Annotated in this window: 48 protein-coding genes (2 of these 48 cut by a window edge); 30 read left to right on the top strand and 18 right to left on the bottom strand. The window is 66.7% G+C overall.

Annotated elements, in window-relative coordinates:
- The 3 genes from P73_RS20970 to P73_RS20960 all read left to right on the top strand — a co-directional run.
- Positions 1-1,764: the 3' portion of a catalase gene (locus P73_RS20970; protein WP_043871068.1), read on the top strand. Its footprint begins 315 nt before the window's first position; the window shows 1,764 of its 2,079 coding nt (coding positions 316-2,079); its start codon lies beyond the left edge, outside the window; its stop codon occupies positions 1,762-1,764.
- Positions 1,765-1,829: 65 nt separating this feature from the next.
- A complete protein-coding gene (locus tag P73_RS20965; RefSeq protein WP_043871067.1) occupies positions 1,830-2,012 on the top strand; it encodes a hypothetical protein in 183 nt (60 codons plus the stop codon).
- Between the two features lie 31 nt (positions 2,013-2,043).
- Positions 2,044-2,991: an SDR family oxidoreductase gene (locus P73_RS20960; RefSeq protein WP_043871066.1), complete on the top strand. Its 948-nt coding sequence runs from the start codon at positions 2,044-2,046 to the stop codon at positions 2,989-2,991.
- 51 nt (positions 2,992-3,042) lie between these two features.
- Here P73_RS20960 and P73_RS20955 read toward each other — a convergent pair whose 3' ends face one another.
- The 3 genes from P73_RS20955 to P73_RS20945 are packed head-to-tail and all read right to left on the bottom strand — an operon-like array spanning position 3,043 to position 6,761.
- Entirely contained in the window at positions 3,043-5,238 is a 2,196-nt protein-coding gene (locus P73_RS20955; RefSeq protein ID WP_043871065.1) for a xanthine dehydrogenase family protein molybdopterin-binding subunit, read from the bottom strand.
- Between the two features lie 3 nt (positions 5,239-5,241).
- A complete protein-coding gene (locus P73_RS20950; RefSeq protein WP_043871064.1) occupies positions 5,242-6,258 on the bottom strand; it encodes an FAD binding domain-containing protein in 1,017 nt (338 codons plus the stop codon).
- The gene (locus P73_RS20945) at positions 6,255-6,761 is read right to left on the bottom strand and encodes a 2Fe-2S iron-sulfur cluster-binding protein (RefSeq protein WP_052453492.1); all 507 of its coding nucleotides are present in this window, start codon (positions 6,759-6,761) and stop codon (positions 6,255-6,257) included. The genes P73_RS20950 and P73_RS20945 overlap by 4 nt, the downstream gene beginning before the upstream one ends.
- 577 nt (positions 6,762-7,338) lie before the next feature.
- On the opposite strand from P73_RS20945, the gene P73_RS20940 reads away from it, so the two are divergent.
- From P73_RS20940 to P73_RS26570, 6 genes are all read left to right on the top strand, one after another.
- Positions 7,339-8,079, top strand: coding sequence for a Crp/Fnr family transcriptional regulator (locus P73_RS20940; RefSeq protein ID WP_043871063.1), 741 nt, complete (start codon positions 7,339-7,341; stop codon positions 8,077-8,079).
- A gap of 145 nt (positions 8,080-8,224) precedes the next feature.
- Positions 8,225-11,563 carry a CheR family methyltransferase gene (locus tag P73_RS20935; RefSeq protein WP_202966929.1) on the top strand — a complete coding sequence of 1,113 codons (3,339 nt, stop codon included), beginning with the start codon at positions 8,225-8,227 and terminating at the stop codon, positions 11,561-11,563.
- 70 nt (positions 11,564-11,633) lie between these two features.
- Positions 11,634-12,647, top strand: coding sequence for a ligase-associated DNA damage response exonuclease (locus tag P73_RS20930; protein WP_043871061.1), 1,014 nt, complete (start codon positions 11,634-11,636; stop codon positions 12,645-12,647).
- Positions 12,644-14,203 carry a cisplatin damage response ATP-dependent DNA ligase gene (locus P73_RS20925; RefSeq protein ID WP_043871060.1) on the top strand — a complete coding sequence of 520 codons (1,560 nt, stop codon included), beginning with the start codon at positions 12,644-12,646 and terminating at the stop codon, positions 14,201-14,203. The genes P73_RS20930 and P73_RS20925 overlap by 4 nt, the downstream gene beginning before the upstream one ends.
- A gap of 149 nt (positions 14,204-14,352) precedes the next feature.
- Positions 14,353-14,628, top strand: coding sequence for a hypothetical protein (locus P73_RS26575; RefSeq protein ID WP_245629207.1), 276 nt, complete (start codon positions 14,353-14,355; stop codon positions 14,626-14,628).
- Positions 14,629-14,751: 123 nt separating this feature from the next.
- Positions 14,752-15,258 (top strand): helix-turn-helix domain-containing protein, encoded by a 507-nt coding sequence (locus P73_RS26570; protein WP_245629206.1) that lies wholly within the window; start codon positions 14,752-14,754, stop codon positions 15,256-15,258.
- Between the two features lie 44 nt (positions 15,259-15,302).
- On the opposite strand, the gene P73_RS20915 is transcribed toward P73_RS26570, so the two are convergent.
- Positions 15,303-17,465: a TonB-dependent siderophore receptor gene (locus P73_RS20915; RefSeq protein ID WP_043871059.1), complete on the bottom strand. Its 2,163-nt coding sequence runs from the start codon at positions 17,463-17,465 to the stop codon at positions 15,303-15,305.
- A gap of 345 nt (positions 17,466-17,810) precedes the next feature.
- On the opposite strand from P73_RS20915, the gene P73_RS20910 reads away from it, so the two are divergent.
- Genes P73_RS20910 through P73_RS20885 form a run of 6 tightly spaced genes read left to right on the top strand, consistent with a single transcriptional unit; the run spans position 17,811 to position 24,453 of the window.
- On the top strand, positions 17,811-18,806 hold the full coding sequence (locus tag P73_RS20910) for an iron-siderophore ABC transporter substrate-binding protein (protein WP_052453491.1): 996 nt from the start codon (positions 17,811-17,813) through the stop codon (positions 18,804-18,806).
- Positions 18,803-19,840, top strand: a complete 1,038-nt coding sequence (locus P73_RS20905) for a FecCD family ABC transporter permease (RefSeq protein ID WP_043871058.1) — start codon at positions 18,803-18,805, stop codon at positions 19,838-19,840. The genes P73_RS20910 and P73_RS20905 overlap by 4 nt, the downstream gene beginning before the upstream one ends.
- Before the next feature lie 5 nt (positions 19,841-19,845).
- Positions 19,846-20,892, top strand: coding sequence for a FecCD family ABC transporter permease (locus tag P73_RS20900; protein WP_139267091.1), 1,047 nt, complete (start codon positions 19,846-19,848; stop codon positions 20,890-20,892).
- Positions 20,889-21,713 carry an ABC transporter ATP-binding protein gene (locus P73_RS20895; protein ID WP_043871057.1) on the top strand — a complete coding sequence of 275 codons (825 nt, stop codon included), beginning with the start codon at positions 20,889-20,891 and terminating at the stop codon, positions 21,711-21,713. Before P73_RS20900 ends, P73_RS20895 begins: the two co-directional genes overlap by 4 nt.
- A complete protein-coding gene (locus P73_RS20890; protein ID WP_245629205.1) occupies positions 21,710-22,750 on the top strand; it encodes a siderophore-interacting protein in 1,041 nt (346 codons plus the stop codon). Before P73_RS20895 ends, P73_RS20890 begins: the two co-directional genes overlap by 4 nt.
- A 2-nt stretch (positions 22,751-22,752) precedes the next feature.
- Complete coding sequence (locus P73_RS20885) at positions 22,753-24,453, top strand: ABC transporter ATP-binding protein (RefSeq protein WP_043871056.1); 1,701 nt, start codon at positions 22,753-22,755, stop codon at positions 24,451-24,453.
- 40 nt (positions 24,454-24,493) lie between these two features.
- On the opposite strand, the gene P73_RS20880 is transcribed toward P73_RS20885, so the two are convergent.
- On the bottom strand, positions 24,494-26,122 hold the full coding sequence (locus P73_RS20880; protein WP_043871055.1) for a hypothetical protein: 1,629 nt from the start codon (positions 26,120-26,122) through the stop codon (positions 24,494-24,496).
- A 114-nt stretch (positions 26,123-26,236) separates the two neighbouring features.
- On the opposite strand from P73_RS20880, the gene P73_RS20875 reads away from it, so the two are divergent.
- The 9 genes from P73_RS20875 to P73_RS20835 all read left to right on the top strand — a co-directional run bounded on the left by P73_RS20875 (position 26,237) and on the right by P73_RS20835 (position 37,205).
- Positions 26,237-27,748 (top strand): Mur ligase family protein, encoded by a 1,512-nt coding sequence (locus P73_RS20875; protein ID WP_043871054.1) that lies wholly within the window; start codon positions 26,237-26,239, stop codon positions 27,746-27,748.
- Between the two features lie 352 nt (positions 27,749-28,100).
- Positions 28,101-29,738 carry a hypothetical protein gene (locus P73_RS20870; RefSeq protein WP_043871053.1) on the top strand — a complete coding sequence of 546 codons (1,638 nt, stop codon included), beginning with the start codon at positions 28,101-28,103 and terminating at the stop codon, positions 29,736-29,738.
- A 290-nt stretch (positions 29,739-30,028) separates the two neighbouring features.
- Positions 30,029-31,321 (top strand): TolC family protein, encoded by a 1,293-nt coding sequence (locus P73_RS20865; protein WP_082033325.1) that lies wholly within the window; start codon positions 30,029-30,031, stop codon positions 31,319-31,321.
- Positions 31,322-31,354: 33 nt separating this feature from the next.
- Positions 31,355-33,490 (top strand): type I secretion system permease/ATPase, encoded by a 2,136-nt coding sequence (locus P73_RS20860; RefSeq protein ID WP_043871052.1) that lies wholly within the window; start codon positions 31,355-31,357, stop codon positions 33,488-33,490.
- Positions 33,487-34,662, top strand: coding sequence for an HlyD family type I secretion periplasmic adaptor subunit (locus P73_RS20855; RefSeq protein WP_052453490.1), 1,176 nt, complete (start codon positions 33,487-33,489; stop codon positions 34,660-34,662). The genes P73_RS20860 and P73_RS20855 overlap by 4 nt, the downstream gene beginning before the upstream one ends.
- A gap of 47 nt (positions 34,663-34,709) precedes the next feature.
- Positions 34,710-36,050 (top strand): BamA/TamA family outer membrane protein, encoded by a 1,341-nt coding sequence (locus P73_RS20850; RefSeq protein ID WP_052453489.1) that lies wholly within the window; start codon positions 34,710-34,712, stop codon positions 36,048-36,050.
- 191 nt (positions 36,051-36,241) lie between these two features.
- On the top strand, positions 36,242-36,460 hold the full coding sequence (locus P73_RS20845) for a hypothetical protein (protein WP_043871051.1): 219 nt from the start codon (positions 36,242-36,244) through the stop codon (positions 36,458-36,460).
- A complete protein-coding gene (locus P73_RS20840) occupies positions 36,441-36,725 on the top strand; it encodes a hypothetical protein (protein WP_043871050.1) in 285 nt (94 codons plus the stop codon). The genes P73_RS20845 and P73_RS20840 overlap by 20 nt, the downstream gene beginning before the upstream one ends.
- Positions 36,726-36,758: 33 nt before the next feature.
- A complete protein-coding gene (locus tag P73_RS20835) occupies positions 36,759-37,205 on the top strand; it encodes a hypothetical protein (protein ID WP_139267080.1) in 447 nt (148 codons plus the stop codon).
- Here the strand turns inward: P73_RS20835 and P73_RS20830 are convergent, their stop codons facing one another.
- Together P73_RS20830 and P73_RS20825 are read right to left on the bottom strand one after the other, a co-directional pair.
- Positions 37,206-37,814 carry a response regulator transcription factor gene (locus P73_RS20830; RefSeq protein ID WP_338032862.1) on the bottom strand — a complete coding sequence of 203 codons (609 nt, stop codon included), beginning with the start codon at positions 37,812-37,814 and terminating at the stop codon, positions 37,206-37,208. It lies immediately after the preceding gene.
- Positions 37,815-38,008: 194 nt separating this feature from the next.
- Positions 38,009-39,970, bottom strand: a complete 1,962-nt coding sequence (locus P73_RS20825) for a hybrid sensor histidine kinase/response regulator (protein WP_158401966.1) — start codon at positions 39,968-39,970, stop codon at positions 38,009-38,011.
- Between the two features lie 314 nt (positions 39,971-40,284).
- On the opposite strand from P73_RS20825, the gene P73_RS26290 reads away from it, so the two are divergent.
- The 3 genes from P73_RS26290 to P73_RS20810 all read left to right on the top strand — a co-directional run bounded on the left by P73_RS26290 (position 40,285) and on the right by P73_RS20810 (position 44,339).
- A complete protein-coding gene (locus P73_RS26290; RefSeq protein ID WP_158401965.1) occupies positions 40,285-42,105 on the top strand; it encodes a BapA prefix-like domain-containing protein in 1,821 nt (606 codons plus the stop codon).
- Positions 42,106-42,393: 288 nt separating this feature from the next.
- The gene (locus tag P73_RS26815; protein WP_052453486.1) at positions 42,394-43,875 is read left to right on the top strand and encodes a BapA/Bap/LapF family prefix-like domain-containing protein; all 1,482 of its coding nucleotides are present in this window, start codon (positions 42,394-42,396) and stop codon (positions 43,873-43,875) included.
- Positions 43,876-44,138: 263 nt separating this feature from the next.
- Entirely contained in the window at positions 44,139-44,339 is a 201-nt protein-coding gene (locus P73_RS20810) for a hypothetical protein (RefSeq protein WP_043871047.1), read from the top strand.
- A 48-nt stretch (positions 44,340-44,387) separates the two neighbouring features.
- Here P73_RS20810 and P73_RS20805 read toward each other — a convergent pair whose 3' ends face one another.
- Genes P73_RS20805 through P73_RS20755 form a run of 11 tightly spaced genes read right to left on the bottom strand, consistent with a single transcriptional unit; the run spans position 44,388 to position 55,158 of the window.
- Positions 44,388-45,191, bottom strand: coding sequence for a tetratricopeptide repeat protein (locus tag P73_RS20805; RefSeq protein ID WP_043871046.1), 804 nt, complete (start codon positions 45,189-45,191; stop codon positions 44,388-44,390).
- 55 nt (positions 45,192-45,246) lie between these two features.
- Positions 45,247-46,971 carry a pilus assembly protein TadG-related protein gene (locus P73_RS20800; protein WP_043871045.1) on the bottom strand — a complete coding sequence of 575 codons (1,725 nt, stop codon included), beginning with the start codon at positions 46,969-46,971 and terminating at the stop codon, positions 45,247-45,249.
- Entirely contained in the window at positions 46,961-47,377 is a 417-nt protein-coding gene (locus P73_RS20795) for a TadE/TadG family type IV pilus assembly protein (RefSeq protein WP_043871044.1), read from the bottom strand. The genes P73_RS20800 and P73_RS20795 overlap by 11 nt, the downstream gene beginning before the upstream one ends.
- A 2-nt stretch (positions 47,378-47,379) precedes the next feature.
- Positions 47,380-48,330 carry a type II secretion system F family protein gene (locus tag P73_RS20790; RefSeq protein WP_043871043.1) on the bottom strand — a complete coding sequence of 317 codons (951 nt, stop codon included), beginning with the start codon at positions 48,328-48,330 and terminating at the stop codon, positions 47,380-47,382.
- Positions 48,323-49,294 carry a type II secretion system F family protein gene (locus tag P73_RS20785; RefSeq protein ID WP_043871042.1) on the bottom strand — a complete coding sequence of 324 codons (972 nt, stop codon included), beginning with the start codon at positions 49,292-49,294 and terminating at the stop codon, positions 48,323-48,325. The genes P73_RS20790 and P73_RS20785 overlap by 8 nt, the downstream gene beginning before the upstream one ends.
- Positions 49,291-50,853 carry a TadA family conjugal transfer-associated ATPase gene (locus P73_RS20780; protein ID WP_043871041.1) on the bottom strand — a complete coding sequence of 521 codons (1,563 nt, stop codon included), beginning with the start codon at positions 50,851-50,853 and terminating at the stop codon, positions 49,291-49,293. Before P73_RS20780 ends, P73_RS20785 begins: the two co-directional genes overlap by 4 nt.
- Entirely contained in the window at positions 50,850-52,082 is a 1,233-nt protein-coding gene (locus tag P73_RS20775) for a CpaE/TadZ family protein (protein WP_139267078.1), read from the bottom strand. The genes P73_RS20780 and P73_RS20775 overlap by 4 nt, the downstream gene beginning before the upstream one ends.
- Before the next feature lie 25 nt (positions 52,083-52,107).
- Positions 52,108-52,650 carry a hypothetical protein gene (locus P73_RS20770; protein WP_043871039.1) on the bottom strand — a complete coding sequence of 181 codons (543 nt, stop codon included), beginning with the start codon at positions 52,648-52,650 and terminating at the stop codon, positions 52,108-52,110.
- Positions 52,647-53,981 carry a type II and III secretion system protein family protein gene (locus tag P73_RS20765; RefSeq protein WP_052453485.1) on the bottom strand — a complete coding sequence of 445 codons (1,335 nt, stop codon included), beginning with the start codon at positions 53,979-53,981 and terminating at the stop codon, positions 52,647-52,649. The genes P73_RS20770 and P73_RS20765 overlap by 4 nt, the downstream gene beginning before the upstream one ends.
- Positions 53,982-53,986: 5 nt before the next feature.
- Entirely contained in the window at positions 53,987-54,940 is a 954-nt protein-coding gene (gene cpaB, locus P73_RS24625; protein ID WP_052453484.1) for a Flp pilus assembly protein CpaB, read from the bottom strand.
- Positions 54,940-55,158 carry a Flp family type IVb pilin gene (locus tag P73_RS20755; RefSeq protein ID WP_043871037.1) on the bottom strand — a complete coding sequence of 73 codons (219 nt, stop codon included), beginning with the start codon at positions 55,156-55,158 and terminating at the stop codon, positions 54,940-54,942. Before P73_RS20755 ends, cpaB begins: the two co-directional genes overlap by 1 nt.
- A gap of 688 nt (positions 55,159-55,846) precedes the next feature.
- Here P73_RS20755 and P73_RS20750 point away from each other — a divergent pair.
- The 3 genes in view from P73_RS20750 to P73_RS20740 are tightly spaced (at most 17 nt apart) and all read left to right on the top strand, a layout consistent with a single transcriptional unit that may run on beyond the window.
- A complete protein-coding gene (locus P73_RS20750; protein ID WP_245629204.1) occupies positions 55,847-56,806 on the top strand; it encodes an ABC transporter substrate-binding protein in 960 nt (319 codons plus the stop codon).
- A 17-nt stretch (positions 56,807-56,823) separates the two neighbouring features.
- Positions 56,824-57,666 (top strand): ABC transporter permease, encoded by an 843-nt coding sequence (locus tag P73_RS20745; protein ID WP_043871035.1) that lies wholly within the window; start codon positions 56,824-56,826, stop codon positions 57,664-57,666.
- Positions 57,663-57,671, top strand: partial view of an ABC transporter ATP-binding protein gene (locus P73_RS20740; protein WP_043871034.1) — the start only. Its footprint extends 720 nt past the window's final position; 9 of the gene's 729 nt are visible here — the first part of the coding sequence; its start codon is at positions 57,663-57,665; its stop codon lies beyond the right edge, outside the window. The genes P73_RS20745 and P73_RS20740 overlap by 4 nt, the downstream gene beginning before the upstream one ends.

Genomic DNA, 57,671 nt, shown 5'->3' with positions numbered 1-57,671 from the left:
ATGAAAGTGCCGGTCTTCGTCCGCTTCTCGACCGTCGCGGGCTCGAAAGGGTCGAAGGACACGCCCCGCGACGTGCGGGGCTTTGCGGTGAAATTCTATACGGAGGATGGCAACTGGGATCTCGTCGGCAACAACATTCCCGTGTTCTTCATCCAGGATGCGATGAAGTTCCCCGATCTCATCCATTCGGTGAAACCCGAATCCGATCGCGGTTTTCCGCAGGCCGCCTCGGCGCATGACACGTTCTGGGATTTCATCTCGCTCAGCCCGGAATCGATGCATATGATGATGTGGCTCATGTCGGACCGCGCCATCCCGCGCAGCTTCCGCATGATGGACGGATTCGGCGTTCACACCTTCCGCTTCGTCAACGCCTCGGGCGAGGCGACATTCGTCAAGTTCCACTGGCGGGCAAAGCTCCGCGCTCAATCGGTGCTCTGGGATGAGGCGGTGAAGATCTCCGGCGCGGATCCCGACTACAACCGCCGTGATCTCTTCGAGGCGATCACCATGGGGGACTGTCCGGAATGGGAGCTCGGCGTCCAGGTTTTCGACGAGGACTGGGCGGCGGAGCAGCCCTATGACGTGCTCGACGCGACAAAGCTCGTCCCCGAGGAGGACATCCCCCTGCGCATCGTCGGGCGCATGGTGCTCGACCGCTATCCCGACAACTTCTTCGCGGAGACGGAGCAGGTCGCCTTCCTGCCCTCGAATGTCATTCCCGGCATCGACTTTACCGAGGACCCGCTCCTGCAAGGGCGGCTGTTCTCCTATCTCGACACGCAGAAATCCCGGCTCGGCACGACCAATTTCCACCAGATCCCGGTCAACGCGCCGAAATGCCCGATGCACAATTTCCAGCGCGACGGGATGATGCAGACATATGTCCACACCGGCCGGGCAAATTACGAGCCGAACAGCCTCTACAAGGCAGGCGAGGAGACCGGCCCACGGCCGGCGGACCATCATTTCGCGACCTATCCCGATGCGGAGGATCACGGCCCGAAACGCCGCCTGCGTGCGGAGACCTTCGCCGATCACTACAGCCAGGCGCGGCAATTCTACCGCAGCCAGACGCCGCCCGAACAGGATCACATCGTGGCCGCGATCACTTTCGAACTGTCGAAGGTCGATCTCGATCATGTGCGGGTGCAGGCGCTGTCGCATCTGCGCAACGTCGACGAGGACATGGCCGCGCGCATCGCAAAGGGGATCGGGATCGACCTGCCCGACGCGGCGACACCCGCCAAGGCGCCGTTCGACGCGCAGATTTCCGATGCCCTGTCGATCCACAAGACCGCGACGGACGAGCCGATGGGGCGGATGGTCGGTGTGCTCGTGACCGACGGCACGGAGGATGCGCAGGTGGAGGCGATTCGCTCCGCCGCCGAGGCGGCGGGTGTGCGGGTCCAGATCGTCGCGGAGAAACGCGGTGGCGTGACGCTTGAATCGGGCACGCATCTGATGGCCGATGGACAGCTTGCCGGGACACCCTCCGTGATGTTCGACGCGGTCGCGATCCTACCCTCGGAGGAGGGGGCGAAGGATCTCGCCAAGCTCGCCCCGGCAAAGGATTTCGCCGCCGATGCCTTCGCGCATCTGAAGGCGATCGTCGTCTCCGCCCCCGCGAAGGCTCTTCTCGAGGCGGTGGATGCGGAGCCGGATGATTTCGTCTTCATGGCGGAGGACGATCCGGCCGCCTGTGTCGAACATGCCCATGAACGGCTGTGGTCGCGCGAGGCGATGGTCAACCCCGCGCCGTGACGGCGCATTCCCTGCCGGGCGCCGCGGCGGCGCCCGGATCACCGCAGGCAGAAAGGAGACACAGGATGACCGAAGACAGCAAGACCGGCGTCGAGGAGGCCGCCGATCGGCGCAACGCCCAATCGGAGGCCCACGGGACCCGCCACGATGCGCGCGAGTTCGTGTCGGATCCGTCCCGCAAGCGCCCGGCGGGCGGGGCCGGGCCCGCTGACGAGCCTCCTGCCGACAGGAACAGGAAAGGCGCCTGAGCGCGGCCGCAACCGAGGAAAGGGCTGTCCGATGAACACCGCCATCGTCGTAGGAGGCACGGCCGGCGCCGGCCGGGCGATCGTCGAGAAGCTCCTGACCTACGGCTATCGCGTCGGTGTCATCGCGCGCGGAGAGGACCGGCTGGACGCGCTGTCGGAAAAGGCCCTCGGTCTCGAGGTTGCCCAGGCGGACGTGGCGTCCATGGAGGCGCTGCGGAAGGCGACCGACGATCTCGTTGCGAGGATCGGCGTGCCCGATGTCTGGATCAACGTGGCCATGGCGACCATGTTCGCGCGGTTCGAGGAGATGTCGGCCGCAGAATTCGAGCGAGTTATGGACGTCACCTTCCTCGGTCAGGTGAACGCCACGCGCGAGGCGCTGCGGCACATGCAGAGCGGCAAGATCATCTTCCTCGGCTCGAGCCTCGCCTATCGGCCCGTGCCGCTGCAATCGGCGTGTTCCGGCGCGAAACATGCGCTCAACGGGTTCGTCGGCAGCCTGCGGTCGGAGCTGATGCGCGAGGGAAGCGATGTGACGCTGCATCTCGTGCAGCTTCCGGCGATCAACACGCCCCAGTTCGACTGGGCGCGCAGCCGGTTGCGGCGAAAGCCCCGGCCCGCCGCCCCGGTCTTCAGTCCCGACGTTCCGGCGGAAGCGGTGATGAAGATCATCCGCACCGGCGCGCGGGAGTTGTTCGTCGGCCGCTCCGTCCTGCGGCTCGTCTTCGGGACGCTGGTCCTGCCCGCCTATCTCGACCGGCGCATGGCCGACGAGGGTCTCGAGGCGCAGAAATCCGACATCCAGGCCAGCCCGCAGGAGGGCAATCTCTTCGATCCTGTCGCCTATCCGCCGGCGGCCGACGGCTCCTATGGCGACGAGGCGGAGGACCACACCGTCATGGTTGACGCCGATCTCGCGCGCAAGCTGATGTTCTTCGGGTTGCCGGCACTGGCCTTTCTCCTCGGGCTGCTCTTCTGACGCGAAGACGCCGCCCCGTCAGGGGCGACGCCGTTCAGCCGATCAGGGCGCTCACGTCCTGTCCGCCCTTTCCAGTTCCGCGATCACCTTGTCGGGGGTGGCCGGCAGGTGCAGCACCCGCGCGCCGCAGGCATTGTGGATCGCGTTGAGAACCGCCGCCCCCGCGCCCGAGATGCCAAGCTCGCCGATGCCCTTCGATTGCATCGGATTGGCGTGGTCGTCGCGTTCCTCGAGGAATTTCACGTCGATCTCCCGCGGCACGTCGGCATGGGCGGCGACATGGTAGTTGGCGAGATCGCGGGTCACGAGATGACCGGTGCGCGGATCGTGCTCGAGCGCTTCGTGAAGCGCCGTGCCGATGCCCCAGACGATGCCGCCGATGGCCTGGGATCGTGCCGTCTTCTCATTGAGCACGCGGCCGATGCCGAGCGAGGTCACGAAGCGGCGGACACGCACCTCGCCGCTCCAGCGATGCACCGCCACTTCGCAGAAATGCGCGCCGTAGCCGGAGGAGAAATGCGTCTCGTCCGTGTCGCCGGACGAAATATGTGCGGTCTCGTCGAGTTCTCCCTCGATGAGATCCGCCAGCGGTGCCTCCCGGTTGTCGCCGCGGGCGATGCCATCCTGCAACGACAGTTCCTCCGGGGTGCAGCCGAGCTTTGCCGCGATCTTTTCCCGGATCCGGCGACTGGCGAGGAAAACCGCGGAGCCGGTCGAACTCGCACCGAAGGACCCGCCGGAGCCGGAGGCGGGCGGAAAGCGGGTGTCGCCCAGCCGCACCTCGACCCGCTCGGTCGGCATGCCCAGCATCTCGCCCGCGATCTGGGCGAAGATCGTGTAACTGCCGGTGCCGATATCGGTCATATCGGTCTCGACCACGGCCCCAGAAGGGCTGAGCCGGACGCGGGCGGACGCGTCGATCAGCATGTTGGGGCGGACCGCGGAGGCCATGCCGACACCGATCAGCCAGTCGCCTTCGCGCGTTGTGCCGACGGCCTTCCGCTCAGACCAGCCGAACCTGCGGGCGCCGTCCTCGAGCGCCGCCTCGAGGGCGCGGGCCCCGAAGGATTTTCCGCTGATCGGATGTTTCTGCGGCATATTGCGCAACCTCAGCTCGACAGGGTCCACTCCGAGCTTCTCCGCGAGCATGTCCATCGCCACTTCGAGCCCGATCATGCCGACTGCCTCTCCCGGTGCGCGGACCGAACCCGACGGGGTGCGGTGGATCCTTGCGACCTCCTGCTGAAAGCGCATCGCTTCCGCCTCGTAGACATATTGCGACTGGCGCGTGGTGGGCTCCGCGAAGGATTCCTCGGGCAGGTTCGACACCCGGTCGTCATGGCCGAGCGCCAGAAGCCGGCCGTCCCCGTCGGCGGCGAGGCGCAGGTGCTGGATTGTCTCCGAACGCCGGAGCACCGCGTCGAACACCGTCTGGCGCGCCATCACCACCCGCACCGGACGGCCGAGCTCCCGCGCGGCGACGGCGGCGGCGACGGCATCCGGTCCGATACCCAGTTTCGAGCCGAACGCCCCGCCGATGAAAGGCGCAAGCACGCGCACCTTTTCCGGGTCGATGCCGAGGCTGTCCGCAATCTCCGCGCGGTTGTATGCGAGCATCTGGAGCGACCCGCGCAGCGTCAGTTCGTCCCCCTCCCAGCTCGCCAGCGCGCCGTGCGGTTCCATCGCGGCGGCGGCATGGCCGGGGGTGGTCAGCACCGCATCGACGGTCACATCGGCCTTGTCCCAGCAAAGCTGGAAGTTGCCCCGCCGCACCGGCTCGTCGACATCGACGGCGGAGGCGGCCTCCGGATCGACCTCCGCCTCTTCCGCCTCATAGGAGATGTGAAGGCGAAAGGCGGCATCGCGCGCCGTCTCCAGGCTTTCGGCGACGACCAGCGCGATCGGCTGGCCGTGGTAGTCGACGCGCATGTCGGTCTGGACGGGGGCCTTTCCCGCCATACCCTGCGCCGGATTGCGGATGAACTTCGGCCCGTGGAAGACGCCGAGAACCCCCTCGAGCCCGGAGAGCGGCGCCTCGTCGATGCCGGTGATGCGGCCTCGGGAAATGGTGGCGCGCACGAGCACGCCATGGGCGGTGCGCGCGGGCAGCACATCCGCGACATAGGTGGCGCGGCCCGTCACCTTCGCCGGGCCGTCGACGCGGTCGATCGGCTTGCCGATCGCGCCCTGCCGGGTCTCGTCGAGCAGGCGGGGCTGCGGATCGTCCATCTTGAAGTCATAGCTCATCGCTCAGCCTTTCGTCTCGTCAATGCTGCTTTCGGTGCCCGAAAGCCCGGTCACGTCGGCCAGGACACTCCGGAGGGTCCGGCGCAGGAGCGGCAGCTTGAACGCAGTGTCGGGATGCGGGGCTGTCACATCGGTGAAGCGTGTGGCGACCTCGCGAAACAGCTCTTCGTCCGGGGTCTCGCCCGTCAGCGACGCCTCGAGATCCGGGTCGCGCCAGGGCTGCGATGCGATGCCGCCGAAGGCCAGCGAGATCTCCGCGATCCGTCCGGCTTCGATGCGGGCGCTCGCGGCGACGGAGACGAGCGCGAAGGCGTAGGAGGCACGATCCCGCACTTTCCGATAGACCTGCCGGTGGCCCGCCCCTTGCCGGGGCAATGTCACGGCCGTGATCAATTCGCCGTCTCCGAGCGTCGTCTCCGCATCCGGGCGATCGCCCGGCAGACGGTAGAGGTCGCCGAGGCCAACGCAGCGGGAGGCGCCATCGGGGCCTTCGATCTCGACGGTGGCATCGAGTGCCCGGAGCGCGACCGCCATGTCGGAAGGATGTGCGGCGAGGCAGCTGTCGGAGATGCCGAAGACGGCAAGCATGCGACCGATGCCGCCCTGCGCGGCACAGCCCGTGCCCGGCGCGCGTTTGTTGCAGGCCGTCGCGACGTCGTAGAAATAGGGGCAGCGCGTGCGCTGGAGCAGGTTGCCTCCCGTCGTCGCTTTGTTGCGGATCTGTTGCGAGGCCCCGGCGAGAATGGCCCGGCTGAGCAGCGGATGCCGCGCCCGGACCTGTGCGTTGGCGGCACAGTCGGCATTGGTGACGAGGGCGCCGATCCTCAGCTCCTCCTCGTTCTGGGTGATTTCGTCGAGCCCCTCGAGACGGGTGATGTCCACGAGCCGCTCCGGCGTCATGACCTGGATCTTCATGAGATCGAGAATATTCGTGCCCCCGGCGATGAAGGTTCCGCCCCTGCGCGCGGCCTGGCCGGCATCGCCTGCGGTACTCGCGCGGTGATAGTCGAACGGTCTCATCGGCCCTGCTCCCCGACGCGCGCGATCGCGTCGCGAATGTTGGAATAGGCGGAGCAGCGGCAGAGGTTTCCGCTCATGCGCTCCGCGATCTCGCTGTCGTTCAGCGGCGCCCTCGCGCTCAGGTCGGCGCTGACATAGGACGGCTCGCCGCGGCGGATCTCGTCATACATGGCGAGTGCTGACACGATCTGGCCGGGGGTGCAGAAGCCGCATTGATAGCCGTCGCAGGCAAGAAACGCCTCCTGGAGCGGGGACAGTGCCTCTGCGGGCGCGACATCCTCGATGGTGCGGATCTCGTCGCCGTCGTGCATCGCAGTCAGGCAGAGGCAGGAATTCACCCGTCGCCCGTTGAGCATCACCGTGCAGGCACCGCACTGGCCGTGGTCGCAGCCCTTCTTGGTTCCGGTGAGACCGAGCTGGTCGCGTAACGTGTCGAGGAGGGTGGCGCGCGGGTCGTGGTCGACCTCTTCGGCGCGGCCATTGACGGTAAATGTCGTCTGCATGAGGCCTCCGGGAATGAGGTGAGGATGATCGGGGCACGACTGCCCGACGCCGGACCACGAGCCCCCTGTGGTGGAGATCAACTGGGCCGGCTCGCAAAAGTTCCGAGATCCGTCTTCGCCCCGGTCCGTGCGCTCCGGGCTCCCTGAGACGCGCGCGAGACTGATTTTTTGCCGGAAACCGGCGGAACCGTGCGCTTCGGGGACCGGTTGACCTGCCGTGACCCTTTAAAATTCGCCGCAGAAAGGGCAGAAATAAACAAATGTTAATGTCGTAGGGAGGTCCTGTGTCGTCACAGTCTCAAAACGCCGGTATCGCCGAATGTCTTGCGGTGGTCTCCGTTCGAGGGGGTGGCGCGCCGGTGCTCTCGCGGATCGATCCTGAGGCCCCTCGCTCCGCCGATGCCCGCTGCGCCCTTCCCGAGCCGAAGGGCGCGAGCGCGAGATCCGGGACGCGTCCCGGTCCGACAGGGATCGGCCGGGCCTTCCGGGACGCCGGGCTGCCCTTGCCCCACACCTGCAACGACGACGCGCCGGACGACAGCGCCGGCACTTTCGCGCGCACCCGTGGAGATTCCGAATGACCCAGGATCGCTATCCCCTGACCCACAAGTTCCTGATGGGGCGTGCCCGCCATCATCTCGACGACCGCGAAAAAGGGCTTCTGGAGGAGAGCATCGTCGAGGTGCAGCGCTGCCCCAGCGCCCATGTCGTCCTCGAACGCGGCGACGTGATCGAACGGAGCACGCTGCTGATCGACGGCTTCATCGGCCGGGTGATCTTCGAGAACGGACAACGCCATATCGTCGCCTTGCATGTGCCCGGCGATTTCGTCGACCTGCACGCCTATGCGCTCAAGCGGCTCGATCACAACGTGGTCGCGATCGGCCCGGTGCGGGTCGGCTACATCCCCCATACCCGAATCGACGAACTCATGAACACCGAGCCGCACCTGTCGCGGATGCTGTGGTTCTCGACCCTGCTCGACGCCTCGATCCACCGGCAATGGATCCTGAAGCTCGAACAGCTCAGCGCCGACGGCCGTCTCGCCCACATCCTCGCGGAAATGTGGACCCGTCTCGATTTCGTGGGGCTTGCCGAAACCGGGGGCTTCGCACTGCCGCTGACGCAGGCGGAGTTGGCCGATGCCTGTGGCGCCACCTCGATCCACATGAACCGGGTGATCCGCAAGCTGCGCGAGGCCGAGCTGGCCGACGTATCGCGCGGGCGAGTCACCTTCCTGAACCGCGAATCCCTGATGAACCTCGCGGGTTTCGAAAGCTCCTATCTCTACGGGGAGGGGACTCTCAAATACCTCTGATCTCCTGCTGCGGTATTGACATGAGGTCATGAAAGTTGATCTTGTGTTAGTGACAGGATGCAGGGATTGGAAAGTGCACGGGTATTCGCCGGAAAACTCTGTCCCGATCATTGGGGTGGGTGCGTCTGCCGGAGGGCTGGAGGCATTGCGCGACCTGCTGTCCGGTGAGGACGACCTTTCCGATGTCGCGATCGTCGTCGTGCAGCATCTCGATCCGACCCGCGAGTCGATGATGGCACAGCTCCTCGAACGCCATACGACCATGGCGGTGCGCCGGATAACGGGTGGCGAACGGGTGGCGGCAGGGACGGTCTACGTGATCCCGCCGGGCCGCGGTCTCGAGATCGAGGACGGGGTGCTCCGTCTCCTGCGGTTCGATGCGCCGCGCGGGCTGCGCCGGCCGATCGACGATTTCTTCGAAAGCCTCGCAAGGGACCGGGGGCCGCGCACCGCCGGCGTCGTGCTCTCGGGCACGGGGGCGGACGGCAGCCGCGGTCTGCGCGCGATCAAGGAATGCGGCGGTATCGCGATCGCGCAGGCGCCCGAGGATGCGCGCCACGATGGAATGCCTCGCGCCGCCGTGGGCACTGGCCTCGTGGATTTCGTGGAACCGGCGCAGATGATCCTGCCGAAGCTCGTGGACTATTTCCGCCGCGAACCCGGCGCGGCCCTGCCGAGCGTGGAAACCGAGACGGTCGCCGCACAGGTGAGCGCGCTCTGCGATGTCCTGGCGCAGGCCACGGGGCACGATTTCTCCGGCTACAAGAGGTCGACCCTGACCCGCCGGATCGAACGGCGCATGCAGGTGCTCGGGCTCGCGGATGCCGCCGATTATCTCGCCGTCCTCCGTCGCGAGGAGCGGGAGCGTCAGGCGCTGTTCCGCGATCTTCTCATCAACGTGACCCGGTTCTTCCGCGACGCGGAGGTGTTCGAGGCGCTGCGGGAGCGGTCGGTCTTCCCGATGATCCGCGACGCGCGGGAGGACGAGGAAATCCGGGTCTGGGTGCCGGGGTGTTCGAGCGGCGAGGAGGCCTATTCCATCGCGATGCTGTTCCGCGAGGCGATGGAGCATTACGGGCGCTATCCGCTCGTCAACATCTTTGCGAGCGACATCGACGAGCGCATGCTGGAAACGGCGCGGGAGGGAACCTATCCCACCGCCGCCCTCGCGGATATTCCCGAAGGGCTGCGCGGCCGGTTCACGCAGGCGGGCGGCGATCACCGGTTCCGCATCTCCCCGGAGGTGCGCGACATGGTCCGTTTCAGCCTGCACAGCGTGATCAAGGATCCTCCCTTCTCGCGGGTCGACCTGATCTCCTGCCGCAACCTGCTCATCTATTTCGACGAGCCGCTTCAGCGTGCCGTCCTGCCGCTCTTCCATTACGCGCTGCGTCCGGAGGGGCATCTCCTCCTGGGCCTTTCGGAGACGGTGGGACGGTTCGACGACTTGTTCGAGGATCTCGATCCGCGCGGTCGGCTGTTCCGGCGCCGGGCGGTGCGGCCGAGCTACCCGCTGGACCTGCCGTTCAGCACGCGGGAGCGCGTGCCGTCCTCTCCCGCGACGACGCCCGGCGGGGAGGAGGCGGACCGGCTGGAGAGGCGGGCGGCCGATCAGCTCGCGCGCCGCCACGCGCCCCCCTCGCTGCTGGTGGACGAGACCGGCGGCATTCTGGCGAGTTGGGGCAGGATCGGAGCCTATTTCGACTTTCCGCATGACACCACCACCCGTCCTCGCAACGCCGCGACGCTCGCGAAGGGCGGGCTGCGCGACGTGCTGGGCCCGCTGATCCGGCAGACCGCCGAGGACAGGCGCCCCCATGTGGTGCGCGGGGTCGAGGTGCAGGGGGATTTCGGCATCCAGGAAGTGCGGGTGAGCTGCGAACCCGTGCGCGACGGCGCGATGCTTGTCGTGCTGCGGGACACGGCGGCGTTCCGCCCGCTCGGGGAAGACGAGGAGGGGATGATCGAGCTCGCGTCCGGGACCGACCAGATGCAGGTGCTCGAAAACGAGCTTCACGCCACGCGCCACCGGCTGCGCGCCGCCGTCGAAGATCTCGAGGCGGCGAACGAGGAGCTGAAGAGCTCGAACGAGGAAATGATGTCGATGAACGAGGAGCTCCAGTCGACGAACGAGGAGCTGACCGCGGTCAACGACGAGCTGAAGACGAAGGTCGATCAGCTCACCGTCGCCAATGCCGATCTGAAGAACTTCTTCGCCTCGACCGAGCTTGCGGTGGTCGTCGTCGATGCCGCCCTGTGCATCCGCAGCTTTACCGAGGCCACCGCGAACCTGTTCGCCTTCACCCCCTCCGACCACGGCCGGCCGCTGGCCGAGGTGGACTCCCCCCTGCGCGCCCCCGCCTATCTGGAGGCCGCGCGGCAGGTGATCGAGACCGGAGAGACCGTGGAGGACCGGTTGCACGACGCGGCGCAGGGGCGCGATTTCGTCCTGCGCGTCATTCCCTACAGCCGGCTCGACGGCGTACTGGACGGGGCGATCTTCGTGCTGACGGAGGTGACGGACGTGCTGGCGCTCGAACGCGATCTCGTCGCGGAGCGCGCCCGGCTGGAGCTGGCGGTCGAGGTCGCGGAGATCGGGGTCTGGGAATACAACCTCCGCACCGGGGACATGCAGTTCAACGATGCGGCGCAGCATTTCTTCGGCCTGCGGGACGGCGCGGGCGGCGACCGGCTGATGGCGTCGATCCACGGGGAGGACCGGCGCCGCGTCTGGCGGGCGCTCCGCCAGGTCTCGCGCGGACGGGCGCTCTACAACGAAACCTTTCGCGTCACCCTGTCGGACGGTTCCCTGCGATGGGTGCGCGGGCTCGGGCGGTTCATCGAGCGCGACGGGCTGCGCACCGTCGTCGGCGTAAGCTACGATGTGACGTCGGAATACCGGCTGATCGAGGAACGCGAGCTGCATCTGCGGGAGATGAACCACCGGATCAAGAACCTGTTCGCGGTGGTCAGCGCGATGATCTCCACGTCGGAGCGCGAGGCGAGCACGATGAAGGCATTTTCCGAGAACCTGCGCGGCCGTGTCGCCGCGCTCGACCGGGCGCATGCGCTGATGCTGCATGGCGATGTCCGTTCCCCGATCGCGCTGGGGGAGATCCTGACGAGCCTGCTCCAGCCCGCCCGAGGCCGGCAGGAGGTGCGGCTCGAGGGGCCGGAGATCCTGATCCCGGTCGCACAGCTGACCTCGCTGGTGCTCATCCTCCACGAATGGGTGACGAATGCCGCGAAATACGGCGCGCTGTCCTGGGAGGGGGGAAAGCTCGACGTCGTCTGGCGTTGCGCGGGGGAAACCCTCCGCCTCGACTGGACGGAACTGACGCCGCGCGAGGTGGGCTTCGAGACCAGGGGCTTCGGCTCGCGGCTCATCCAGGCCTCCGCGATGCAGCTCGGCGCCGACCTCGACCGCAGGGCGGAGGGACGGACGATGCGGCTTTCCCTCACCATGCCGGCCTTCGAGGATTGAGAACGGCGGCGAAGCTGCGGGAACGGCCGGCGGGACGGGGGCGTTGGGATGCACACCTGACGGATCCGACATGACCGACCCGAGTTTCGAAGACCTCCTGATCCCCCGGCCCGAAGGGCTCTATTGCCCGCCGGGCGATTTCTTCGTCGATCCGATGCGGCCCGTGCCGCGCGCACTCGTGACCCATGGCCATGCCGATCATGCGCGGGCCGGGCACGGGGCGGTGATGGCATCGCGCCAGACGCTCGACATCATGGCGATCCGCTACGGCGAGGATTTCGCGCAACGCACGCAGATTGCGGAAGGGGTGCAGGAGGTGAACGGCGTGCGCGTCTCCTTCCATCCGGCGGGGCATGTGCTCGGGTCCTGCCAGATCGCGGTCGAGCACGGTGGGAGGCGGGCGGTCGTCTCCGGCGATTATTCGCGGGTGGCGAACCCGGCCTGTGCGCCGTTCGAGCCGGTGTCCTGCGATCTCTTCGTGACCGAGGCGACCTTTGCGCTCCCGGTCTTCCGCCATCCGCCGCCCGAGGCGGAGATCGCCCGGCTCCTCGCGTCGCTCGATGCCTTTCCCGAGCGCCCGCATCTCGTCGGGGCCTATGCCCTGGGCAAGGCGCAGCGGGTGATCATGCTGTTGCGCGCCGCCGGATATGATGCGCCGATCTACATCCACGGCGCGCTTCAGCGGCTGTGCGACTATCATCTGGCAGAGGGTGTCCCGCTGGGCGAGCTGCGCTCCGCCACGCTCGGGAAATCCGAGGCGCGGGCCCTGTCGCGCGCCGTCGTGATCGCGCCGCCCTCCGCCTTCGCCTCGCCCTGGGTGCAGCGTTTCGTGGATCCGGTGATCGCTTTCGCCTCCGGCTGGATGCAGATCCGGGCACGGGCGCGGCAGCGAGGCGTGGAATTGCCGCTCGTCATCTCAGACCATGTCGACTGGCCCGATCTTACCCGCACCATCGAGGAAATCGACCCGGCCGAAGTCTGGATCACCCACGGGCGGGAGGATGCGCTGATGCGCTGGGCCGAACTCATGCAGCGCCGCGCCCGCCCGCTGCATCTTGTTGGGTACGAGGAGGAGGCGGAATGAGGGCTTTCACCGACCTGCTCGAACGGCTCGCCTTCTCGCCGGGGCGCAACGCGAAGCTCGCCCATCTCGCGCGCTATTTCGGGACCGCGCCCGACCCCGACCGCGGCTATGCACTGGCGAGCCTCACGGGGGAGCTCGATGTCGGCCGGGCGAAACCCGCGCTCTTGCGCGGGATGGCGGCGGAGCGCGTCGACGCGGAGCTCTTCGCCATGTCCTACGATTACGTGGGCGACCTGGCGGAGACGATCGCGCTGATCTGGCCCACGACCGCCACGCCCCGCGAGGTGCGGCTGGGGGAGGTGGTCACCTCCCTTTCGGATGCGTCGAGGACCGAGATCCCCGGCCTGATCGCCGGCTGGCTCGACGCGATGCCGCCCTCGGAACGGCTCGCGCTTCTGAAGCTCGTCACCGGCGGGCTGCGTGTCGGCGTCTCCACACGGATGGCCCTGACCGCGCTGGCGCAGACGGGCACGGTCCCGCGCGAGGAGATCGAGGAGCTCTGGGCCGGCTTCCGCCCACCCTACCAGCCGCTTTTCGACTGGCTCGCGGGCGGGCCGCGCCCCGAGTCCATGCTGCGCGCGCCGTTCCGCCCGGTGATGCTCTCGACCCCGACCGACGAAAGCGCGCTCGCCGCGCTCGCTCCGCAGGATTTCGTGGCCGAGTGGAAATGGGACGGCATCCGCATTCAGGCGGTAGCGGAGGGCGGTACGGCACGGCTCTACACGCGGACGGGGGAGGATATTTCCGGCAGCTTTCCCGATATCGTGGAGCGCATGGATTTCGAGGGCGCGCTCGATGGCGAGCTTCTGGTGCGGCGCGGTCGCGACGTCGCGCCCTTCGGCGATTTGCAAAGGCGACTGGGGCGCAAGGCGCCGGGCAAGGCGCTGTTGCGGAGCCATCCGGCGGCGCTGCGGCTCTATGACATTCTCGTCTGGGAGGACGAGGACCTGCGCACCCTCGGGTTCGAAACCCGTCGCGCACGGCTCGAGAAGGCGATCGCGGCCCTCCGCGAGCCGCGCTTCGACCTGTCGGAAACGCTGGACTTCCCCGACTGGGACGCGCTCGCGGATCTGCGCGCCGCACCGCCCGATCCGGTGATCGAGGGCATCATGCTCAAGCGCCGCGACAGCGCCTATGTCGCCGGCCGCCCGCGCGGCCCGTGGTTCAAGTGGAAACGCGATCCGATGGTCGTCGACGCGGTGCTGCTCTATGCCCAGCGCGGCCATGGCAAACGCTCGGGCTTTTATTCCGATTTCACCTTTGGCGTCTGGGACGGCGATCTGCTCGTCCCGGTGGGCAAGGCCTATTCCGGCTTCACCGACGAGGAACTGCGCCGCCTCGACCGTTTCGTGCGCACCCATACGACGGAGCGGTTCGGCCCCGTGCGCGCGCTCGCACCGCGCCTCGTCGTCGAAGTGGCTTTCGAGGGGCTGAACCGCTCGACCCGGCACAAGTCCGGTCTCGCGATGCGCTTCCCCCGGATCGCCCGCATCCGCTGGGACAAGCCCGCGGACGAGGCCGATCACATCGAGGCGCTGCGCGGGCTGCTGCGCTGAGCGCGCGCGCCGCCCCGGCTTGATCGTTCGCCGGATTTCGCATAATCATGGACTCGAAGCGCCACCAAACCGGGCTGCGGCCCCTCCGTCCGCATTCCGACCGGCAGGCACGCGCATTCCCTTTCCTCTCGCATCCGGAACAGACCGCCATGGGTTTCCTGCATTCCATGACCTGCCACACGGAAGGCATCGAGAGCACCGCGCCGGTGCGCTGGCGGTCCTTCGACGGCATGTGTGGCGTCTATTGGGAGGCGCGCGGAGAGATCGGCGCGCGGGGATATTACACCTCTCCCGATCCGCGGATCATGCTGTTCTTCAACGATGTCTCCGGCCATATCAGGATGTCTGAGCGATCCGGCGGAATGCCGGAAGCGGCCCGTCCGATGCTGCGCGCGCTCTACGTTCCGGCCGGCATGCCGATGTAGACCCGCTTCTTCGCCGGGCACCGCTTCTCCCATCTCGACCTTCATCTCAGGAAGGACTGGCTGCTCGACCGGCTCTCGCCGCGGCTCGGCACCTCCGCGGCGCTGACCGCGCTGGGCACGCCGGTGGCCTTGCAGGAGGTGGAGGCGCTGTCCGCCCTGGGCGAGACGTTCAAGCGCGAGATCGTCGCGCCGAGCAAGCATGCCCTCTTTGCCGAAAGCCTCGCGGTGGGGCTGGCGACGGGCCTGCTCGAACTGCCGGCGCCGGGGGAGGAAGAGGCGGAGGATGCCCGCTCGGGCGGGCTGACGCCGGCCCAGATGCGCCGTCTCCGCACCCTGGTCCAGACCGACAGTTGCGGGCGGCTCACCAATGCCGTTCTGGCAGAGGCGGTCGGGCTGTCGCCGAGCTGGTTCTCGCACGCGTTCAAGAAGACGACGGGCAAGACCCCGCTGCAATGGCAGCAGGAACGCCGGGTCGCGATGGTGAAGGAGGCGCTTCTCGCCGGGGACATCGTCATCGCCGATGTGGCCGCGCGCTTCGGCTTTGCCGACCAGGCGCATCTGACGCGGGTGTTCCGCCGCTACGAGGGCACGACGCCCGCGGCCTGGCTGCGCGAGCAGCGGACGCGGTAGGACGGCCCCACCCGCCGCGATGGCGGCGGATGGGATGCTTCGTCTCACCAGCTCTGGCGCAGGGTCAGGCTGATCTCCCGGCCGGGATTGTAGTAATCCGCGGTGCCGGAGCCGACGACGTGCTGTTCGTCGAACAGGTTGCTCACATGCAGTTCGAGATTGGTGTTGTCGAACAGCTCGTAACCGATCGACCCGTCGAAGATGACCGCATCGGAGCTCTCGCGGGTGTTGGCCGCATCGAACTCGTAGGACCCGATGTAGCGCGCCCCGAGGCCGAAGGTCATGTCGCCGCGTGCCCCGTCGCCCGGCAGGGCATAGGTGGCCCAGAGAGAGGCCATGTGGTTCGGCGCCGTCGTGAACTCCTTGCCTTTGATATTGGTTCCGTCCCGCAGCGGGTCGGCCCGCAGCACCTCGGTGTCGAGATAGGAATAGGTCCCGATGAGGCTCAGCCGGTCGCTCAACTCGGCTTTCGCCTCGAAGTCGAAGCCGCGCGCGCGCGTCTCGCCGATGGTTTCCCGCTCGATCGCGCCGGTATCCTGCACGACGGCGATGGTCACGTCCTTTTTCGTCAGGTCGTAGACGGAGGCGGAGAACAGCGCGTTCATGCCGACGGGCGCGTATTTCACCCCGACTTCCCATTGCTCGCCCCGCTCCGGCTCGACCCCGATGCTCGGCGGTGCGACGGATTCCACGTAGCTCACATAGGTCGAGACCTCGTCGGTGACCTTGTAGGTCAGCGCGCCACGGACCGAGGTTTCGGAGAAATCGTCGGAGTCGTCATAGGGCACCTGCGCGCCGGTACTGGTATCGAGATCCCAGCCGGAACTGTCGATTTCCATCCAGTCGTGCCGGAGGCCGATCGTCGCGATGAATCGGTCGTCGAAGGACAGGTTCTGCTGGAGGAAGGCCGACTGCGTCGTGTAATCGCTCTTCCGGGCCATATAGGGGATCAGCGCAGCGGGCGGACCGCCGTAGACCGGATCGGCGACGTCGATCGGCGAGGTCGCACCCGAATAGGAGATGCTTTCCGTCGAGGCATCGCGGAATTCGATCCCCGCAAGCGTACTGCTGTCGATCCGGCCGAAGCTGCGGTCGTATTGCAGGATCGCGTTGCCGATCAGTTCCTCGGCGCTGCTGTCCGAGCCGAAGTACCAGCGCGGCACGGTTGTTCCGACCCGACCGGCGTTGTCGGAAAGGTAATCGTAACCGAAGTCATCCGTCAGGTCGCTGTAGCGCAGGTTGCCCTGGAAGCTCAGCCCGTTGCCGAAGTCATGCGACAGGAGCGCCGTGATGCTCTTGCGCTCCACGTCGTGATAGTTGAAATCCGGCTCGCCGAAGAATTCGTCGCGATCGTATTCGCGGTCCAGCGGATAGCCGCCGCTGTTGGGGGTGCCGTCGCGGTCGAGGTAATCCACGATCACGCTGAGCGAGGTGTAATCCGTCGGCTCCCATGTCAGCCCGCCCATCAGGAAGGTTTCGTCATTCCGGGAATGATCATATTCGAGTTCGCTGTCCTGGACCTTCCCGGTCAGGCGAAAGGCCAGCGTGCCCTCCGCGTTCAGCGTGTCGCCCATGTCGACACCCGCCTCGATATGGTCGAAGGATCCATAGGTCAGGTAGGTTTCGGCGAAGCGCTCGAACCGCGGCTGCTTGGTCACGAAGTTCACCGACCCGCCCGGATCGGCCGCGCCGAAGAGGGTGGAGTTCGCCCCGCGCAGCACCTCGACGCGCTCATAGGCATAGGGCTCCTCGCGCACGCCCCGCATCGAGCCGAGCGTCAGCCCGTCGCGGTAGGTGGTCGCCTGGAAGCCGCGGATCAGGAAATAGTCGTTGCGGTCGTCGGTGCCGTAATAATCGGTGTGGATGCCCGCCGAATATTGCAGGACTTCCTCCAGCGTGTCGGCATTGCGCGTCTCGACCTCCTTCTGGGTGACCACGGAGACGGAGGCCGGTGTGTCGAGAATGCTCGTGGCCACCTTGCCGCCGACCCAGAGTTCCTGGGCAACCACGGAATTGGCGTCGTCATCCGCCTCTCCCTGCGCATTCACGATGATGGGCGCGAGGCGGAAAGGCTCGTCCTCGCCGGCGTCTGATGTGTCCTGAGCTGCGGCGGGGAGGGCGGCGAGCAGCCCAAGAACCGCACAGCCGGATCTGAGGGCGGCGATCCGCCGGGAACGGCGCGCAGGGAGTGTCTCATTGGTTTTCACTTCGGATAGCTCCTTCCGAGGTTGGGGGCTCATGGCTCTCCGCAACACCCGCTGAAGCGTGCCCGGATGGCTCTTCGGAGATCGTTCGGCGCAGCTGGCCGCTCTCCTCTGAACGGAGGCGCCGCAAAAGACAGGACCTCTGGTCCGCCGTCCGCGGTCGTCACATGTTCGTCATGGACGCGTGACCTATCAGCGGGAAAGGGGGCCGTCTTGAAGAAGCCTATTGTTTTTGTCGGAATATGGGGAAAACGTCCGGGGCGCCCGGCGGATTCCCTCGGCGCGGGCTTGACCTCGCTCCGGTAATCCCGATAGGCGAGTAAAATAATCAACAATGAGGAGAGGCGCATGTCTCCGCAGTTCGCGAAAGCCCGATCTCTCTGCGCGGGTCTGCTGGCCGGTCTCTCCCTGCTGGCGGCGGCTGCGCATGCTCAGGACTATCCCATTGAAATCGAGCATGCTTTCGGCAAGACCGTAATCGAGGAAAAGCCCGAGCGTGTCGCGACCGTCGCCTGGGCGAACCACGAGGTTCCGATCGCCCTCGGTGTGGTGCCGGTGGGATTCGCCGCCGCCAATTTCGGTGACGACGACGGCGACGGTGTGCTGCCCTGGGTGGAGGCGGGGCTCGAAGAGCTCGGTGCCGAGACGCCCGTGCTGTTCGACGAGGGCGACGGGATCGACTTCGAAGCGGTCGCGGCGACGGCGCCGGACGTCATCCTTGCGGCCTATTCCGGCCTGAGCGCCTCCGATTACGAGACGCTGAGCCGGATCGCGCCGGTCGTGGCCTATCCGGAGGCGGCCTGGTCGACGGACTGGCGCGACATGATCCGCCTCAACAGCGCCGGCATCGGGATGGTCGCGGAAGGCGAGGCGCTCATCGCCCGGCTCGAGGAGGAGATCGCGCGGACCCGCGCCGCCCATCCCGAACTGGAGGGAAAGAGCGCGATGTTCGTGACGCACCTGTCCCCGACGGATCTAAGCCGCATTTCCTTCTACACTGACAACGACTCGCGCGTGCGGTTCTTCCACGATCTCGGCCTCGCCTCTCCCCAGGTGGTGAAGGAGGCGTCGGAGGCCGGCCGGTTCTCCGGCGAGATCAGCGCGGAGCGGATCGACGCGCTGGCCGATGTCGACATCCTCGTCACCTACGGCGGGCGCCCGCTGCTCGACAGCCTGTCGGCGAACCTGCTCACCTCGCGCCTGCCGGCCGTCGGCCGCGACGCGCTCGTGATGCTGCGCAACGATCCGCTCGGCACCGCCGCCAATCCCACGCCGATGTCGCTGCCCTGGGTGCTCGACGATTACGCCGGGCTCCTGTCGGACGCGGCGCGACACGCGGAATGAGCGTCGCCGGCGCCTTGCAGCGCGGCCGGCCCGGACAGGCGGGGCTGCGCAGGCGCTGTGCCTGGGCGGGCGCGATGCTCGGCCTCCTGGCGCTCGCCGCGATGCTTTCCGTCACCTTCGGCGCGCGGGAGGTCGGCTGGTCCGACATTTCCGCCGCCCTCCGGGGTGAGGTCACGACCATTGCCGAGGCGGCGGTCGCGACCCGCATTCCGCGCACGCTGCTGGCGACCCTTGCCGGCGCGGCTCTCGGCCTCGCAGGCGCGGCGATGCAGGGGCTGACGCGCAACCCGCTCGCCGATCCGGGCATCCTCGGCGTCAATGCCGGTGCGGCGCTGGCCATCGTCATCGGGCTTGCCTGGTTCGGGATCGACAGCGCAACACTCTATATCTGGACGGCGGTCGCCGGGGCGGCCCTGGCCGCCGCGGGCGTCTATGCGATCGCGAGCGTCGGACGCGGTGGCGCGACACCCCTCAAGCTCGCACTCGCGGGGGCGGCCTTCACCGCGGCGCTCTCCTCCTTCACCACGGCGGTGGTCCTGCCGCGCGGCGATATTGCGGGGCTCGTGCAGTCCTGGCTCGTCGGCGGCGTCGGCGGCGCGACCTATGGCCAGATCACGCCGGTTCTGCCGTTCCTCGCCGCGGGGATGCTCATCGTGCTGTTGTCCGCGCGTAAGCTCAATCTGCTCGCGCTGGGCGACGACACCGCCGCAGGGCTGGGCGAAAACATTGTGCTTGCCCGCGCGATGTCGGCAGGGGGCGCGATCCTGCTCTGCGGTGCGACGACGGCCATCTGCGGCCCGATCAGCTTCGTCGGTCTCGTGGTGCCCCATGCCTGCCGCCTGCTCGTGGGGGTGGATTACCGCTGGATCCTGCCGCTGTCCGGGATCTCGGGGGCGGTGCTGCTGCTGCTGGCCGACGTGCTCGGCCGGCTCGCCGCGCGGCCCGGCGAACTGGATGTCGGCATCGTCACCGCCCTTGTCGGTGCGCCCGTCTTCATCTGGATCGTGCGGCGCGGAAAGGTCGGTGCGCTGTGACGGAGATCGCCTTTTCCTCCTCCCCCTCCTCCTCTGCCGGTCTGCGGCAGTTGCGCAAGGCCAGCCGCCGCCGCCGGGGACGTGTCCTCGGCCTCTTCGCCGCGCTCATCCTCGCGGGGATAGGCCTCACGCTCATGCTCGGCCAGTCCTTCACGCCGCCGGGCCTCCTGTTGCGGGTGCTGGCCGGCGAGACCGTGCCGGGCACGAGTTTCACCGTGCTCGACCTGCGCCTTCCGCGCGCCGTCGTCTCGGTGCTCGCGGGGCTCTGCTTCGGCATGGGCGGCGTCGCCTTCCAGATCATGCTGCGCAACCCCCTCGCGAGCCCTGACATCATCGGGATCAGTTCGGGCGCGAGCGCCGCGGCGGTCTTCGCCATCGTCGTCTTCTCGCTGAGCGGCGTCGCCGTCTCCGTCGTCGCGGTCTGCGCCGGGCTCGGGGTGGCATTGCTGATCTACGTCCTGTCCTGGCGGCAGGGCGTGACCGGCGCGCGTCTCATCCTTGTCGGCATCGGCCTTTCCGCGATGTTGCAGAGCGTCACCGCCTATCTCCTGACGCGCGCGCCGAGCTGGTCGCTCCAGGACGCGCTGCGCTGGATGACCGGAAGCGTGAATGGCGCGCGGCTCGTGGACGCGCTGCCGCTCCTGGCCGCGCTCGTCGTGTTCGGTGGCCTGCTGCTCGGCCGCGCCCGCGATCTCGAGGCGCTGCGCATGGGCGACGAGATGGCGGCCGGGCTGGGCGTGAGACTGTCGGCGACGCGGGTGAGCGTCATCGCCGCGGCGGTCGGCCTCGTCGCCTTCGCCACGGCGGTCGCCGGCCCGGTGGCCTTCGTCGCCTTCCTGTCGGGCCCGATCGCCGGACGGGTGACGGGGCGGGACGGCTCGCTCCTCCTGCCCGCCGCCCTCGTGGGCGCGATGCTCGTCCTGTTCGGAGACTACGCCGGCCAATTCCTGCTGCCGGCGCGCTATCCCGTCGGGATCGTCACCGGCGTGCTGGGCGCGCCCTATCTTCTGTTTCTCATCGTCCGCGACAACCGCTCGGGAGGTGCCCTGTGAGCCCCGCTTCGCTTCGCGTCAAGGATCTCGCGGCGGGCTACGGTGCGCGCGCCGTGCTCGACGGGATCGACCTCGGCCTCGTGCCGGGCCGGATCACCGCCGTCGTGGGCGCGAATGCCTGCGGGAAATCCACCCTCCTGCGCGCCATGTCCCGCCTTCTCGCGCCCGTGCGCGGAGAAGTGCTGCTCGACGGGCGCCCGGTCCACAAGATGCCGCCGCGGGAGCTTGCGCGCCGGCTCGGCCTGCTGCCGCAGACGCCGATCGCGCCCGAAGGGATCACCGTGCTCGATCTCGTGAGCCGTGGCCGGCACCCGCATCAGGGCATCTTCGCGCGCTGGCGGGCGGAGGACGAAGCGGCGGTGACGCGCGCGCTCGAGGCGACGGGGACGCTCGACCTTGCCGAACGCGAGGTCGGAGAGCTGTCGGGCGGCCAGCGCCAGCGGGTCTGGATCGCGATGGCGCTGGCGCAGGAGACGGGGGTGCTGCTGCTCGACGAGCCGACGACCTTCCTCGACATCAACCACCAGATCGAGGTGCTCGACCTGCTCACCGATCTCAACCGCACGCGCGGCACGACCGTGGTCATGGTGCTGCACGAGCTGAACCTCGCCGCGCGCTATGCCGACGTGCTTGTCGCGATGAAAGCGGGACGGATCCACGCCACCGGCCGGCCCGAAGACGTGCTCACCGAGGCCGTGCTGCGCGAGGTCTTCGGGCTCGACGGCCTCGTCATTCCCGATCCGGTGAGCGGCAAACCCATGATGATTCCACGCGGCCGCCATGGTGTGCAGGCGGTCCCGGAAAAGGAGATCACGCGATGATGGCCAAGGACGTGACGACGCACGAACTGCCCGCGATCCGGACGGTGCTCGATGTCCCCGCGGAACCCGTGTTCGCGGAGCTGCGCCACAAGGCGGAGGACTGGGACATGCCCCTGCGCGAGAGCGGCGACACGATCAGTGTCCAGATGGTCGGCGGACGCCTTACCGCGCGGTCCCGTCCCGAAGGGGTGCAACTTTCGGTCGAGGGCGATGACGACGCCAACCTCCAGATGCTGCGGGATTTCCTGACCGACCAACTCGCGCTTTACGGCCTGTCCCCGGTCTGGACCGGCGCGCGGCCGCGCGCCCTTCCGGCGAACCTGTCGCTGGCCCGGATCGTCTCCGTCGCACGGATCTCGCCGTCCTACCGCCGCGTGACGGTGAGCGGCGCCGATCTTGCGCGCTTCGGGCAGGGCGGGCTGCATTTCCGGCTCCTGTTCGGCCCCGAGGGCGCGGCCTGGCCCGCCACCGACGGGAACGGCGTCACCGTCTGGCCCGGCGGCGCGTCGGCCTGGCACCGGCCCGTTTACACCACACGGGCACACTGGACCGAAGGCGGAGAGACGCGGCTGAGCTTCGATATCTTCCTGCACGAGGGCGGGCGCGTCACCGACTGGTCCGCGGCGGCCCGGCCGGGACAGGAGATCGCGCTTGCAGGGCCCTCGGGCGATCAGGGGCGGAAGGAGGCGCCCTGGCAGGGCTTCGTCGCGGATGAAACCGCGCTTCCGGCCGTTGCGCGCATGCTCGCACGGCTCGCGCCCGACACGCGCGGACAGGCGGTGATCGTCGTGCCGGAGGCGGAGGACCGCCAGCCGCTGACCCATCCCGAGGGCGTGACCCTGACCTGGCTCGCGCGGGACAGGGGGGCCGACCCCGTCGCCGCGCTCGCGGCGATGGACATTCCCGAAGGCGCGCGCCATGTATTCTTCGCGGCGGAAAAGGCCGAGGCCCTGGCGGCGCGCGCGGCGCTGCTCGACCGCGGTCTCGCGAAATCGGAATTCACCGCCGCGACCTATTGGATCAAGGGGGAGAGCTGATCGTGCTGTCCGCATTCTTTGCATATTATCGACCGCATATGCGCCTTTTCTGGCTCGATTTCGGCTGTGCGGTTCTCTCGGGGCTGCTCGAACTCGCCTTCCCGCTCGCGATTTCCGGCTTCATCGACCACCTGCTGCCGCAGGGCGACTGGTCGCTCACCGTGCTGGCGGCGATCGGCCTGCTGGTGATCTACCTGTTCAACGCCGGGCTCATGGCCATCGTGATCTACTGGGGCCACAAGCTCGGGATCAATATCGAGACCGAGATGCGCGCACGCGCCTTCGCGCATCTGACGAAGCTGAGCTGGGGCTGGTTCGACCGCGCCGGCACGGGCAAGCTCATCGCCCGCGTGACCCGCGATCTCGAGGAGATCGGGGAGGTCGCCCATCACGGACCCGAAGACCTGTTCATCGCGATCATGACCTTCGCCGGCGCCTTCGGGCTGATGTATTGGCTGCATCCGCAGCTCGCGCTCCTGACGCTCGTGATCGTGCCCGCGATGGTCTGGCTGCTCGCGGTCTATGGCGGGCGGATGACGCGGGCGTGGCAGGGGATCTATGCCCGTGTCGGCGCCTTCAACATGCGGCTCGAGGAAAGCCTCGGCGGCATCCGCGTCGTGCAGGCCTTCACCAACGAGCGCCACGAACAGGGCCTCTTTGCCAGGGACAATGCGCGCTACCGCAAGACGAAGCTCGAGGCCTACAGGATCATGGCGGGGCTGACCACCTTCCACTATCTCGGCCTGCGCCTCGTGCAGCTGATCGTGATGGTCGTGGGCGCGGGTTTTGTCTTTCAGGGCAGCCTGACGACCGGCGCCTTCGTCGGGTTCCTGCTGCTCGTCAACGTGTTCTTCCGCCCGCTCGAAAAGATCGCCGCGGTGGTCGAGACCTATCCGCGCGGGATCGCGGGGTTCAAGCGCTATCTCGAGCTTCTGGCGACCGCGCCGGATATCGAGGATGCGCCGGACGCTCGCGCGGCGCCGGTCCTGCACGGGCGCATCGCCTTCGATCACGTCAGCTTTTCCTACGACGGCGCCCAGCCCGTGCTCCGCGACGTCTCGCTCACCGTCGAGCCGGGACAGACGGTCGCGCTCGTCGGGCATTCCGGGGCGGGCAAAAGCTCTCTCATGGCGCTCGTGCCGCGCTTCTATGAGGCGACGTCGGGCGAGCTGCGCATCGACGACATCCCGGTGCGGGAGATGACGCTCGCCTCCCTGCGCGCGCAGATCGGGCTCGTGTCGCAGGACGTCTTCCTCTTCGGCGGCACGCTGCGCGAGAACATCGCCTATGGCAAGCTCGACGCGAGCGAGGCGGAGATCCTCGAGGCGGTCGAACTGGCACAGCTCGGAGAGCTGCTGACGCGCCTGCCCGAGGGGCTCGACACGGTGGTGGGCGAGCGCGGCGTGCTGCTGTCGGGCGGACAGCGCCAGCGCGTGGCCATCGCCCGCGTGTTCCTCAAGAACCCGCCGATCCTCCTGCTCGACGAGGCCACCTCGGCACTCGACCGCAAGACCGAGCGCGAGGTGCAGGCCGCCTTCGACCGGCTGGCGGAGGGGCGCACGACCCTGGTGATCGCCCACCGGCTCGAGACCATCCGCCACGCCGACCGGATCGTGGTGATGGAGGATGGCCGGATCGTGGAAACCGGGATCCATGACGAACTCCTCGCCCGCAAGGCCGCCTATTACGGGCTGGCGGGCTGAGCCGCGGGAGCGGGGGACGTGACGCCCCGCTTCCCTCCTTTCAGGCCAGCGGGAAATCCGGCGCGGCGGCGATCTTCATGAGGGCCATCAGGCAATGCTGGACATTGTCGACGCGGATCTCGTTGTTATACATTTCCGTGCGGATCGCCCCCATGACCGCCGCCTTGCGGGTGATGTAGAAGGCGTCGATCTCGGGATCGCGGAACTGGAGCTGCGCGATGTTCCGCAGCCCCCGCGTCAGTGCCGCGGCATAGGCACCCGCGCGGGCCCGGTCGCCGAGGCTGTGGGCCAGCTGCCAGGCGTCGGCGAGCCCCTCCATATAGACGCCGGTCGCGGAACTGTGCGGCGGACCGTATTCGGGACGTTTCGGATCATGGAAGCGGCCGTGGAAATCCGGGGCCACAGATCCCTCCCATTGCTGCATCCCGAGCAGCCAATCGTTCCTCTCGAAGATGAAATCTGCGAGCTCGGGCTTCTGCGTGTCGTCGTGGAGCATCTTGCAGGCCTGCGTATGCCATGGAACGAAGGCCGGATTCGGAAAGCGGCGGTGCCAGTCCCGGTAATGGGAAAAGCTCTTGAGACAGCGCTCCAGAAGCTCCGGCCTGCGGGCGGTCCGGTAAAGCGTGGCCCAGTAGAGCAGCGCCTCCCCCGGATAGAAGTTCTGGTTGTCGTTCCTGTCGCGCGGCACGAGGAAGGTGCGGAACGCGCCGTCCGGCTGCCAGAGCCGGTCGATGCAGTCATTGAGCCCGGCGAAGGCGTCCTGATGCGCGTCCGGCGCGATGAGGCCGTAGTGCCGTCCTTCCGCGATCGCCAGCGCGGCGAGCGCGACGGCCCCGAGTTTCGCCTTCCCGTCGAGGATGATCGTGCCGATCCCCTCGACCTCCCGATAATAGAGGCCGAGGTTGTGGCGCAGGTTTCGCCTGAACGCCTCCGCCGCCTGCGGATGGTCCCCGCGCCGCGCGATCCGGCCGAGGGCGACCGTCGCCATGAACTGCCGGATCGTGTTGTCGGCGGAAGAACAGGTGCCGCGGCTGGGCCAGTATTTGTAGGTCATCCGCCCGTCGTCGGCGAGATTGCCCAGCATCCAGTCGGCCATGCCCCGGATGCAGTCCTCCAGCAGCGCACGGCCGGCCGCCTCGGGAGGGACGATTTGGTTGGCGCGGTAGATCTCCACCGCAGGCGCGGTTTGCCCGAGCCGGACGAGGATCTTGCGGGCGGAAAACGCCCGGAGCCGCGCCTCCCTTGCCAGTCGGGCCCCCTCGAGCCCGGTCTTCGCCACGAAAAGCTCGAGCTCGCGCCGGAAGCTGCGGTTCGTCGCGATGGTCAGGGTGGGCGGCACCCGGTGGAGGAATTTCCCTGCCCGGATCTCGATCCCCGTGCGCCCGCGCGCGCCGTTGGAAAAGACGCGGCCGAAGGCTTCGGGGGCGACGTCGCGGTAGTCCCGCGTCAGGCAGAGCTCGGCCGCCGTCGCCCGGTCCGCACCGGGCACCGCGCCAGCGGTGGCGATGGCTTCGCCAAGGGTCGCGTTCTCGTACCAGCCTCCCTGTATCAGCTTGCCGTTGCGGCGCCATGCCAGCCAGAGCGGCCCCTCGAGCTTTGTTCCGGCCGCCATGCCCGGCATGTTCCGCAGGATCGCCGCGGCTGGTCCGAAAGGGTCTTTCCCTGTCATCGCCTATTCATTCGTTTTAGAAATTCCTATACTTAAGTGTGAGTTTATATTTTGGATGGGGCGAGGACAATCCCGTGCGGGCCCTCTCCGATTGCAAGGAACGGATTTCAACCGATGCACGATATTGCCTTGTGGACCCCTTATGAAATTTCGCAGGCCACGGGCGGGCGCTGGCTCATCGCTCCGCCCGCCGACTGGGCGCCGCGGCGGGTGTCCTACGATGTGTCGGGGAACATGAAGGACCATATCTGCGTCCTGGTTCACCCGTCGTCCTGGGGACGGAGCCGTGCCGATGCCTCCGGCGCGATCCCAAGGCTGGCGCGTCAGGGGGCCGCCGCGATCCTCGTGCAGAAGGACCATCTCCTCTCGGTCAGGGCCTCCCTCGGCAGGCTGCCGGCGTCCCTGCCTGTCTGCCTGGTCGAGAACACATGGACGGCGCTGCGCGACATGGCCCATATCGCCCGCATGCGCCACGGAGGGAAGGTCTTTGCCGTCACCGGCACCGTGGGCAAGACGACCACGCGCGAGATGATCCGGCATATGGCCGCCGGGCAGGGCGGCGCAACCGCCTCGGCCGCGAACAACAACAACATCTCCGGCGTGCATCGCACGCTTGCCTCGGCGGGCCGCTCGGATGCGGCCTGTGTGGTGGAGATGGGCTTCGGCAAGCCGCTGGACGGAGTCGAGCGGTCCTCACGTATCGCCCAGCCTGACGTCGCGCTGCTGATGACGCTGGATGTCGCGCATTTCGACATGTTCTCCCCCGAGATGCTGGCGAAGGCCGACGGCCTCGAACTCCTGCTGCGCTGCAAGAGCGGCATCTTTTCCGGCCTCGCGCCGGGCGGTGCGGCGGTGATCAACGGCGATCTTCCGAACTTTCCGCTGGCCCGCGCGCTGGCCGCACGCCGGACGCAGCGGATCCACACCTTCGGGACGGAACTGCATCACGACGCCTGTCCTCTCGCGATCGAAAGCGACATCAGCGCGACACGCGCCCGTGTCCGGGTGCTCGGCCGCACATTCGACCTCCTCCTCAAGGTGCCGGGGCGGCACATGGTGATGAACGCTCTCGGAGCATTGCTGGCCTTGGGCGTCGCGGGGTTCGACCTGGACAAGGCAGTGTCGGATCTGGCGGAGTTCACGCCTGTGGGCGGTCGCGCGCGGGTTTTCGAGGCCGACGTCGGGGACGGCCGGCGCGTGACGGTCGTGGACGACAGTTTCAATGCCACGCTCGCCTCCGTCCGCTCCTGCCTCGATCTTCTGGCGCTGGCGCGGCCGCGTCCGGGGGGACGCAGGATCGCGGTGCTCGGCGAGATCGGCCATGTCGGCGCCCGCGAAGAGGCGGAACACCGCGCCCTGTCTGAGGCGGTCGTGCGAAGCGGGGCGGACACCGTCTTTTCCTGGGGGCCTCTCATGCGGGCGCTGCATGACGCCCTTCCCGCCTCCCTGAGGGGCGCACATGAGGATGTCTCGGTCGAGGATCTCTATGCGCATGTCTTCTCCGCGTTGCAGGACGGGGACGTGGTCGTCGTGAAAAGCGGGCGCGGGCAGAACGGTCTGGGAGACATCAGATTCCGCAAATTCGTCAGCCATCTCAGGGAGGGAAGGCCGGCCCTCGAGCTGTGAGTTGATTCGCGGAAGCACTTCCCTGACACAGTTTGAGAGGAATAATACTTTAGATTATATACTTTTCCGACGTGACGGCCTGTGGTTGAGAGGAAGCCAGTGTGCTTGATTTCTAATGGATTTTTTGGAAAGGTTTTAAAGTGCCACGGAAGTTCGTTTCGTGATTCGGTAAAATTAAAGTCATTGTGGCATACTAATTATATTTCAGATCATGCCATAGGTATGTATAGTGGCGCCAGATGAGAGGGTGCCACCCGTCCGGGCCGGATATTCAGATGGTGATCGGACGGCTTTATATACTGATCCACCGTAGCTCATGTTGCGGTGGATCCTATACTGCTGAGGCGGCAGAGTGGTGGAGGTTTTCGAGTTGGCGACCGAGAAGAAACAGATTGGCAAGAGCGAGCGGCCGCAGGAGTTGGACCTGCTTCCCCGCGCGGCGGATGACGCACGGCCCGATCGGCTTTCCGGGAGCTCAAGTCTCAACGGCATGACCGCCACTGCGATCGGCATGGGGCTGGCGCTGCAACTTGGGTCGAACCGGGACGCCGCCGCCTTCGCCGGCGAGGCCGGCGGCGAAAGCGACACCCCGAACGAAGGCGATGCGACCTCCGTCGCCGCGGGGACCATGGCGCCGGCAAAGCCCGCCGGCGGCGTTGCCGGGGAGGAGGTGGCGGCCCAGCCGTCCGTGCTTTCCGCCCCTGTCGTCGAGGATGTGATCGACCCCGCGCTCTCTGAAGTGGCCGCCGGTGGCGCCGCCGCAGCGGGGCGGACGAGCGAGATCGAGAATGCCGGATATGCGGCCGACCGGGCCCAGGCGGTGCTCGCGGAGATTGCCGGGGCGGAGGGGGCATCCTCCTTTTCCGGCGTCGGCACCGGCACGTCCCAGGGCGTCCTGCCGGGCGGCAATTCGGACAACGACGGAGGGGGCGGTCTCCTCGATACCGTTCTCGATCCGATTCTCGGGGACGAGGGCCTTCTGGATTCCCTTCTCGACGCGCTTTTCGGCGAGGACGGGATCCTGTCCGGGCTGCTCGGAGATGAGGGCGCGGTCGGAGAGCTTCTCGACGGTCTGATCGGCGAAGACGGCCTGATCGACCTCGGTTTCCTCGAAGACCTCCTCGGGGACGACGGCCTGCTCGGGGGCATCGTGGACATCATCGCCGGAGAGGACGGGCTTCTGTCGGGCGACGGCATCCTCGATCCGATCCTCGGAGACGACGGCCTGCTCGGCGGGCTTCTCGATCCGATCCTGGATCTCGGCCCCGTCGACGATCTTCTGGGCGAGAACGGTCTCCTTCCCGACCTGACCGATCAGCTTTTCGGCGAGGATGGCCTGATCGACGGCGTCGTCGGAGATATCCCGGTGCTCGATCCGATCCTCGGGGATGACGGCCTGCTCGGCGGTCTCCTCGGCTCCGGCGGACTTCTGGGCGGTCTGCTCGGTGGCGGCGGGTCGGACGCCGCCGGGGATCCGGCGCCCTCCGATGAGCCCCCGATCGTCGAGGACGCCTCCGACGACGGTTTCCTGCACGGCCTGCTCGGGCTCGGGGAGGACGTCACCACCGGCCTGGCCGATGCGGGCACGGATATCGTGTCCGGCCTTCTCGGTGACGACGATGTCTTCGGCCTCGACGTTCTGGGCGATGCGGACGGCGACCTGTTCGCGGGGCTCGCAGGCGACGACAGCCTGGCGGGGCTCCTGATCGAGCAGGGCGTCATCGGCGGCACCGGCGATGCGGACGAAGGCGAGGTCGACACCCTCCTGAGCGAGATCCTGGGCCCGGCGGAGAGCGATCTCGCCGCGGGTGGGGATGCGCTCGGGGCGCTCCTCGGTGAGGACGGCGCAGCGTCGCTGGCCGATGGCCTGACCGGATTGCTCACCGACGGCGGTCCCCTGGACCTCGGCTCTGTTTTCGAGCTTTCCGATGGGCCCGATCTGGGTGTTTCCCTCCTCGATGGTCTGCTGCCCGACCAATCGGATCAGTGATGTGACCAAATGTACGCTTTGAACTGAAACTTAAGATATGTCTCAGATCTACCTTGAAACGCAACTCAGGGTGTAGTTTGTAGATCGTACCGCCTTTTGGGCGGGGAAGAACAGCAATGCGACCCGATGCAGGCGGGACGCGGTTGATATTTTGAAAAAGAGACCGTTCTCATTGATTGCGGCACATGCCGGATTCAATGACAAATGTTTCAGGGGGAGCGGATGAGCGTATCTGCGGCATTGAGGCTTGGGACAGTGGCGCCCTTCCGAAGCGAGGGGGAGGCGTCTTGATGGCCTCTGTCGCGTTTTCTTCTTTCGGGACCGTCCGAACCCATATTTCGACGCTCACCGTGTTTTTCACGGCGCTTTTCGGGCTTTCGGTCCTCTGTTCGTCCGCCGCCGCACAGATGTCGTTGCAGGAGGCGGTTCTGCTGTCCACGTCGCAGGATCCGGGTCTCGCCGCCCTCCGGCAGGAGGTCGCGGTCCGCTCCGTCGATATCCAGGCGGCGCGGGACGCCTATTTCCCGTCCATCAGCCTGTCCGGCGAAAGCAGCACCACGGACAGCAATGGCGCCGGTGCGACGCTGAGCGTGGAACAGGTCCTGTTCGACTGGGGCCTGACGCGCGGCCGGATCGACGAGGCGTCGCATGCCCGTGTCAAGGCGATCACCGATCTGAAAGCCGCCATCGAGGACCTGACCTTCGAGATCGCGGGCTTCTTTCTGGATGTCGAGGTGATGGACAAGAAACTCGCCTTCACCCGGCAATATCTGGAATTCGCCCGCCGGCTGTCCTCACAGGCCGAGGACCGCGCCCGCGCCGGGGTCAGCGACAACAGCGAGGTGGCGCGCGCGCGTCTCGAGATCGCCCGCGCCGAAGATCAGTATACCCAGATCCTCGCGAACCGGCAGATCGCGATGTCCCAGCTCGATTTCCTCGTGGGCCAGCCCGTCGGCAGCGTGAGCGTTCCCCCGGCGCTCGGTTTCGAGAACATCTATGCGACGCAGGGCAAGATCGACGCGGCCGTGCGCATCTCCCCGCAATATATCGCGGCGCGTGCGAAGGTGCTCGAAGCCGAGGCGGGGATCGGGGTCGCGAAGGCCGCACGCCTCCCGACGATCAAGCTCCAGGCGCAGGCCCGCACCGACCTCAACGGTGGCGACACGCAGACGGCCCTCGGGATCTCCGCCGGAGTGGACCTGAGTTCGCGCAGTTTCGGACAACGCGAGATCCAGTCCGCCCGCCTCGCCCTGGATGGCGCGAAATCCTCGCTCGACGCCACGGAACGCCAGCTCAGGAACACGGCTGCCAGCGCACTTGAACGCCTGGAGCTTCTGACCCGGAGCGAAGTGGCACGTGGCGTGCAACTGACCGAAGCGGAAAAGGTTCTGAACACCTACGAAGACCAGTTCATCGCCGGGAGACGTGAAATCCTCGATCTGCTGACCACGGGCCGTGACCTCTACGACGCCCAGATCGACCAGGTCGATGCGTATGACGAGCGCAAGAGGACGGAATACGAGTCCGCGAAGGATCTCGGCGTGCTCGGAACCCTGCTCCAGGCACAGTCGGGGACGTTGTAGGCGAGACGGACATGCGAGATCGGAGACTGCACCATGGATAACGTATCTTCTCAAGATCCTCTCGTTCTGGGATTGCTGGAATTGTGCCGCGTGCAGGGTGTGGCCTGTAGCGAGGCGCAGTTGACCGACGGCCTGCCGCGCAACGAGGGCGAGAAGATGACAGTGGATCTCGCGCCGCTGGCCCTGCGGCGGGCGAACATGAGTTGCCGTATCAGCCGCGAGCCCCTGCGATCCCTGCCCGAGCACAGCCTGCCCGTGCTGGCCTTTCTCAGGGACGGGCGGACGGTCGTGCTCGAAAAATTGTCAGCTGACAATGCGACGCTCGTCCTGCCGGAATCCGGCGGCGGCCGCACGGTCTGGACGGTCGAGGAACTCGAACGGTTCCACGACGGGCGGGTGCTCGTCTCCAAGCCGATTGACATCGTCTCCGACAGGCTGGACGGGAAGAAGGCGGGGCGCGGCCACTGGCTCCGGGGGCCGGTGCTCGAAAACTGGTGGATCTACCGCGATGTCATGATCGCCTCCTTCGCGGCGAACGTTCTGGCCGTCGCGACGGCGCTGTTCTCGATGCAGGTCTATGACCGCGTGGTTCCGAACAACGCCTTCGACACGCTCTGGATCCTCGCGAGCGGGGTCGGCATCTCGATCGTGCTCGAACTCGTGCTTCGCCTGATGCGCTCCTCCCTCGTGGACGTCTCCGGCCGCGATCTCGACCTGCGCCTCTCGGCCCAGCTGTTCGACAAGGTCGCCAACATGCGCCTCGTGAACCAGCCCGCCTCGACCGGCGTCTTCGCCAACCAGGTGCGCGACTTCGCGACGGTGCGGGAATTCTTCACCTCGACCACCGTCACCGCGATCTGCGACCTGCCCTTCGTGCTCGTCTTCATCGGCGTGATCTGGTTCATCGGCGGGCCGGTGGCATGGGTGGTCGTCGCGGGCACCGTGCTGACGGTCCTGCCGGGGCTGGTCATGCAAAGGAAGCTGGGGCACGCCTCGCGCGAGAACACCCGCGAGGCGGCTGCGCTGAACGGGCTTCTCCTTGAAACGATCTCCAATCTCGAAACCGTCAAGGCCGCGCGCGGCGAGGCGCGGTTGCAGCGGGCCCATGCACAACTGACTGCGACCATGGCGACGACCGCGATCAAGACCCGCAACCTCACCACGCTGATGTCGCAGCTCGTCAGCTCGGTCCAGAAATTCGCCTACGCCGGTGTCGTGATCGCGGGCGTCTACCTGATCAGCGCCGGCGATCTGACGGTCGGCAGCCTGATCGCCTGCACCCTGCTTTCGACGCGCGCGATGTCGCCGATGGGGCAGGTGGCCGGCCTGCTGGCGCGCTGGCAACACGTCCGCGCCGCGATGGAAGGGCTCGACGCGATCATGAAGCTGCCGGTGGAACGCCCGAGCGACCGGCACTTCGTGCGCGCGGGCGCGATCGGCGGAACCTATGCCCTTCAGGACGTCGTCTTTCGCCACGATCCCCAGGCGCCGCCGGTGATCGCCCTGCCCGAACTGCGCATCGCCGCGGGGGAGAGGGTGGCGCTGCTCGGCGGCAACGGCGCCGGCAAGTCGACCCTGCTGCGGCTGCTCGCCGGGCTGACCGATCCGCAGGCCGGCAGCGTGCTGCTCGACGATCTCGCCATGAGCCAGATCGACCCGATCGACCGCCGGCGGCAAATCGGCTACCTGCCGCAGAGCGTCGCGCTGTTCCAGGGGACGCTGCGCGACAACCTCCTGCTGGATCACGGCCTGCATTCCGACGATGAGCTGCTCGAGGCGCTGGATGCGGTCGGCCTCGGCAAGTTCGTGCGCCAGCATGTGCGCGGGCTCGATCTCCAGATCCAGAGCAACGCGAACGTGTCCGGCGGGCAAAGACAGTCGATCGGGCTGGCCCGCGTCCTGTTGCAGGATCCGAAGATCGTTCTGCTCGACGAGCCGACCTCGGCCTTCGACCATGTCACCGAAGCGAAGGTCATCGAGTATCTCAAGACATGGCTGCGGGGACGCACCACGATCATCTCCACCCACAAGCGCGAGCTCCTGAGCCTGACGGAGCGGGCGATCGTTCTCAAGGACGGGCGCGTGGCGCGGGATGGCGACCTGCTCCAGATCCTGAACGCGGCCCGTGCGAACGCGGCCCAGAAGAAACCCGTGCAGGCGGTGCAATGAGCAACAGCTTCGACGCCATAGAGACCAGCTATATAGACGGCAGCATCCGGCGCCAGACGCTGAAGCGGGCGCGCCTCGTCATCCAGACGGTCGTGGCCTCCGTGGTGATTGCGGTCCTCTGGGCATCAATCGCGCAGATCAACGAGATCACCCGCGGCGAGGGGCGCGTCGTGCCCCTGCGGCGGATGCAGTCCATCCAGAGCCTCGAGGGCGGGATCCTTGCGGAGCTCCATGTCAGCGAGGGCGACATCGTCGAGGAGGGGCAGCTCATCGCCCGGCTCGACCCCACCCGCTCGGAGACCGCGTTCAATGCGACCCAGGCGGAAATCGTCGCCCTGGAGGCGGAGGTGAGCCGGCTCCAGGCGGAAGTGCTCGAAAAGCCCGAACTGGACTACGGGCCGGAGCCGAACGAGGCGGAGGTCACCGAACTGCGCCTGTTCGAGGCGCGCCGCACAAAGCTCGAGGCGTCGCTCGCCTCGCTCGAGGAGGAACGCGCCACGATCGAGCGCCAGATCGAGATCACCAGCCCGCTCGTGGAAGGCGGCGCGGTGAGCCAGATCGACCTCCTGCAACTCCGCCAGCAGAGGGCGGAACTCGACGGCAAGATCAACGAGACCCGGAACGCCTATGTCCAGGACGCCTACAAGGATCTCGCGGCGCGCCGGGCGAAGCTGACCACGCTTCAGCAGGAGCTCATCCAGAAGCAGGACGAATTCACCCGCACGGAAATCCGCTCCCCCGTCTCCGGCCGGATCAACAACATCGAGATCACGACACTCGGCGGTGTCGTGCAGCCGGGCGAGCCGATCATGGAGATCACGCCGACGGACGACCAGCTCCTGATCGAGACGAAGGTCTTGCCGCGCGACGTCGCCTTCGTCGCGCCGGGGATGCCGGCGAGCGTCAAGATCACGGCCTATGATTTCGCCACCTATGGCGATCTGCGCGGGACGGTTACCCAGATTTCCGAGGATACGGTCGAGGAGGACACGCCGCAGGGGCGGCAGGATTTCTACCGCGTGATGGTGCGGACCGAGCAGAGCTATCTCGAGCGCTACGGCGAAAGCTACTCGATCCGGCCGGGGATGGTCGCCCAGGTGGATATCGAGAGCGGAAAGCGGTCCGTGCTGAGCTATCTGACGCGGCCGCTCATGCGCGCACGCTTGCGCTAAGGGGGAACGCGCGGGCCGGGCCTCGCGGGATTGAAGAAGAGAGAAGAATGCTGCCGCATATTTCGAGACCACATCGCGTTCGATCCGGAAACGCCGGAACGCGCCTGCGCAGGACTGCGCTTTTTCTGACCTGTCTTTGCCTTGCGCAGGGCGCGGCGTCGCAGGCCGCGCTGCGGAGCTACAGCGCCGTCGAGGTCCGCGGGGCCGAGTTCATACCGGAAGACGACATCCGCATGACCTGCGGCGCGCAGGCCGGCGTGCCCTACCTGGATCTGGAGCTGCGTGCGATCGAGGAATGCCTGATGTCGACCGGCGTGTTCGAGACCGTCGCTCTTTCCGCCGAAGGCGATGTCCTCGTGATCTCCGTGAAGGAGTTGAACACGCGGCCGGGGCGCATCGAGGCCTCTCTCGCCTACGCGTCGGAAGACGGCCTGATCGCGAGCCTGTTCTTCGAGCGATACAACCTGTTTCCGGGCACCTACGGCTCCCTCAAGCTCGACTACAACCCGGAGGTGAAGCGCGCCACGAGCCGCTTCTATCGTGCGGAGTTCCGGGAGAATCTCGATCTCGGGCTGGATCTCGGCTATGGCGAATTGTCCTTCGACGACCTGTCCTACACCCACGAGAACAAGCAGATCGAGGCCTATCTGGTCTGGACGCCGCGTGAAAACCTGCGGCTGACCGGCGGCATTGGATATCGCGATCATTCCCAGACCGGGATCGAGGCAGACGCAAGCCCGCTCATCGCCCGCGAGGAAATCTCCGGCCTCGACGCGCCCTTCCTGCATCTCGGCGTGGCGCATGCCTCCTTTTCCGAGACGGAGGACAGGTGGCACGCGGTGGGCTATTCGGTCTCCTTCGACCAGTATTTCTGGAACCTCGGCACGGAGGACGAGATCTTCGACAGCCGGCTCGAGACCCGGTCCTATGTGCCGCTCGGTGACAGATGGCGGATGCTGATCTCCGTCAGTGCCGGAACGGTGGACGGGGCGGGGGACAACGACACGCGCGCCGTGGACCGGTTCTTTCCCGCCGCCGACCGTTTCCGCGGTTTCGCGCCCCGCGGGGTGGGGCCGAGGGACGGGGATGACCCGCTTGGCGGCAATACCTTCGCCGTCAGTTCCTTCGAAGTGCAAAGGCGTTTCGACGACGTCTTCAACGCGCCGCTGGTCGCCGGCGCCTTTGTGGATACCGGCGCCTCCTGGGGGCTCGACGACACGCTGGGCGGGACCGTGGACGACCGGAGATATCGCAGGACTTCCGTCGGCCTTTCGGTCAGCTTCGATGTCGGTTCGGCACCGGTCTCCCTCTATGTCGCGGAGCCTGTCGAACAGGAGGACGGAGATGACGAGCAAATCTTCGGCCTCAGCGTGCGCACGGCTTTCTGAATTTCCCGAACGGCTGCGCCCTCCGCGGGCGGGCTGCGGCCCGTCGCGTTCCTGATGGCGGGAGCGCCCGGTTTGGCATGGCTATCTTCCGGGGGCGGATCTCTTTCCGTCATAACTCATAATAAAAATATTGTGTTAATATCTCATAAAGTATATAGGTTATCTAAAGTATGTATTTTGGAGTGGGGATCATGATGCTCGGCTCTGTCTTGATTTCCATGGTCCTTGCGATCGTCGTTGCGATTATCACGGTTCTGCTGGGATACGGCCTTGCCGTCGTTGTTTCCGCCTATGTGATCAGTGGATTGGTGTCGGTGCTTCTGATCGCGGTTTTCAATTATGTCGGGGTCGCGCGTGAACAGCGTTTCGAGACAAAAGGAATTGTGCGCCATGAAGTCGACGATGCGTAACGATCTCTCCGGCGGGTTTCCGACCATCCGGGAGGTGGAGGAGGACATCTTCTCCCGCTGTGACGTCGAGATGGACCGCAGGGGAGCGGCGCGCGACATCCGGCAGATCCTCAAGGCGAACCGACCGGTCCGCACCCTTCGTCCCCGGCCGCGGGCAGGGGAGGGGATCCTTGCCGCCGGTTCCGCCGCGTTCCGCAATTTCATCGGCGCGAATACCGCCTTTTTCACGGGGGGTCTCGGGCGGATCTTCGGAGCCGGCAACTGAGGTCCTGGCCAGGGACATGAGGGGAATTTGACTATGTTGCAGCATCCTGTGGACATATCGGCCTCGAGCCCCGTCGGTGCAATGAGCGGAGCGACGGAGGCACAGGTGCTGGTCCTGTCGGACTGGCCGCATCTTCCCTATGAGATGAGCAGGCCGGGCGCCGGGATCTATGTGAACCTCCTGCGCGGGGAGTCCTGCGATCAGGCGATGGACATCGTCCGGAGCACCAGAAGGCGGCTGGACGTGCTCGTCATCGACGAGGATTTCTTCGGCTCGCCCGAAGCGGCGGCCGAGGCCTGCATGCAGATCAGACGCACATTGCCGCAGATCCGCATCATCGGGATCGACAGCGAATTCCGGGACGGGATCTCCGTACTGGCCGAACTCGGCCTCTGCCACGACAATGTGCCCGCGAAGACGCCCGCGTCCGCCCTTCTCGGCAGCATACACGCCCTGATCCGGTCCGAGGAGGGGTGCTGACTATATGATGTTCATGTCACGCGCCACGATGACCGCCTGGGTGCGGTTGCTCGCGCCGAGCTTGGTGCAGATGGACTTCACATGCATTTTCACGGTTGCCTCGGCAAGCTGCAAGGCGTTCGCGATATCCCGGTTGGGACGACCTTCGGAAAGAAGGGCGAGGACATCCATTTCCCGGTCCGAAAGCGGCGAATTGGTGGCTTCGCGAAAGCGGGTGCGGCTCTGCTCGATCAGTTCGACGGGAATGTAGCGGCCGCCGGCGGCCATGAAGCGGATCTCGTTGGCGAGATCCTTCAGTGAGGCCGTTTTGAGGATCACGCCCGCTCCGCCGATCTGGAGGATCTCCGAGACCACATGGGGCGACGGCGCGCTGGTCAGGATGCCGGCCGGGCGGCCGCCATTGTGTTCGAGCGTCTTCTTGAGGCCGGACACCCCGTTCATGCCGGGCATGTTGAGATCGACGAGCGCGAGATCGAACGGGCCTTCCGCATCTATGACAGAGAGAGCGGCGTCCAGGTCGGGAGCTGTCGAAACTTCCATATCGGGCAGGTTGGAAAGGAAATGCTCGAACATCTCCAGCACCATCGCGTGATCGTCGGCGATGAGCACGCGAACCCGTCCTGTTTCCTTTGCACCCTCAGGTGTTGCAGAGACCAGATTCATTTTTCTCTTTCTTTCATATGGGGTTAAATGTTCGCCGAAGGCCAGCCCGCGGGTAGATGGGAGGGGGCGGGACGCTGGGAGCGAGATTTCTACGATATTGGCGCGAACAGTGGCAACTATGCAAATATAATGTGAGATCCCTAATTTTCGAGTTGATCAATCGCCTGTCGGGTCTGAGTGAGCGAAGTTTGCAAATTTTTCATGGCTTCGGAAAGATCGGTCCGCCCTTCCGCTACGTCATGTTCCATTGCCCTCAGACTGGTTTCCACGGCTTTCAGTCCGGTGAGGCCGCTGGCGCCGGTCGCGGCGTGCAGAAGCCGCGCCGTATCGGGGCCCACGCCGTCGGCCCGCAACCGTGAGAGGACGCTCTCAGCCTCGCCATGGGCGCGCCGCATGAACGACTTCGCCCCTTCGAGGCCGAATTGCGCGATCAGTTCGGTGACGACCGCCGTTTTCAGAGGATCGCCCGCGGCGGATTTCTGCTCCCCATGCGCGGCGGCAGGGGCGTCGGCGGAGGAGGTTGCGTCATCCCTGCCCAGAACCTCGAGCAGCGCCTTGCGCAGGGCCACCGGCCGGATCGGCTTTTCGAGGACGCGGGCGATGCCCGCCTTTTGACAGGCCCGCCGGATTTCGTCTCCGACATGGGCGGTGAGGCCGACAATGGGTCCCTTCCATCCCGGTGCGGCGCCGGCCGGTCCCGTGTGCCGGACCCGCGTGGCAAATTCGACGCCGTTCATGTAGGGGAGCGTCATGTCGGTGAGGATCACGTCGATTTCGGAATGGAGGTCGGGGCGTTCGAGCAGGGCGAGACCTTCTATCCCGTTTCCCGCCGCGCGAACCGTGGCGCCGGCGGAGCCGAGCATCTGCCGGAGCCAGTCGCGGCTCGCGGGGCTGTCCTCGACCACGAGAACGGTGATGCCGTCGAGGCGGGAGTCCGCCACCGGCGGGGTGAGGGCGGCATCCGCCGCTCCCTCCCGCGTTTCCGGCGCATCGAGGGTGAAGGTCGCGCGGAGCGTCGTGCCGATGACCTTGCGCTCCGGCGACCTGTCCTCCTCCTCCTCGTACCTGTCCAGCACCTCGATCGTGCCGCCGAGCTGGCGCAACGCATGGCCGAGGACGTTCAACCCGGCAGAGGCGCGTCTGGCGCCCTCGCGCCCGGTCGGGGATGTTTCGCCCTTGCCCGTGCTTTCCAGCAGGCGGGTTTTCTGCTCGGGGGGCAGGCCGCCACCGGTGTCCGAGACGACCAGCGAGAAGGCGATCTGGTCGCGCCCCTCTCCCGTGGCGGCGAGCGGGCGGGCCGAGAGGCAGATCTCGACATCGTGCCCGCCGTATTTCGCGGCATTGTCGATCATGTTCTGGAACAGTGCGCGGACGAAGCGAACCGGCCCATGCGCCCAGACATCCTCGATCGGATCGAGGCGCAGCCTCAGCTCGACATCGCGTGCCCTCGCGATCGGGCCGATCATCGCGATCAGCGTCCGCAACTCCTCGGTGACGTTGAAATCCTCGTCCGGGCGCATGCCCGCGACGCTTTGTTCCCCGCGGATGACGGCGAGCACGTTGTTGATGTGATCGAGCGTCAGGCTCGCCGCGTTGTGCAGCTGCTTGCGGGCGGTCTCCCGGTCCTCGGCAGAGGCCGCGCCGCTGTCGAGCAGCCCGTCCGCGGCGGCAAGAAGGGACTGGATCGGCGTGCGCAGGTCGTGGGCGACGCGCATCAGGGTGGCGGCGCGCGAGCGGTTGCGCAGCCAGGTCGCCTCTTGGTCGGTTTCCGCGAGGCGGAGAAGGAAACCGGCGCCGCTTCCCAGCGGCAGGTACACCACCTCGCCTTCCGTCGCGCCGCCGTCGAGCGGGAGGGAGACGGAGACGCTGCCGGCGCGGAGCGCGGATTTGCACAGCATGCGCCAGTCGAGCTTTTCCGTCAGGGCCGCGCGGTCGAGGTCGAGGCGCTGCGCGGGAGCATTGGCGATGAGGATCTCGCCCTTTTCATTGGCGAGAACCGCGGGCCGCCGGTCCGTCGCGATCAGACGCGCGATGGTCTGGACCGAGGCACGGGTTTCCGCGTTCACGACCTGTCCTTCGCTGCGGCCTTGCATGGACGTCATCTTGCTCACCTGTTCCGATATTCCGCGCATGCCAGGACGGAACCCCCGGAAAAATACATCGGCAGAAACATTTCGTTCAAAGTTAGGGCATCATTCGTTGAAAACTCGCCCAGGTCAAACCCCCTTCCACCGGGTTTCCGCGCGGGCATCTGTTCGGTAAAGGGCAGGACATATTCAAATTGCCATTGATATAATACTAAAGTGTTGATTAAGGATGTATACCTATGATAACGAGACTCCTATATGGGCGGGGGCGTCCGATAAGGTTTTTTACCGCGGCCTAGGCCCGCAGGACAAGGAAAGTACTTATGGCAATGAGTGGAATTATCGCCGGCGACGCAGTGAACGTGCGAATCCCGGTCGTGAAAGAGAGCGTCAGCCGCTACGTGAAATCCGGGGATGATCTTCTCGTGGAGCTCACCAACGGCGACAGCATCCGCGTCGACAATTTTTATGAACCTGCCGCGACCGGCGATGCGCATAAGCTGTTCTTCGCGGACGGCTCGTATAGCGGGGTCGAAGGCGTGTTCATCGGCGAGACGGTCGAGGCGGCCGGAATTGGCGCCGCCATGGGCGGTCTCGGTGCCGGGGTCTCGACGGCGGAGGCTGGCGCGGTGCTGGCCGGCATGGCGGGCGTCGCGATCGCGGCCGCGTCGAACGACGACAAGAAGTCTTCCGATTCCATCATCGGTGACGGAGATGGCGACGGAGACGGGGACGGCGATGGTGATGGCGACGGGGATGGTGACGGAGATGGCGACGGCGACGGGGATGTCGCGGAAAACATCGGCCTTCTCGATTCGCTGGTCGCCGATGGCGGTGTTCTTGGCGAACTGACCGGCAATGAGGGTGCGTTCGGCGCGGTCACCGGCTCGGACGGCCTGCTGGGCACGCTGGTCGGCAATGACGGTCTGCTGAATGCGGTGACCGGCGAGAACGGGCTGGTCGGCGCGCTGCTCGGCACCGGCCTGCTGGGCGAGGGCGATCCGAGCGAGGATCCGCTCCACAGCGTCACCGAAGGCCTCCTCGGCGAGAACAGCCTTGTTGGCGGCCTGCTCGGCAGCACCGGCCTGACGGCGGGGCTCCTCGGATCCGACGGTCTCGTGGGCAGCCTGCTGACGGCGGACGGTCTTGTGGGCGGCCTGCTCACGGAAGACGGCCTGGTCGGGGGCCTGCTGGCGGAAAACGGGCTGGTCGGCGGCCTCCTCGGCGGCGACAGCCTCGTGGGGGGTCTGCTCGGTGGGACCGGCCTTCTGGGCGGCCTGCTCGGAGAAAACGGGCTGGTCGGCGGTCTTCTCGGTGGCGACGGTCTCCTCGGCGGTCTCGTCGGTGAAGGCAGCATCACGGGCGGTGTCCTTGGCGACGACGGCTTGCTGGGCGGCATCATCGGTGCGGACGGTCTGGTCGGCGGTCTGGTCGGAGACCAGGGCCCGGTGGGCGGTCTGCTGGGCGGCGAGGGTCTGCTGGGTGGCCTGCTGGGCGGCGATGACGACGGCCTTCTCGGCGGTCTGCTGGGCGGCGAGGACGGGCTCCTCGGCGGTGTGCTCGGGGACGAGGGCCTCGTGGGCGGACTTCTCGGCGGCGAGGGCGGTCTCCTCGGTGGCGTGCTTGGCGATGAGGGGCTCGTCGGAGGGCTTCTTGGCGGTGAGGGCGGCGTGCTTGGCGGTGTGCCTGGCGGCGATCTCGTGGGTGACCTCCTGGGCGGTGAGGGCGGCGCGCTCGGCGGTGTGCCTGGCGGCGACCTCGTGGGCGGCCTTCTCGGCGGGGCCGGCGATGCGCTCGAGGGTGTTCCCGGCGGCGATCTCGTGGGGGGTCTGCTCGGCGGGCTGACGGGCGGCGCGGACACGGCCGGTGCCGATGGCCTGCTCGATCCGGTCCTCGCGGACGGCGGCCTGCTCGGCGATGTGACCGGGAACGTAGGTCTCATCGGAGACGTCACGGGATCCGACGGGGTGCTGGGCGGCGTCATCGGCGACGAAGGCCTGGTCGCGGGAGCGACGGGGCTCGTCCTGCTCGGCGATGGCACTCCCGATGCGTCCGGCGGCCTGCTTGGCGGCCTTCTGGGCGGGGATGACGGCTTGCTCGGCGGTCTGACCGGCGGGTTGCTGGGCGGGGGCGAGGAAAGCCTCCTCTGATCCGCACCGAATCCGGTTTTCGATCTTTTGAACGCCCTGCGGTTAGCGGGGCGTTCTTTTTTGGCGGGGAAGGGCGGGAAATCCGCTCCGCCGCTGCAACCGATGTGCAACAGATTGCCCTCCTGTCGCTCCAGATGTGGTCCGACAAGGGATTTTGGGGCGTTTCGGCGAAACTCCAAGTTGACGACATATACCCAAGAATGGGATATATATACTTACGTATTTTACATATACTTTCTGCCATGACTTCGTCTGTCATACAGGGGAAATGGGAAAAGGAGTGGACCTATGGCAAATCGGACAGTTTACGCGTCGCCCGCAGAGGTGCGCATCAACCTCGGCGTCGATCAGGACGGCCTCGAGAAATACACGCGGGCGGGCAATGACCTCGTCATCACCCTCGGGAACGGCGACGTGATCACCGTCGCAGGTTATTATCTCCCGACGGACTCCGGCTCGCTTCACAGCATTGTCTACAGCAACGGAATGGTCGTCGACGGAGACCCGACCGTTGCCGCAGGGATCGGCGCCGGCATGAACGAGGCGGGTATCGCCGCCGCGGCGCTCGGCGCACTCGGGGTGGTCGCATTGGCCAGCGGCGACGGTGACGGCGACGGCGACGGTGACGGCGACGGTGATGGCGACGGTGATGGCGACGGTGACGGCGATGGTGACGGCGACGGCGATGGTGACGGCGACGGCGATGGTGACGGCGACGGCGATGGTGACGGCGACGGCGATGGTGACGGCGACGGCGATGGTGACGGCGACGGCGATGGTGACGGCGACGGCGATGGTGATGGCGACGGCGATGGCGATGGTGACGGCGACGGTGACGGCGATGGCGACGGCGATGGCGATGGTGACGGCGACGGTGACGGCGATGGCGACGGCGACGGTGATGGCGACACCGTTCAGGGTTTCCTCGATCCGCTGATTGGAACGGGCGGCCTGCTTGCAGATGTGACGAGCGATGCCGGTCTGCTCGGTGCGGTCACGGGCGCCAATGGTTTGCTGGGGAGCCTCATCGGCGCAGACGGGGTGCTCGGCGATCTCGGGACTGGCCTGCTCGGCCAGCCGCTGCTTGGGGACGGGGTCCAGGGCGATGACATCGGATTGCTCGACAGTCTCCTGTCCGACGACGGGCTTCTCGGCGACGTGACAGGAAACAGCGGTCTGCTCGGGGACGTTACCGGCTCCGAAGGTCTGCTTGGGGATCTCGTCCTCAACGACGGCACGCTCGGCGCGGTGACGGGATCCACGGGCCTCGTCGGCGACCTGACCGGAACCGGCCTTCTCGGAGAGACGGACGGCGACGGGACGCCGGGCGGGGATGGCGGTCTCCTCGACGGTCTGCTCGGCGGCGAGGGTGGCTTGCTCGGCGGGCTTCTCGGTGGCGAGGACGGCCTGTTGGGCGGCGACCTGCTTGGCGGGGTGACGGACGGCCTGCTCGGTGGCGAGGACGGCTTGCTCGGTGGCCTGCTTGGCGGCGGCGACGGTGGCCTGTTGGGCGGCGACCTGCTTGGCGGCGTCACGGATGGGCTTCTCGGCGGCGAGGATGGCTTGCTCGGCGGTGACCTCCTTGGCGGTGTCACGGATGGCCTGCTCGGCGGCGAGGGCGGCCTGCTGGATGGCGTCCTCGGAAACGAGGGCCTTGTCGGCGGTCTGCTGGGCGGCGGCGGATTGCTCGGCGGCGGGGGCGATCTGCTGGCCAACCCGCTCGACGGCGATCTGCTCGGCGGTGCCGACGGGACCGACGACGTGGTCTGAGGCTTGCCGGTGCGCTTTCCGGGAGGACGGGTGATCTCTCGGGGAGCGCGGCCGGTTCGGGAAGGAGGCGACCGCAGGGTCGCCGCATATCGAGATCGTATTCCGGGCAAACCGGGATACGTAAGGGAAAGTCAACCTGCAAGATTTTCCCTTTTGCGGGGTCTACCGACGGCCCCATAACTTGGAGAGGCGGGTCATGTCACCCCCACACCACTCACCCAGCGTGATCCGTCTCTCCTTTCTTGTTTCTTGATGGAAAAGCGATGCCGGCGACAGACCCACGAGACGAGGACGGGACCCGCGGCGCAGAGGCGCTCGCGTGCGAGGCGCTTTGTGCCTGCGAAGCCGCCCGTGCCTCGGGCTTTGACGCGACGGCACAGGCCTTCGCCCGTCTCGCCGTGGCCTTCGGCGGCCTCTCCCCCGATGACAACGGAGAGGGCGAACCGGCGCGCCGGTTGCGCTGACCTCCCGTCCCCGGAGGGACCGCGGATCGCCGGCAAGGCGCGTCTTTCCTACATGAAGATGAGCGCCCCGATCGGCTTGTCCTCGAGCATCAGGCGGCGGATCGCGCGATAGGCGGCGATATTCTCCTCGACCTGCGCCGGGGACATGTCGAGCGCGAGCGTCGCACGCGCATCGGTGTCCCGGCCCGCAAGCCCGTAGACGAGGGCGAGGTTGCCGCGCACATGGGGGGCGGCGTTCGGATCCCGCACCAGTTCCTGAAGGATGCCGGTGCCCTTCACCATCTGCCCGGAAATCGCGAGCGACAGGGCGTAATTGCTCCGCAGGATGAAGTTCGCCGGATACATGGCGAGCGCCGTTTCATAGACCGCCTGCGCATCCGCGTGGCGGGACAGCTGGTCGAGGGCGACGCCCTTTCCGGTGAGCGCCGCGACATTGCGCCGGTCGATGCGCAGGGCCTTTTCGTATTCCTCGAGCGCGGCGGTCGGCTGACCCTGCGCGAGTTTCACGCGCCCGAGCGTGGTCAGCACCTCCGCATTGTTCGGCGCAAGCTCGTGGGCGCGTTCCAGCACGGCCTCGGCACGGTCGTTCTGTCCCATGCGGGCATAGGCGTCTCCGGCGCCGAGGAGGGCGGGAACGGAGATCGGGTCCGCACGCAGGACCTTTTCGAAGAGCTTCGCGGCGGTGGCCGGGTCGCCCGCCTCGGTCGTGGCCTGAGCGAGCTGGAGCGTTTCGGAGGTCTGGTCCTGGGCATATCTTTGCGCCGCACCGGGCGCGCCGGTATCGCAGGCGGACAGGGCCGAGAAAAGGAACAGGAGGGCCAATGAACGAAGGAAAAGGGCGCGAGAGGTCAAGGAGTGTCTCCGAATGAGGTTGGGATGGCGGAAGGGAGAGGCGGCGGCGCGGCGGTCAACGGACGAGCATGATGCCTCCGCAGGCGGTGCCGGTCAGCGTCAGTTCCGCCTCCCCGAGCTTGATCCCGAGCAGATCGAGCACCGTGTTCAGGAGCGGGTCGAGCAGGCCGGTCAGGGCCGCGAGGACGGGGTAGACCGTCCCGTGGAGAATATCCGTCACCTTCCCCAGCTTCAGGCCCAGAAGGCTCACGTCGATATGCGCGCCCTCGCCGGTCTGGCTGCTTTGGGGCGCCAGGAGTGCCGCGACGGTCCCGGAAAGGTTGATCTTCGCGTCATAGAGCTTCGTTTGACCGATTTCGGAGCGCAGGAACGTCATTTGCTGGTTGCCTGCCGCGCCGAGGAAGGTGAAGGCTTCGATCTCGACATTCGCGATCGGGATGCCCAGAAGCGAGACCTTCAGGAGGAAGACGGGATCGAAATCCGCCTGTGTGAGATAGCTCGTGGTGTCCCGGAAATCCTTGCCGACCAGTTCGCCGACGAAGACTTTCACGATCTGGCTGCCATGCCCGCCCATGCCGGCGTCCGACCCCGTGTCGAACACGGCGACCACGCCGTTGTCATCGGATCGTCCGCAGGCGTCGACGCCGGTGAGGGTGGCGGTCGCGCCGGCGATTTCCAGGTAGACCGGCAAGCGGACGCGGGCCAGAACCGCGTCCAGATCGATATCGAGCCTGAGGCGGATCTGCGCGGTGTGGAGTGTGGCTCCTCTGGCGCCGATGGTGATCCAGCCGGAACCCTGCACCCGTTCGCCCACCACGAGGTGAGCATCCGCGAGACCGGGAATGGAGAGGGGGAGATCTATGAGGGAGTTCGCGTTCACGACTTCGACGCTGGCCATCAGGATGTCGAGCACCGAGACCTGGACGGAGTCGAGAATATCCTCGATCCGCAGCCCGACCTCGTCCCCCTCGATGTCGATCAGCCGGGAGATGTTCAGGCTCTCCGACGATCCCGCGTTCAGCACCTTCGTGAGGGCGGCGGTGACCGCCGGTGTCGGTCCGATGTCCAGGAGAGCGCCCACGAGATCGGGCAGATCGGCATCGGTGTCCAGGATCTCCTCATAGGTCAGGGCCTGAAGGTCCAGCCGGGTGGCGAGCGCGTCGGAGAATTCCAGCAGGTTGATCTTTGCATCGGCCAAGCCATCGTAGTCGAGCACCGACAGGGACAGAGAGGAGTCCAGAACGCTGCCGAGCACGGCGTTGAGCACGGCAGAGTCCCCGGTGTCGATGGACGCGAGGCGTGAGCCGAGGGTGAAGGCCGCGAGATCGGCGCGGGCGGCCGTCGCCTCGGCGGAAATCGGGACGTCTCTCGTGTGCAGGAAGGCGGAGGCGAAATGGAGCGGGATGCGGTCCTCAAGCCGCACGGTGGCGGCATTGGCCAGCGTCGCGGGGGCCGTGTAATCCATGCGCGCCTCGGGCGGGAGCGCCGCGTCGCGTGTGAACCGGCCGAGCGCGACCTGCGAAACTGCAAGATCCGGTCCGCCATCCTGGCCGGCCGTGCGTTCCGCGGCGCCTGCGGCATCGCCGTCGACGTGCAGCACCGCGCTCACCGCCGCGAGATCGGCGCGGGTCTGGAGGTCCTTCTGCCGGAAATACATCATTCCCAGATCCACGCCCAGGGCGAGGAAGCCGATGAGGACTGTCAGCAGGATCGCGACGACGATCGCGACGGCTCCCTGTTCGGACCGGCCGTAGGCCCGGATGAGCGCTCTAATAGGCAAGGTAGCTGCTCCGGACGATGGCGGGAATTTGCAGGTTCAGGAAGTCGGCGGCGATCTCGACGGCGGTCCCCGCGAGGTCGTAGCTCAGCGTGACCGTGATGCCGGAGACCGGCAGGCTCTCCATCTGGACCGCGACGTCCAATCTGGCCCCGTCGAGCGCCGCGTATTTTCCGCGCGCGTCGCGGATGAAATCTTCGGCGACCTGTTTCTGCGCCGCGGGGGAAAACTGCACGACGGAGGCCCGCGCGGCCTCTGCCGCGAGTTGCTGGACGCTGCTGGCGAGCGCGAAATACTGGCCGAAGCACACGATGCCGAAGATCACCGACAGCAGGAACGGCAGAACCAGCGCGAACTCCACCGCCGTCGCGCCGTCGTCCTGTCGGGTGAATGTCTGAAGCCGCCGCATCTTTACCCTCCGCCGTTCATGATGTTGTCGAGGATGCTGAGCGCCGCCGGGCCGACGAGAACGACGAGCAGCGCGGGCATGATGAAGAGGATGAGCGGGATGGTCATCAGCGCGGGAAGGCGTCCGGCCTTTTCCTCGATCCGGAGAAGCCGGCGCGCGCGTTCCTCCTGCATCAGCGTGCGCAGGGCGCGCGTCAGGGGCGTGCCGTAGCGCTCCGCCTGCCTCAGGGCGTTGGAAAAGATGCGGATTTCCGGCAGGGGGATCCGGTCCTCGAGATTTCGCCACGCCTGTTCGCGTTCGGGCAGAATCGAGAGCTCGATCACGAGCTGCTGGATGTCCTGTGCGAGGGGCGGGCAGACGAGTTGCAGATCCCGCGCGACGCGGGCGAGCGCGGCGCCGGATCCCAGTCCGGCATCACAGGCCACGACGAGGAGTTCGAGCATGTCGGGAAAGGCGCGTGTCACCTGCTCGAACCGCCGGTCGCGCCGCCATCTCAGGTAGATATCCGGCAGTTTCGAGGCCGCCAGCGCGACGCCGCAGACCCAGATCAGGCCCCGGAGGCTCGCGAGGTCGCCTTCGACGAACCTCCAGACCGCCGTCAGCAGGCAGCCGGAGAGAGGCAGCACGAGTTTCAGGAAGGCGTGGACGAAAACCGCATCGCGGCTTCTGTATCCCGCGGCGCGCAGGAGGGCGGCGGAGGCGTCCGCCTCCCCGCCGCTCATGATCGACACACGTTCGAAGAGGGTGCGCGAGATCTCCGCGATCCATCGCCGGACCCGGACGACGAGCGACACCGGCCGGTTGCGCCCCTCTCCGGCACGCTTTCGCGTCACGAGCCGGGCGAGGCGCGCCGTCCGGGTCCGGCGGTCGATCAGGCCGAAGCCCGCGATCTGGGCCGCGAGGGCGAGCCCGGCGATGACCATGGCGATCAGGGGAAGCGGCAGGTCAGACATCTATCCGCGCCATCCGGTACATGGTGAATATCCCGCCGGCGATGCTCGCCATGCCCGCCAGCGCGAGGACGCGGCCGCGCGGATCCTGGGCCAGCGGGGCGAGATAGGTCGGGTTCATCACATAGATGACCGCCCCCACGACAAAGGGAAGGGCGGAGAGGATGGCCGCGCTCATGCGCGTCTCGGCCGTCAGGGCCGCGGCTTTCTTCCGCAGCTTGTGGCGTTCCCTCAGCAGCGAGGCGAGATTGTCGAGGGTCTCGACAAGGTTGCCGCCCGTCTCCGCCTGGAGGCTGGTCGCGACGGCGATATAGCGCACTTCCGGCGTGTCGATCCGCGACGCCAGCCCTCCCAGCGCGCCGGGGAGGGTGACGCCGAGCCGCATCTCGTCACAGCAGGTGCGGAATTCCGCCTGCGCGACACCCCCGGCGTTCTGCGCGACGAGGTCGAGCGCCTCGGGAATGGGTTTCCCGGCGCGGAGCCCGCGGGCAAAGACATCGAGGCATTCGGGCAGGCTGTCGATGACGGAGCGGATGCGCCTGGCCTGAAGGACGGACAGGGCGCCGGACACGAGGAGCCACGACAGGGCGATGCCGAGCGGGATCGCGAGCAGGGCGTTCACGCCGAAAGCGAATGCGGCGACGAGGACGAAGCCGAGGTTCGCCATCAGGACAAGCAGCGCGAGGGCGCGCGGCGATAGTCCGAGCCCGGCCTTTGCGAGCCTTTCGTCGAGCAGGCCGGGCAGGCCGCTCCGCCGGCGGTCGCCGGCCACGGGTTTCACGACGGATCCCTGGTCCCAGAGGAGCTTGCGCATGTTCTGGTGCGCGGCCGCGCGGTTCATGCCGGCGCGCGCGAGTCTGGCCCGCCTGACCCGGCGCGAGCGGTCGAGGATCATCAGCGCCGCAAAGCCGCAGGCCATGCAGAGCACGAAAATCGAGAGGAAAACGACCGCCTGCGCTGCCGTCATGAGGACACGCCGACAGCCTGGCGAAGCGCGCGCTCGAGCCCTTGCTCCGCCGCGCGATCCGTGAAAAGGGGCAGGTTGCCCGTCGCCGCGAACCTGCCGGCGACCTCACCGGACCGCTGCGTCTTTTCCCGCCGGTAGAGGAACAGGTCCTGCATGCTGACGATCCGTCCGTCGAAACCCACCACCTCGGAAATGGAGACGACCCGGCGCACGCCGTCCTGCATGCGGGAGATCTGGACCACCAGGTGAATGGCGTCGTTGAGCTGGGCGCGGACGGTTTCCGCCGGAAGCCGCACGCCCGACATCGCGATCATGTTCTCCAGCCGCGTGAGGGCTTCGCGCGGGCTGTTGGCATGGAGGGTACTCATCGAGCCGTCATGGCCGGTGTTCATCGCCTGAAGCAGGTCGAGCGCCTCCTCGCCCCGCACCTCTCCGATGATGATGCGATCCGGCCGCATCCGCAGCGCATTGCGGAAGAGCTGGCGCATCGTCACCTCGCCGTTGCCTTCGATATTGGCGGGGCGGGTTTCGAGGCGCACGACATGGGGTTGCTGAAGACGCAGCTCGGCTGCGTCCTCGATCGTGACAATCCGTTCGGAGGCGGGGATTTCGCGGGAAATGGCGTTCAGAAGCGTGGTCTTCCCCGACCCCGTGCCGCCGGACACGAGGATGTTGAGCCGAAGGCGCGCCGCGAGGCCCAGCATCTCGGCCATCTGCGGGGACAGGCTGTTGCGGGCCACGAGATCTGCGAGCTTCAACTGGTCTTTCTGGAATTTCCGGATCGTGATCGTCGCCCCGTCGATCGCGAGCGGCGGGATCGCCACGTTGATCCGCGTCCCGTCGGGCAGCCGCGCATCGGCCAGCGGCGTGGTTTCGTCCACGCGCCGCCCGACCGCAGAGACCATGCGGGTCGCGATGTTGAGCACATGCTGGTTGTCGCGGAATCGGATGTCGGTGAGGTGGAGCTGCCCGTGTCGTTCGACATAGATCCGGTCCGGGCCGTTGACCATGATATCCGAGACGTCGTCATCCGCGAGGAGCCGCTCGAGCGGACCGAGGCCGAGCATGTCGTCGATCACATAGGCGATGAGCTCGCCCGTCTCCGCGCCATTCAGGTCGAGCTTGCGCGTGCGGCTGACGGACACGACCGCCTCGCGGATGGCCGCACGCTGCGCCGCGGGCGGCTGCTCGCCCAGGGCCCTCATGTCGAGAAGCGCCATGACCTCGGGCACGATCTCGCGAAACAGGCCGGAGAGGCGCCCCGCGAATGCCGGAAGATAGGCGCGGCCGGGCAGGGGCGCCCTGGCCTCCGTGTCCGGGAGCGTCTCCTCCCTGTGCCGCTCGGCGGAGGACATGTCCGCCGCAAGCCGCTGGATCAGCTCGCGCTGGAGCGCGCGCGGCACCCGCACGCCGTGCCTGTGCTCATACCAGTCGATCGCCTTGCTGATGGCGTGCAGGTCGATCTCCGGTCCCGCGTCCGGCCGGTCCTCGAGCCGGGCTCTGATCCGGGTGAGGATGTCTTCCTGGTCGATGTCGGTCATGCGCGCGGACTGGCTCATGCGCCCTTCCTCCGGCGGCCGAGGAAACCGCCGCGCGCGGGTCTGTCCTGCCGGCTCTCCGGCGGGGAGAGCCGGGCTGCGAGATCCGAGACCGCGCGCGAATAGCGGCTTTTCGGGGAATGTTTCTGAAGCGGCTCCCCCTTGATGAGGGCCCGCGCCATCTCGCCGGGGCTGAGGGGCGGCAGGCGGACGGCGATCGTGTGGTCCAGCGCGGTCTCGATTTCGGAGGGCCGGAGGCCGGCATCGCGCCGCGTCTGCGACAGGACGATCCAGATCCGGAGATCCTCCGGCCCGGTTGCCCCGATCCTTTCCATGAGCCGCGCGCAGGAGCGCACCGGGGCGAAACCGGGGGTCAGGACAAGCACGAGATCGTCGAACTCGTCGACGAGCGCCGGTTGCTCGCCGAGAAGCCGGCGCGGGAGGTCGATGACCGTCGTCGCGGTTTCCTCCTTCAGGACCCTGAGGAGAGGGGCGATGCCCGTCTCGAGCTGGCCGATTCCGGGAAGCACGTCGGCTTCAGAGGAGAACATCCTCACGCCCGGAACGGGTTCGGCCATGGCGGAGGCGAGGAACGTGCCGTCGATCCGTTCCGGCGCCGTGAGCGCATCGAGATAGCCGCGCGTCGGGTCCACGTTCAGATCGATCGCCAGGGAGCCGGATCCGAGATCGGCGTCGATCAGTGCCACCTGGTGCGAGGAGGCCGATGCGGACAGGTCCCGCGCGAAGGCGACGGCGAGATTGGCCGCGAGAAAGCTCGCCCCCACACCGCCCGAGACACCGCAGATCGCGATGGCTCTGCCTTTCCGCGATGACGGCCCTGCCGAAGGGGCGACCCGCGCCGGCATGTCGAGGATGGCATCGGTCGCGCTCAGTGGGAGCGGGATATAGTCCCTCGCACCCGCGCCGATCACCGCCCGATAGGTCGATATGCCGGCCTCGTGCCCGAGAAGCACCAGCTCCGTGCCCGTCCCGGAGATCTCGCGGACCGCGTCGAGCAGGTCCGCAAGCTCCATGTCGCCCACCTCCGCGAAAACGACGGGCGCGAATTCGGCGATACCGGCCAGCCGCCCCGCCGTGGCGAGGGTGCCGGCGTGGAACAGCACGTCCTCCCGCGCCGCGGCATGTTGCAGGAGGGCCTCGACGGCTGCCTTGCCGTCTTCGGAGGCAACATAGGCCTCGATCCCGGCGCTGCGGGAAGGGGTCTGGCTTTTCACGAAGGGAAATGTCACGGGGGCCTCTTTGTCGGCAATCATTCTAGTCCGGCATCCGTGCCGTCGTGTGCGGCCCGAGCACGTCGCCCGGCTCACCGATCATCGTCGCGAGATTGGCGGCATTGGCGCATCCGAGGGAGGCGGCGCCGGGCTGGCAGCCCACCGCGATGCCGCGGGCGCGGGTGAGGCGCAGGATCCCCGTTCCCCGCAGCGGATCCGGCCGCTCCGAAAAGCCTGTCGGCATGTTGAAGCTCTTGCGGGACGGAACGAGGGCAAGCGCGGCCTGCATGGTCGAGAGACGTGCCCGGTCGACGGCGGCATTGCCGCTGTTCGGGATGGTGACGATCAGCAGATCGCCCTCCTGCGGCGAGACGGATCGGAGGAAGGAGGCGATCTGCGAACGCTCCGCATCCGGCAGCGAGCCCGAGCCGTAGGGAAACTTGTATTCGAGCTGAACCTCTTCGTAAGGCGCCGAAAGCCGGCTCACGACACCGGGATGTGGTGCGACGGGCGCGCAACCGGCCGCAAGAAGGGCGAGGACGGTGCCGAGCCCGGCCCTTCGTATTCTGGACGACACAGTGATCATTGCAGAAGAAACCCCGCTTTCCCATGGATGGAGCGCACCGACACGCCTTCGGAGCCGGCCTCAATCGGCACGCCCTGGCTCAGCTCTCCGATCACGTTGCGCACGAAGCTGCCCGAGGGCGCAAAGCCGTCCGTGGGCGCCGCCATGGCGTTCGGCGAGGCGGGCTCCACGAGATAGGGCGTCACGATGATCACGAGTTCGCTTTCGCCGGACTGATATTTCGTCGACCGGAACAGCGCGCCCAGCACCGGCAGATCGCCGAGCGCCGGCAGCTTGTCGACATTCTGCTGCGTCGTCGCGCTGAACAGGCCCGCGATCGCGAAGCTCTGTCCGCTCGCCACCTCGATCGTGGTCTCCGCGCTGCGTTCGAGGATCAGGGGCAGGTTCTGCGTGTTGCTGGTGCTGCCGTTCGAGAAATCCAGTTCGCGGATCTGCGTGCGGACGTTCAGCTTGATCTGGTCGGCGCGCTGCACCTCCGGTTCGAATTCGAGCTCGACGCCGTAGGGCTCGAACACGACCCGCACCTCGCCGTCGCTGCCCTCGGTCTGATAGGGGAACCGCCCGCCCGCAAGGAAACTCGCCTTGTCTCCGGAGCGCGCCGTCAGGTTCGGTTCGGAGAGGATGGAAACGAGCCCCTCCCGCTTCAGCGCCTCAAGCTGCACGCTCGCCCGGAAACTTCCGCGGGCGACGCTCGTGGCGAGGGAATAGCCGTCTTCCACCCCGGAGCCGCCGTTCAGCCCGTTGCCGGAGAGCGTGCTCCAGCTGATCCCGAGATTCTCCGCCACCGAACGCGACACTTCCGCGATCCTGACCTGGAGGTTGATTTGGGCCGGCTTGTCGAATGTGAGGGTGTTGATGACCTTCGTCCCCTCTCCGGCGAGACCCTGCACGACCTCCTCGATCCGGTGCGCCTCCGCGATGGTCGGAACCCGGCCCCTGATGAGGACCGTCCCGTCCGCTTCCGTGACCGAGAAACTGCCGGCCTGCACCGCGGCATGGGCCGCGCGATCCATCGCCGCGGCATTCAGCCCGACCTTGACGGCGCTGCCGAGCGTGATCTCCTCGTTCTCGTCGATGACGAAGAGCGTCGTTTCGCCCGCGGCTTTCCCGTAGATATAGAGAAGCGTGGGGGATTTCATGTTCACGTCGGCAATGTCGGGATTGGCCAGGAAGACCGTTCCTGCGGGATCGTCCAGCTTGATCAGGCCACCCTGGCCGGTGAAAAGGTCAATCGTCCTGTCCTTTGCCTCGATCAGGGTCTGCGGGAAGGCCGCGGACGCCCAGACGAGACACCCCAGGAGCAATGGCGTGACACGGCACACGGAGTGCATCAGTTTCAGTCCCTTTTCTGTTCGAGGCCCGAGGCGGGTGAAGCCACCTGTCCGGCCATCAGAGGCGTGAGCGCCCCGGCTGTTGCATTCGGCGAGGCCGCGATCCTCTGGGTCGACGCGGTGCCGCGCACGATCTCGACCGATCTCTGCGTTTCCTCGAGGGCGGCCTGTCCCATCCCCGAGATCCTGTTCGACAGCAGCGGCTCGTCCTCCGCGATTTCGGGCATGTCGCTGTCGCTGGCCGGGCTGAGGGCGAGCACGAGGTTTCCGGTCCGCAGGGCGAGGGCGAGCACCTTCGTCCCCTCCGGATGGAGTTCCAGCGTCACCGTCTGCGGCGGCGAGTCGGGCCTTTCCCCGGACACTTCCGTGGTCCGGTCCGTCGCGATGACGCGCACGTTCCGCAGCACCGTCCGCACCGCGCGCAGCCCGTCGGGAACGTCATAGGTCACGAGGACATCGACGCGGTCGCCGCGGGTGATCAGCCCGGCGACGGCGGTCTCCTCGGTTACGGGCAGGGAGATCGCCCTCATTCCCTCCGCCAGCAATGCCGCGGTGCCGCTGTCCTGTCCGCCCGGCATCGCGGCCGCACCCGACGGCGCCGCGTCGAGATCCTCCGCGACGAAGGGCGTCCGCGCCGGCACCCGCCTCGAGAGGACGAGCCCCTCCAGCCGGGTGCGGTTCTCCGCCGTGTCGCGGAGATAGAACGCGCCGTCTTCCGACGGATCGACGTTCACGATGGTGAGCGCCTCCGCGGTGACGGGCGTGCCCGCATCAAGCGTGGAAGCCGCCGCGAGGACGGGAAGCGGAACCGGCCGCGTCCCATCCGTGGCCGCGGGCGTCTCCCCGCGGGAGGGGGATGACATGCTCCCGATCCCGATCCAGGTGACGACCGCGGCAACGGCGACGGAGGATGCGACGATCCCGGCGGCGCGCCCGGAGATGCCGAGGCGTGAGAACATTAGGTCTCCGATGTACCGAGGCTGCACACCTCTTTTTTGAGCGCATCACAGACGTCTTGGAAAATGCCTTGAACCTCAGTTCCGAGAACGCCGACAACACCAACCAGAACAGCCGCGATCAGGGCGGCGAAGAGCCCGTATTCGATGGCGGTCGCGCCGTCCTCCTTGCGCCCGTAGCTGGAGAATGCAGTGGCGAGTTTGACATAGAGATTAAGCATGGTTTCCCCTTCTTCCGATTATGACTTCGCGCGTATGTCGCGATATTCTCTCTTAATGACGGTCGATATCTTCTTAAGTTCATCAACTGTGTGAGCCAAAAGGATCAGATTTCGAGAGCTCGACAATAATTTCCCGGAAATTTGGGCGTTAAGTGGCTGATTTACAACAAAAATAATAAATCTTTAGGATGTTATATATGTCTATAAGAATATAAATTTATGACCTAAAGATATAATTAAGGACGTACTAAATATCTTTAGTATCCATACTTCTCTGGGGCCATCCTCGCGCCGTATCGCAGCGGGCGGACGCTCGGGCGCTGATTCCGCCGCCCCCGTCGCCGGACGGGAGTGCATGGCGCCGCCAGCCGTGGTGAGGGGGGCAAGAAATCAGACGGAGTAGCCAGAGAAAGTTTGACACGAGCCTCTCGCGCCCCTCGCGGGGCGGCTCGATTGGCAAGTAATGCGATTTTGGCTGCCCGTCGTCGCACCTTCCCAACGTAAATTTTCTCCCGACGGGCATATTTGGCGAAAGTCACGTCCTGTCGTGACAACGTTCGGCAGAGGGAATGCGCTAAATTAACACGACTAAATCGATGGTGATTGAAAATTTAAAACGCGTTCGCCACACTTTTCTCGAAACCCAATGGTGGAAAGATAGGCTATGCTATTGAATAGACGATCATTTATGTCCCTCAGCTCCAGCTTGGCGCTTGCCCTGGCTGCCGGACGTGCGGGCGCCCGGACCTTTTCGCCGGAGACCAAGCTGATCGTCGCGGACCAGAGTGAATTGATCCGGAACCTGCTGGCCGCGACCGGAGAGGACGCGGCACTGCCCTTCGAACTGGAGCTTCCCAATTTTGCCGGTGGTCCGGCGATCCTCGAGGCCATCCGCGCCGGAGCGTTGGACGCGGCTTATGTGGGGGATACGCCTCCGATCCAGGCGCGTGCCTCCGGTACGCTGCTGCCGATCATTGCCACCTTTACCCGGCAAGTGGCGCAGTACCGTCTCGTCAGCCGTCCAGGGCTGGTGGTGGAGCGGCTGTCGGACCTGAAGGGATTGAAGCTGAGCTATGTCGAAGGCTCGGGCAGGCAGGTCTTCCTGATAGAGGCGCTGAATCGCGGTGGCATCGCGCTCGACGAGGTGGACCTCGTCCCGCTGCGCGTCGCCGATCTGCCGGACGCGATCCGGTCCAGCGCCGTCGATGTGGCAGTCCTGACCGAGCCGCATGTGACCCGCCTGCGTAACCAGATCGGTGCAACGCCCGTCCAGGACCCGGTGGAGCGGAAGCTGCTGCCATCGACCAGCTACATATACGCCCGCCCCGAGGTTCTGGAGGATCCGGAGAAGGCGGCAGCGCTCGAAATGTTCCTGCCCGCCTTCATCCGCGCGGGAAGCTGGAGTAACAGCCATTCCGCGGAATGGGGCGACTTCTACTATACCGGATTTCAGCGGATTGCTCCGGAGGACACTCAGGCGATCCTCGACTCGCTGTCGCCACTGGTGTTCCAGACCTCGTCCGAGGCGATCGCGCATCATCAGAAGCTCATCGACACGCTATATCAGGCCGGAACCCTGCCCGAACATTTCGATGCCGCAGGCTCCTTCTCGGATCGGTTCGATCCGCTCATCGCCGAGACCCGCTGACGGGAAAGGAAGGCCACATGACCGATATCTTCGCAGCGCATACCGCCACCCGTCCGACCGAAGCGAAGCCCGCCGCACGGCCCCCGGCGCGGCTCACGTCAGGCAGGTTGCCGGAATGGGCAAGGCTGACGGGGCCGGTCTTGTTGCTGATACTTTGGGAGGGGGCGTCGCGACTGGGATATCTGTCGCCCCACACGCTGGCCCCGCCCAGCCAGGCGGTGGCGACCGGCTGGCAGTTGCTGAGCGACGGGACTCTGCTCCCCCATCTCGCCGCCTCGGCGGGGCGGGCCTATGCGGGACTGGCGCTCGGTGTATTGGCAGGTCTGGCGCTGGCACTGCTGTCGGGTCTCACGCGTACCGGGGAGGCGCTCTTCGACGGGCTGGTGCAGATCAAGCGCGCGGTTCCCACGCTGGCGCTGATTCCGCTGGTGATCCTGTGGCTCGGCATCGGAGAAGCGATGAAGATTTTCCTGATCTTCACGTCGGTAATGGTCCCGGTCTACATCAACACCCATGCTGCGTTGCGAGGCATCGACATCGGACATGTGGAACTGGCGCGCACTCTGGGACTCAGCCGGGGTGAGTTCATCCGCAAGGTGGCGCTTCCCGGCGCGCTGCCTGGGTTCTTCGTCTCGCTCCGGCTTGCGGTGACGCTGTGCTGGACGGCGCTCGTGGTTCTGGAATTGATCAATACCCAGACCGGGATCGGCTATCTGATGAACCGCGCACGGGACTGGGGACAGACTGACATCATCGTCGTCGGCATATTCATCTATGCCATCCTCGGCCTTCTCTCGGATGCGCTGGTACGTCTGACCGAGGCTCGCGTTCTGTCTTATCGGAGGTCGCTGGGATCATGAGCGTG

Origin of the sequence: Celeribacter indicus (genome assembly GCF_000819565.1) — a bacterium.
Classification (GTDB): Bacteria; Pseudomonadota; Alphaproteobacteria; order Rhodobacterales; family Rhodobacteraceae; genus Celeribacter; species Celeribacter indicus.
Note: the sequence above shows the minus strand (reverse complement) of the source record. Positions and strands in the feature narration are given on the sequence as shown.

Excerpts from the sequence above, each read along its gene's own strand:
- P73_RS20845 (WP_043871051.1), top strand. The coding sequence starts at position 36,242 with ATGATGCTCGGCTCTGTCTTGATTTCCATGGTCCTTGCGATCGTCGTT.
- P73_RS26815 (WP_052453486.1), top strand. The coding sequence starts at position 42,394 with ATGGCAAATCGGACAGTTTACGCGTCGCCCGCAGAGGTGCGCATCAAC.
- P73_RS20825 (WP_158401966.1), bottom strand. The coding sequence starts at position 39,970 with ATGACGTCCATGCAAGGCCGCAGCGAAGGACAGGTCGTGAACGCGGAA.
- P73_RS20855 (WP_052453490.1), top strand. The coding sequence starts at position 33,487 with ATGAGCAACAGCTTCGACGCCATAGAGACCAGCTATATAGACGGCAGC.
- P73_RS20785 (WP_043871042.1), bottom strand. The coding sequence starts at position 49,294 with ATGACGGCAGCGCAGGCGGTCGTTTTCCTCTCGATTTTCGTGCTCTGC.
- P73_RS20905 (WP_043871058.1), top strand. The coding sequence starts at position 18,803 with ATGAGCGTCGCCGGCGCCTTGCAGCGCGGCCGGCCCGGACAGGCGGGG.
- cpaB (WP_052453484.1), bottom strand. The coding sequence starts at position 54,940 with ATGTTCTCACGCCTCGGCATCTCCGGGCGCGCCGCCGGGATCGTCGCA.
- P73_RS20945 (WP_052453492.1), bottom strand. The coding sequence starts at position 6,761 with ATGCAGACGACATTTACCGTCAATGGCCGCGCCGAAGAGGTCGACCAC.
- P73_RS20770 (WP_043871039.1), bottom strand. The coding sequence starts at position 52,650 with ATGATCACTGTGTCGTCCAGAATACGAAGGGCCGGGCTCGGCACCGTC.
- P73_RS20810 (WP_043871047.1), top strand. The coding sequence starts at position 44,139 with ATGCCGGCGACAGACCCACGAGACGAGGACGGGACCCGCGGCGCAGAG.
- P73_RS20865 (WP_082033325.1), top strand. The coding sequence starts at position 30,029 with ATGGCCTCTGTCGCGTTTTCTTCTTTCGGGACCGTCCGAACCCATATT.
- P73_RS20955 (WP_043871065.1), bottom strand. The coding sequence starts at position 5,238 with ATGAGCTATGACTTCAAGATGGACGATCCGCAGCCCCGCCTGCTCGAC.
- P73_RS20930 (WP_043871061.1), top strand. The coding sequence starts at position 11,634 with ATGACCGACCCGAGTTTCGAAGACCTCCTGATCCCCCGGCCCGAAGGG.
- P73_RS20910 (WP_052453491.1), top strand. The coding sequence starts at position 17,811 with ATGTCTCCGCAGTTCGCGAAAGCCCGATCTCTCTGCGCGGGTCTGCTG.
- P73_RS20795 (WP_043871044.1), bottom strand. The coding sequence starts at position 47,377 with ATGCGGCGGCTTCAGACATTCACCCGACAGGACGACGGCGCGACGGCG.
- P73_RS20780 (WP_043871041.1), bottom strand. The coding sequence starts at position 50,853 with ATGAGCCAGTCCGCGCGCATGACCGACATCGACCAGGAAGACATCCTC.
- P73_RS26575 (WP_245629207.1), top strand. The coding sequence starts at position 14,353 with ATGGGTTTCCTGCATTCCATGACCTGCCACACGGAAGGCATCGAGAGC.
- P73_RS20790 (WP_043871043.1), bottom strand. The coding sequence starts at position 48,330 with ATGTCTGACCTGCCGCTTCCCCTGATCGCCATGGTCATCGCCGGGCTC.
- P73_RS20925 (WP_043871060.1), top strand. The coding sequence starts at position 12,644 with ATGAGGGCTTTCACCGACCTGCTCGAACGGCTCGCCTTCTCGCCGGGG.
- P73_RS20965 (WP_043871067.1), top strand. The coding sequence starts at position 1,830 with ATGACCGAAGACAGCAAGACCGGCGTCGAGGAGGCCGCCGATCGGCGC.
- P73_RS20890 (WP_245629205.1), top strand. The coding sequence starts at position 21,710 with ATGATGGCCAAGGACGTGACGACGCACGAACTGCCCGCGATCCGGACG.
- P73_RS26290 (WP_158401965.1), top strand. The coding sequence starts at position 40,285 with ATGAGTGGAATTATCGCCGGCGACGCAGTGAACGTGCGAATCCCGGTC.
- P73_RS20765 (WP_052453485.1), bottom strand. The coding sequence starts at position 53,981 with ATGCACTCCGTGTGCCGTGTCACGCCATTGCTCCTGGGGTGTCTCGTC.
- P73_RS20960 (WP_043871066.1), top strand. The coding sequence starts at position 2,044 with ATGAACACCGCCATCGTCGTAGGAGGCACGGCCGGCGCCGGCCGGGCG.
- P73_RS20755 (WP_043871037.1), bottom strand. The coding sequence starts at position 55,158 with ATGCTTAATCTCTATGTCAAACTCGCCACTGCATTCTCCAGCTACGGG.
- P73_RS20875 (WP_043871054.1), top strand. The coding sequence starts at position 26,237 with ATGCACGATATTGCCTTGTGGACCCCTTATGAAATTTCGCAGGCCACG.
- P73_RS20850 (WP_052453489.1), top strand. The coding sequence starts at position 34,710 with ATGCTGCCGCATATTTCGAGACCACATCGCGTTCGATCCGGAAACGCC.
- P73_RS20940 (WP_043871063.1), top strand. The coding sequence starts at position 7,339 with ATGACCCAGGATCGCTATCCCCTGACCCACAAGTTCCTGATGGGGCGT.
- P73_RS20745 (WP_043871035.1), top strand. The coding sequence starts at position 56,824 with ATGACCGATATCTTCGCAGCGCATACCGCCACCCGTCCGACCGAAGCG.
- P73_RS20840 (WP_043871050.1), top strand. The coding sequence starts at position 36,441 with ATGAAGTCGACGATGCGTAACGATCTCTCCGGCGGGTTTCCGACCATC.
- P73_RS20835 (WP_139267080.1), top strand. The coding sequence starts at position 36,759 with ATGTTGCAGCATCCTGTGGACATATCGGCCTCGAGCCCCGTCGGTGCA.
- P73_RS20750 (WP_245629204.1), top strand. The coding sequence starts at position 55,847 with ATGTCCCTCAGCTCCAGCTTGGCGCTTGCCCTGGCTGCCGGACGTGCG.
- P73_RS20950 (WP_043871064.1), bottom strand. The coding sequence starts at position 6,258 with ATGAGACCGTTCGACTATCACCGCGCGAGTACCGCAGGCGATGCCGGC.
- P73_RS20860 (WP_043871052.1), top strand. The coding sequence starts at position 31,355 with ATGGATAACGTATCTTCTCAAGATCCTCTCGTTCTGGGATTGCTGGAA.
- P73_RS20880 (WP_043871055.1), bottom strand. The coding sequence starts at position 26,122 with ATGACAGGGAAAGACCCTTTCGGACCAGCCGCGGCGATCCTGCGGAAC.